Raw genomic sequence first — 57,671 nt, 5'->3', positions numbered from 1 at the left:
ACCACGCGCTCCGGCACCCGCTCCCGGTTGAACTGGGCCAGCTTCTCGATCAGGTAGTGGTCGTGGAGCAGGATCGGGCCCTGGGTACCCGCGGTGAGCGACTCGTTGTCGCTGGGCACGGGGGCGCCGGAATTGGTGGTGGTCGCCTTGGTCATGGGTCCGAGCCTGCCGAGTTTTCTGGAACTAGTCAAGAAAACGGCGCAGGGTCCCGGGTAAACAAAGATGTATACAGTCCACGCCCGGAATAGATCCGCGAGACGGGTGGTTGATCAGACCTGCTGGCGTCGGAACAGCCCCGGGCCGCACCCTTCGTCGCTACGAGCGACCACTCGCCGAGAGGCGCTTGTTGGGCGTCAGCGTCAACTTCCCCGGTTCGCCGGGATGCCCGCGTTAGCCTGGGCGCCATGGTGCGCAGGCGCAGGGGGTGGGCCGCCGCGATCGCGGTGGCCCTGACAGCGAGCAGCGTGATCATCGGTGGCGGCGTCGCGGCAGCGGCGCCGTCACCGGCGCGTTGCGCCGAACCCGCCGGGCGGGATTTCCAGCGCGCCGTGCCCGAACAGACCGGTGTGGACTCCGGCTTGCTGGCTGCCGCACTGGAATTCGCGGCCTCGCGAAATCGCTTGAACATCCAGGTCTTCCGGCACAATTGCCTGATCGGCGAGGGACCCTGGAATGCCGAAACCGGTGGCGTGCCGTGGAATGTCTGGAGCGTCACCAAGAGCATCGTCTCGCTGCTGGCCGGAATCGCCTGGGATCGCGGCAAACTCGATATCTTCGCCAACCTCGACCGCTATCTCCCGCCGGGCATCGGCGATCCCGAACATCGCACGATCACCGTGGAGAATCTGCTCCAGGAGACCTCGGGCCTGCGGGTGGGCGCGGTGACCGAGGGGATCACCGGCATCGTCCCCATCGATCCGTTCAGCGCGGTGCAGGCCCTGGGGGTGCCGTTCGACGATCCGCCGGGCACCGCCTTCCAATACAGCCAGCGCAATGTGGATCTGCTGTCCTATGTCGTGGAATTGGCTGTCGGAGAACCGCTCCAGCAATTCGCGCAGCGGGAACTGTTCGATCCCCTCGGAATTCCGCGCACCGACTACTACTGGGCCCGCGACCGATCCGGGCACACCTACGGATACGCGCATCTTTTCATCCCGCCCGACGATCTGGCGCGCATCGGCATGCTGGTCGCCGAAAACGGCCGATGGCACGGGCGCACCATCGTTTCCGGCGCCTACCTGAAACGCGCGCTCACCCCGTCGGACACCAACTCCTGCTACGGCTATCTGTTCTGGACCGGTCCCGGCTGCGCGGAGAATCCCGAATTCCTGCCCGCCGACAGCTATTCCATGTCCGGATTCGGCCTGCAGCACGTGTTCGTGGTGCCGAGCCTGGATTTGATGGTGGTGTGGACCGGCGTCTTCGGCGTCCACACCACGCAGGGCCCGACCGGCCTGCTGCAGAACTGGACCGAGCCGCCGCACGAATTCTTCCGCCGCCTGCTGGCGGCGTTCACCGGGGATGCGATCCCGGACCCGGGCCCCTACCTGGAGACCCCGCTGTCGGTCGATGTCGGCGGGTATTTCGATCCGGACATCACCCTGGCCGTCTTCGGTGTCGGCGCGGATGCCTATCCGGGTTGTAACCTGCTCTCCTGCTTGAACGTTCCGTTGCACGCGCCGTTCAGCGACGCGCCGCCGGGCTGCCTGCTGGTGGCATGCGTCGGGCCCGATCCGCGCACACCGGGAATTCGCTGACCGTGCCGTCGCACCCGAGCTCGAGTGTTTAGGGCGTGACCGCCGCCCGGCTCGCCAGCTCCCGTAGTTCGTCGGCCGGTCGGCGACCGGCGAACTGCAGCAGATCACGCACCACCTCGCGGGCGCGATGATCGGTGTGCACCAGTTCGGGGGTTAGTCGCTCGGCATTGAGCAACGCCTCCAATGCCTCGCTCGCCTGCCGCCGCTGCGCGTGCGCGCGAGCCACGTCGACCAGGAAGCGGGCCTGCCGCTCCGGCGAGAGGATCGACGCGTCCACGGTGCGCGCGGTATCGAGCGCCTCACCGGCATCACCCAATTCGACGGCCACCGCCACCGCGTGCACGGCGACGCCGGTCGGACCGAACTCGGTGTCGAAATCGTTGCGGCCCTCGCCCAGCCGGTCGGCGGCGGTCCGCGCCGCCGCCAGCCCGCTGCGGGCGGCCGTGCGATTTCCGTCCGTCGCCGCGATCACCGCCAGCATGAGCTGCAGAGATCCGTAGAGCGACAACACTTCCGGTTTGGGTTGCTCGGATGCCGCCTGCGCGGCGAGCGCCGCCACCGACACCCGCGCCGCCTGCTCGGCCTGTTCCAGGCGTTGCAGGCGCAGGAAGGCCTGCGCCATGCGATAGGTCCCGGCCACCACGCTGAGCGCGTCACCGGATTCCTCGGCCGCGGACAACGCGCGGTCGGCCGCGACCCAGGCCGCGTCGACTTCTTCCTGACGGGTGAACGCCGTCGCGGCCACCTGATAGGCGCGCGAGAGCAGGGTCAGCACTTCGGGTCGCTGCGTGGTGCACGACCGCGCGGCATGCTCGAGATCCGGGATCAGTTCCAGCAGACTGCTGCCCACCTCGACCAGGCGTGACTCGTGAGCCAGTTGCCAGGCCAGGTCCACCCGCTGGCGCAGCTCCGTGAGTTTCGCTTCCGACTCGCGATCGGATTCGTCCCCGAATAGCTGTTCCAGCGCCGGATGTCCGGTGAGCAGCAACCGCAGTTGCTCGAAAACCGCCGAGCCGGGCCGATGCCCGTCGCCGCGGTCGGCGGCCATGGGTTCGGCCGCCTCGGGTCTGAGGTCGCGTACCGCCACGCCGAGCACGTCCGCCAGTCTTTGCAGAACGGACAGTCGCTCAACAGGCAGTACATCTCGCTCGACCTGCGACACCCAGCTTTCCGAGCGCCTTATGGCCGCTCCCAGTTCCTTCTGCGATAGTCCCCGCCGCCGGCGCAACTCCGCTACCCGTGCCCCAAGGGTACTTTCGGCCACCGGGTCAAACTCCTTCTGCCTGATCGGCTTTCCCGGCCGTCACCGCCCGCTTGTTTCGCCGATGTCTACCATGCCCTTCTCCTTCCGCCCTTTCCGTCCAGACGGGATCTGCCGACAAGGATTCCAGACCGGGCGAGCTTACGGCGCACAGTATGGAACATGGATTTTTCTTATTGCACCGCAATTTTTCTGTGTTTAACGTTTGAAGAGGACCCGTCGAACCAAACGGACGACAAGGGGTGGTCATGCCCGGCGAACTTCTCTTCTTCCTACTCGGTGCCGGAATCGGCGGCGCGGCAATGTGGTTCGCGGCGTGCGCCCTTGCGGCCACCAAGTATTCCTCCACTGCCGACGGGGCGACGGTGCAATCCATCACCGCGCGCCTCGAACGCGAGGGTATCCGGAACTCGCGCTCGACGAAAGGTCAACCAGCAGCACATCGAGCACAGCCCAGATGACCGCCGTGCCCGATACCGACGAAGTCCGTGTCCGCCTGCGGTTTCCCGGAGGAATGATCTTGGATTATCGGGCGGACCGCGCAATTGCCGAACGCCTCGCAGCGCATTTGCGGCCCCACCGCATTGAAGTGACGATTGACGGCTCGCCGACCGACCGACTACCGCCCTTGCCGTGCGCGGAACTGTGGACGGATTGATGATTCAAAAACGGACCGCGCACATTGATGTGCACGGTCCGTTTCGGATAGATCTGATCAGTTGTTCAAAAGAACTTCCGCGATCTGAATGGTGTTGAGCGCGGCGCCCTTCCGGAGATTGTCACCGGAGATGAACAGCGCCAGCCCGCGACCGTCCGGCACGCCCGGATCCTGGCGGATGCGGCCGACGAGCGATTCGTCGATGCCCGCGGCGGCAAGGGGGGTTGGCACGTCGGTGAGTTTCACACCGGGAGCCTTCGCCAGCAGTTCCTCGGCGCGCTCGACCGAAAGCGGCCGGGCGAACTCGGCATTGATCGACAGCGAGTGGCCGGTGAAGACCGGGACGCGCACGCAGGTGCCGCTGACCAGCAGGTCCGGCAGACCCAGGATCTTGCGGGACTCGTTGCGCAGCTTCTGGTCCTCGTCGGTCTCGCCGCTGCCGTCGTCCACCAGCGAACCGGCGAGCGGGATCACGTCGAAGGCGATGGGCGCCACGTACTTGTTCGGGGCCGGGAAGTCCACGGCCGAACCGTCGTGCACCAGCTTCTCGGCATCGCCGATGACCGCGCGCACCTGGCTCGCGAGTTCCTCGACACCGGCCAGACCCGAACCGGAAACCGCCTGGTAGCTGGACACGATCAGGCGCTGCAGGCCCGCCTCGTCGTGCAGCACCTTCAACACCGGCATGGCCGCCATGGTGGTGCAGTTCGGGTTGGCGATGATGCCCTTGACCAGGTTGCGGGTCGCTTCCGGGTTCACCTCGGAGACGACCAGCGGCACCTCGGGATCCTTGCGCCAGGCCGAGGAGTTGTCGATGACGGTGACACCGGCCGCGGCGAAGCGCGGGGCCTGCACCCGGGACATGGTGGCGCCGGCCGAGAACAGCGCGATGTCCAGTCCGCTCGGGTCGGCGGTCTCGGTGTCCTCGACCACGATGTCCTTGCCGCGGAACGGCAGCGTCTTGCCCGCCGAGCGCGAGGAGGCGAAGAACCGCACCTCATCGGCCGGGAAGTCGCGCTCCTCCAGCAGCTTTCGCATGACCGCGCCGACCTGACCGGTCGCGCCGACGACGCCTACACGCACACCCATGACCTATCGCCCCGTTCCGCCGTGCACCACGGCGACCTCGTCGCCGCCCAGATCGAACGCCGAGTGCAGCACCTTCACGGCCTCGTCCAGGTCGGTGTCCTTGACCAGCACCGAGATCCGGATCTCGGAGGTCGAGATGAGGTCGATGTTGATGCCGGCCTCGGCGAGCGACTCGCAGAAGGTGGCGGTCACGCCCGGATGCGACTTCATGCCCGCGCCGACCAGCGACACCTTGCCGATGTGGTCGTCGTACACGACCTGGGAGAAGCCGATATCGCCCTGCCGCTTGGTGAGCAGCTCGACGGCGCGCGGGCCCTCCAGCTTGGGCAGGGTGAAGGTGATGTCGGTCTTGCCGGTCTCCACCTTCGAGATGTTCTGCAGCACCATGTCGATATTGATCTCGGCATCGGCGACCGCGCGGAACACCTTGGCGGCGTAGCCCGGCTCGTCCGGAATGCCGACCACGGTCACCTTGGCCTCGCTGCGGTCGTGCGCGACGCCCGTGAGGATTGCTTGCTCCAAGGGGATGTCCTCCATCGATCCGGTAATCATGGTGCCCGTCTTGTCGGTGTACGAGGACCGCACGTGGACGGGCACGTTGTAGCGGCGCGCGTACTCGACGCAACGCAGCATGAGAACTTTCGAGCCGCAGGCGGCCATCTCCAGCATTTCCTCGTAGGAGACGGTGTCCAACTTCTGGGCGTCGGAGACGATGCGCGGGTCGGCGGAGAAGACGCCGTCCACATCGGTGTAGATCTCGCAGACATCGGCATTGAGCGCGGCGGCCAGCGCGACGGCGGTGGTGTCGGAACCACCGCGACCCAGCGTGGTCACGTCCTTGCTGTCCTGGCTCACGCCCTGGAAGCCGGCGACCAGCACGATGGTGCCCTCGCCGAGCGCCTGCTGCACCCGGCCGGGGGCCACATCGATGATCTTGGCGTTGCCGTGCGTGCCGGTCGTGATGACACCGGCCTGCGAACCGGTGAACGAGCGGGCCTCGGCGCCCAGCGAGTGAATGGCCATGGCCACCAAGGCGTTGGAGATGCGCTCACCGGAGGTGAGGAGCATGTCCATCTCGCGGGCCGGGGCGGCCGGTGCGACCTGCTGGGCCAGATCCAGGAGTTCGTCGGTGGTATCGCCCATGGCCGAGCACACGACGACCACATCGTGGCCCTGCTTCTTGGTCTCGATGATCCGCTCGGCGACCCTACGGATGCGCTCGGCGGTGGCGACCGAGGATCCTCCGTACTTCTGGACGACTAGAGCCACGGCGGAAATCCTCCAAGATCGACAAACTGCTGCTACCGACCCACAAGAGTACCGGCCGAGGTCCTGCGGATTTCCGCCCACCTCCTCTTACTTGGCGAACAAGGCGTTGAACAGCCAGTGGTACTTGGTGTTCTGGAAGGCGGCGATCGACCACTCACCCCCGGTGCGGACGACCACGTACTGCACCATCTTGGTGTTGAAGCGAGTGCGCTTCTTGTTCCCCTTCACCACCGCGCCCATCCCGTGCACGAGCGCCACGTCCGGCGCTACGAAGCGCACCGAGGTGATCTCGCCGATGGTGCGGGTGCCCTTCAGGTACTTCGCGAACAGCGGTACGTGCGAGGCCTCGATGGCCTCGCGCCCCTTCAGGCGCTGGCCGAACCAGGTCGTGTAGTCCGCGTCCGGGGCGAAGACGGCCGCGAACGCCGCGGCGTCCCCGGCCTCCCAGGCCCGGTCGGCGCTGGCCAGCAGGTCGCGGATGGCGGTTTCGTCGGTGAGTTGCTGCGTGGTCATGACCCCTCCAGGTATCTGCTCAGATCATCAACTGATTGAGTAAGTAGTTGAATGAGTAAGATATTGTCCGAGTAAGACTAAGCTGTCAACCGATGACCGAGAAATCAGGGAAAACCCCGACCCACGAGGAGCTGGGGGCCGCGCTCACCTTCGCCGCCCAGCGCAGCGCCACCGATGCCGTCATGCTGCACGGCGCCATGGCCGACCGGCTCGGCCTGCACGTCACCGACCTGCGCTGCCTCAATATGCTGCGGATCGGCGGACCGGCCACCGCCGGGGAACTCGCCCAGCGCACCGGCCTGACCACCGGGGCCATCACCCGGATGATCGACCGGCTGCTGAAGGGCGGTTTCGTTCGGCGCGAACACGATTCGAAGGATCGGCGGCGGGTGATCGTGACCGCGATCCCCGAACGCATCGACGAGATCGCGCCGCACTACGAGGTGCTGGCCCGCGAATTCGGCAAGATCGCCGGTGATTACAGCGATGAGCAGCTGGAACTGCTGCTCGAGATCTTCAACCGGCTGCACGAGACCTCGCTGCGGGTCACCACGCTGCTACGCGAAAGCGACTGAGCCCGAAGGACTCAGCCGCTTTCGAAGTGGGATCAGCCGATCAGGCCCGGTCGAGCCAGGTGACCTGTTCGCCGCTGGCGAATTCCCGGCGTTCGGTCACGGTGAACCGGGCCGGACTGAACTTGCCGGAGAACACCGGGATCCCCGCGCCCGCGATCACCGGGTAGGACTTGAGCACGAGCTGGTCGATCTCGTCGATCAGCTGCCCGGCGAGGTCGGCGCCGCCACAGAGCCAGATGTTCTTGCCCGCTTCCTTCTTCAATCGCCGGACCAGTTCGACCGGGTCGCCCGAGACGATGTCGACCTGCGGGTTGTCCACCGGCTCGAGGGTCTTCGAGAAGACGTACTGCTTCAAATGGTTGTAGGGGCTGTCGACGCCGATGGCGAGGCCGGGCTCATAGGTGCCGCGACCCATGACCAGCGTGTCGAAGTCCACGTTCGGGGCGTCGACCGCCACGCCGAAATGCTCGCGGAGGTCGGTCGGCAGCGTGTCCGGGTAGCGCTCGGCGATCCACGCCAGGATCTCGTCGGACATCCCGAAGAAGTCGAACTGCCCCTCCGGACCAGCGATGAAGCCGTCGAGGGTGACGCCGACGTAGTAGACGAGCTTTCGCATGTTGTACCGCCTTGTTCGTAGTACTATGTCCGTAGTGATTACGAATATAGTACTACGGATGGAGTGGTGTCAATGGCCCGGACGAACCCGGAGCGGCGGAACGCGTTGATCGACGCAGCCATCGAGGTGCTGGCCCGCGACGGAGCGCGCGGGCTGACGTTCCGCGCGGTCGACAAGGAGGCGGGGGTGCCCGCGGGTACGGCCTCGAACTACTTCCCCAATCGGGACGAGCTCCTGCTGCAGGCCGGGCACCGCTACTACGAGCGGCTACAACCCAGCGCCGAGACCATGGACCACCTGTTCACCGGCCCGCGCACCCGCGAGACCATCGCCGAGCTCATGCGCGAAACCGTCGGGCGGATCACCGATTTCCGCACCGGCTACCTGGCGTTGCTGGAATTGCGCCTGGAGGCCGCGCGCCGACCGGAGTTGCAGGCGGTGCTCACCGAGCGGGTGCGCGCCGATATCGACTTCAATGTGCGCAATCACCTGGAGGCCGGTCTGCCCGGCGACGCCGACTCGGTGCTGCTGCTGTATCTGGCCCTCAACTGGCTCATTGTCGAAAGGCTCACGCTGCCAGGAATTTTCACCGAGGAGGAGGCGGGGCGGCTGATTCGGGTCGCGGTCGAGCGCGCCATCCCGACCTTGTGACGAGCATCACTTCGGGCGAATAATCTAGGGGCATGCGAGCGAGTGTCGGTGACCATCTGGTCATTCATGGACGCAATGTCGGACTTCCCGACCACACCGCGGAAATCGTGGAAGTGCGTGGCGCGGAGGGGGAACCGCCCTACGTCGTGCGCTTCCCCGACGGGCGGACCAGCCTGGTGTTCCCGGGTCCCGACTCGGTGGTGAAGCCCGGCTAGCGAAACTATTTACGATTTCCCTCCGGGGTGCGCGGATTCCCATGTCAGCCAGGGAAAACCGGTCGCACAAGACCGACCAGTCGGTAAGAAGCAGCGGTCGACACAGTTGACTCTCGAAGCGACGCTGGTCACAATCGGTCCCCGAGTGGAGGGTAGATATGCGCACGAAAACTGATCACCGGTTCGTCATCGACATCGATCCCGACCAGGTGATGGATGCTCTGCTCATGGTCGAGCAGATGCCCGACTGGTCGCCCTCCCACCAGGATGTCCGGGTCGCCACCCGCGACAAGTTCGGCCGCCCCAAACGGGTCTACGTGTCGGCCAACCTGATGGGCCGCCCCGACCGGCAGGTCGTCGAGTACACCTGCACCGAGAACCGCGTCGAGTGGCGGGTCTCCGAGTCCAGCGCCGGAGCCGGCGGCAAGGGCTGGTTCGACCTCGCCGAAACCGAGGACGGCGCCACAGAAGTCTGGTACCACTCCGAGATCTACCTGCCGATTCCCGCGCCCGGCATGATCATGAAGCGCAGCGCGCGCCGCGAGGGCGAGGCGATGATCAGCAACTTCGTCGCCTTCGTCGAGGCGGTCACCGGCGTCGAGGGACTCGGCGACGCGGACGAGGCGACCTACGCCGAACCGGCCGCGGCCACCGAATACGAGCAGTCCGGCGGCGGCTTCGTGCAGCCCGGCTACGGCCAGCGGATGGAATACGGCCGCAATTTCGAGCCTGGCTTCGGTACGGCCTGACCAATTTCCGGGCAATATGTCCCTCATGCCCGGTCCCGCACGCACGCGCATGATGCCGGTCGCCGAAGACGCCTCGGTGACCCAGCTGGAACTGTTCTTCGACCTGGTGATCGTCTTCGCCTTCACGATGGTCACCGATTTCGCCGCGCACGAGACCACCGCGGTCAATCTGCTGCGCGCCCTGCTGATCCTGGCCATGCTCTGGTGGGCGTGGATCGGCTACTCCTGGCTCGGCAATGTGGTCAAGGCCGACGAGGGCATCGCCCGGGTCGCCATGTTCGTGGCCATGGGCGGCGCCTTCATGATCGCGCTGACCATTCCCGAGTCCTTCCACGATCTGCCGGGCGGCTGGTACGGGCCGCTGGTCTACGTCATCGCCTACCTGGCCGTGCGCCTGGTCCACCTGACCGTGTTCTGGATGGCCAGCGCCACCGACGCCCAGCTGCGGCGGCAGGTGATCCGCTGGGCCGCAGGCTCACTCAGCGTGGCCACCGTGCTGCTGGTGATCGGCGCGCTGAGCCACGGGACCACACAGCTGGTGCTCTGGCTGGCGGCGCTGGCCTGGGAGATGACCTCGACCTACTTCGCGGGCGACGAATGGCGGCTCTACTCGGCCTCGCACTTCGCCGAGCGGTACGGGCTGATCGTCATCATCGCGCTGGGCGAATCCATCGTGTCGATCGGCGTCGGCGTGGCCGGGCTGCCGATCTCGTGGTCGATCACCGTGGGTTCGATGCTGGGCCTGGCGGTGGCGGGCCTGCTGTGGTGGGCCTACTTCGACGTGGCGGCGCTGGTCGTGGAGCACGCCATGCACCGGGCCGGAGGTGAGCGCCGCATCCAGATCGCGCGCAACTGCTACACCTTCTGGCACTTCCCGATGATCGCCGGAATCGTGGCCATGGCACTGGGTTTGAAGAAGGTGCTCAGCTACGTCGGTGGGGCGCAAGGGCATTCGCTCAGTGATGAGCTGCACGGGATCCCGTTGTTCGCGCTCTACGGCGGCGTGGTGGCGTACCTGATCGCGCTGGTCGGGTTCCGGCACTACGCGACCGGGAAGGTGCTGGTGCCGCGCGTGGTCGCGGCGGTGGTGCTGCTGCTGTTGATTCCGCTCGCGTCGGCGCTGCCCGCCCTGGCCGCGCTGGGCATGCTGTGCGCGGTCCTGCTGGCCTTGATCGGGTTCGAGGTCGTCCGGTATGCCCAGCCGCGCGATCTGATCCGGCACGGGCTGGACTGAGGGGTCGCACGCGGCTTCGGGGCTCAGGCGCGGGGCCGGTGGTCGATGGACTCGGCCACCCGCTCCCCCGCGTGCACGGCCGCGCGGATCTGATTGATGTTCTCGCGCAGCGCATCCGCCACCAGTTCGTCGGTGCGCGGATCGGCCAGCACCTGGAAGACCACGCGGAAACTGGCGTCGGCGATGCCGCGAATGATGTCCTCGTGGAACGGGACATAGCGCACCCGGCCCAATTGCGGGTCCTGCCGGATGATTTCGAGGATCATCTGGTCGATCTCGGAGCGGTTCTCCTCCAGCGCGCTCGCGATATTGCGGGTGTACCGGCCCGTCCGCAACACGTCGGCGACCTCCTCGAGCACCGCCACGGTCACCGGGCGCTTGATCGCGTCGACGATCGCTCCGACCGACCGGTTCACGAGGGCGGCGGTGATGCGGTCGCCGAAGGCGCGGTCGGCGACCCGGCCCAGCCGGACCGCGATCACCACGATGCGCAGCAACCGGAAGCCGCGGAAGAACGGGCTGGTCACCGGGATCATGCCCAGGACCTCGTACCAGTAGACGAAGGGGAAGGTCCAGCTCCAGCCCTCGCGCCGCCAGCGCCACAGGAATTCGGCCAGGAACACCGCGCAGATGCCGTAGTCGAGGATTCGGATGACCCGGTAGGTCTGGTCCGCGACCGGGAAGAACGTCACCCAGACGACCAGCGCGACGGAGACCACCGCGAGGGCGAGCATGACGAAGTCCATCCACAGGACCGGTGGCTTGTGGGGAAACTCCTCCGCCTCCGGTGCGCCGGCCTCGATCACGACGTCCCCTTCCTCATCGAACGGTCCCGCCAGCGTAGTCGGCGCAAATGACCGGGAAGGGGGTCTGCGGTGCGAATTACCGCTCCGCGGTGTGCGACCTACCGCCCGGCGCGGATGATCGCCTCGATATTGCGTTCGGCCACAGCGGTAATGGTGAGCGACGGGTTCACCGTGGCGGTGCTGCCCGGAATGGCGGCGCCGTCCATGACGTACAGACCCGGGTGCCCGTGCACCCGGCCGTACCCGTCGGTGGCCTGTCCCAGCACCGCGCCGCCCAGCGGGTGCGCGGTGAAGAAGCCTTGCGCGTCATAGCCGATCGGCGTGTAGTCGACCATCGAGCCGCCCGCGTGCGCCACCTTGTGATCGACCGCGCGGCACGCGGCCACCACCCGATCCTGCGCCTCCCGGGGCCAGCTCAGCCCGACGGCATTGCGGCCGCGGTCGTAGCCGAAGCGGGCGCGGGTCGGATCCAGCACGATGCCCAGCGAGGCGATCGCGCCGGTGTCCACGGGAATGCCCGGGACGTACCAGTTTTCGAGGTGCAGCGGCATGCCCGACTCGTCGAGGATGCGGCTGGCGCTGGGCACGCCGCCGCCGGCCGCGGACGGCGAGGTGAAGCTGCGCGCCAGCACCACATCGCCATTGGTGCCCCAGCCGTCGCCCACGTGCTCGTTGAGATTGGGCAGGGCGCCGGTGGCCTGGGCGCGCACCAGCAGTTCGGAGGTGCCGATCGAGCCCGCGCCCAGGAACAGGCGATCGCAGGTGAGGGTGCGGGTGCCCAGCACCTGGCCGGTGGGGGAAAGCTTGGTCACCGACACCACGTACTTGCCGGAGCCGTCCTGGCCGATGGAGTCGACCCGGTGGCCCGGGAAGATGGCCGATTTGCCGGTGCCCTCGGCGTAGCGCAGATAGTTCTGGTTCAGATCGAACTTGGCGCCGTTGGAGTTTCCGAGATTGCTGCGCGCCGCGGTCGCCGACGCGCGGCAGCCGCCCGACAGTTCGGAGCGGATGACATCCCAGTTGAAGATCGAATCATTGGCCTGCGGTTCGTATCCCGCGGCCCGCACCTGCTGATCCCACATGCGGGAGTGGGCGAAGGGCGCGGAGTCGTAGACGTCGGGCGGCATGGTGGACAGCCGCAGCATCTGCCGGACCCGCGGGTAGTAGACCGAATCCAGTTCGTCGTAGCTCACCACGCCCCGGAAGACCTGGTCGAACAGGTGCTTCGGCGGCGCGACCATGGCGCCGGTGAACACGATCGACCCGCCGCCGACCGCCGCGGCCCGCCACACGTCGATGCCCGGGTACTCGGTGACATCCAGGACGCCGCCGAAATCCGCGCACGGCATGGGCACCCGGGTGACGCCGGTGAAGCTGGTGCGATGCCAGAAGCCGCGGCCGTCGGGCAGATCGTCGCCGGTGAAGATCTCCCGCCAGGGATCGTTGGGCCAGCGGGAACCGCGTTCCAGCACCGAGTTCTGCACGCCCGCCTCGGCCAGGCGCAGCGCGGTCACCGCGGCGCCGAAACCGGAGCCGATGACGATGGCGTCGCTGTGTTCGGGCGGATCCGGTAGCGGCGCGAAGATTTCCGGCACCCAGGCCTGGAACAGCGCGTTCCACAGCGGATTGGCCGAGGCCGTACCGGCGCCGCGCGTGGCGGCACCCGTCCCGGCGCCCGCCAGCAGGGCCGCCATCCCGGCAGCCTTGAGCACGGCGCGTCTACGCAACCGGCCACCTCCCTCTGTACGCATGGCCGCGCGCGAGATTACCGGGAGGGCGGAGACCCCTCAACACCTTCGTGAGGAATCACAGCCGGAATGGAACCGATCAGGCGCGCAGGCGTTCCCGGCGCAACTGGTCGACCTCCGGGAGATCCAGCGGCGGAAGCGAATCCACGCCCAGGGCCCGGCAGAGGAGATAGTCGGCGAGTTCCGGGTTGCGGGCCAGCGCCGGGCCGTGCATGTAGGTGCCGAGCACCGAACCCTGCACGACGCCCTCGAGGCCGTCGCCCACGCCGTTGCCGACGCCCTTGGTGACGCGCGCCAGCGGCTTGGCGTCCCCGCCGAGTTTGGTTCCGCCACGGTGGTTCTCGAAGCCGGTGAGGGGCTGGGAGAGGCCGGGGATCAGCGGCTGGGTGGCGACCTCGCCGATGGCGCGCTTGTCCTGCGGCGAGGTGGTGACGTCGAAGAGGCCGACGCCGTCGACCCGTTCGCCCGAGGAGGTCTCGTACCAGTGGCCGAGCACCTGGATGGCCGCGCAGATGGCCAGCACCGGCGCGCCGCGCCCGGCGGCCTCCTGCAGGCCCGGGTAGCGCTGCAGGTGGCGGGTGGCCAGGCGCTGGGCGCTGTCCTCCGCGCCGCCCAGGGTGTAGACGTCGAGCGAGTTGGGAACCGGCTCGGTGAGCGGGATTTCGATGATCTCGGCGGTGTAGCCGCGCATACGGGCGCGCTGGCGCAGCACCACGGCATTGCCGCCGTCGCCGTAGGTGCCCATGACGTCGGGCAGGACGAGGCCGATGCGGACGGTCGATTCGCTGCTCATGCCTTGACCCCCTGCTGCTCGGCGAGATCGCGATTCAGGTCGCGGAACGCGGTGTAGTTGGCCAGCACCTCGACGCGGCCGGGCGGGCAGGACGCGATGGCGCGCAAGGGATCCGCGACGGTGATGTGCTCGACTCCAGCGTAGGTCAGGCGCACCGCGAGATCGGTGGCCCGCTCGCCCGCGGCCACCACCTGGGTGCCCTCGAAGTGCTCGAAGCGCACATCCCACAGCCAGGACAGGTCCTCGCCGTCGGGCACCTGGCCGTTGACCGCGATCACCAGACCCGTTGCGGCCGGGTCGATCATGGACAGCGCCTCCTGCCAGCCGGCCGGATTCTTGGCCAGCAGCATGCGGGTGCTGCGGCCGTCCACGTCCACGCTGCGGTAGCGGCCCGCGATCTCGCGCACGGTGCCGGTGGCGGCGGCGGCCTTCACCGGATCCGCACCCAGCGCGACGGCGGCGGCCACGGCCTGGGCCGCGTTGCCCCGATTCGCCCGTCCCGGAAGGGCAAGGGAGAGCGGGATTTCCAATCCATTCGGCCCGTGCAGCCCCTGCTCGTCGACCCGCCACTGCGGCTCCGGACGCTTGAAATCCGCGCCGGTGCTGTACCAGTGCTCGCCCTCCCACACGATGGGCTCGCCGCTGCGCGGGCAGCTGGTGGCGTCCACCGACCAGCCGCTGCCGGCCGACACCCACACCACGTTCGGGTGGTCGTAGGCGATGGAGGTCACCAGCACGTCATCGCAGTTGGCGATGAGCACGGCCGCGGGATGCCGGGCCATGCCCTCGCGCAGGCGGCGCTCGATCATGTTGATCTCGCCGACCCGGTCGAGCTGGTCGCGGGAGAGATTCAGCAACACCACGACCGACGGGTTCAGCGCGTCGGCGACATGCGGCAGATGCAGTTCGTCCACCTCGATGGCCGCGAGCGGCGCGGTGCGGTGCGCGGTGAGCGCGGCCACGATGCCCGCGTCCATGTTGGCGCCGTCGGCCTGGGTGGCGACGCTGCCGAGTCCTCGGCCATTGGCAGAGCCGAGCGTCTGCAGCGCCGCGGTGGTCATGCGGGTGGTGGTCGACTTGCCGTTGGTGCCGGTGATCAGCACCGTGCGCTTGCCGCGACCCAGTTGCGCCATGAGCGAGGGGTCGATCTTCAGCGCGATCAGCCCGCCGATCATGGAGCCGTTGCCGCGCCCGGCCCGCCGGGAGGCCCACGAGGCGGCCGTCGCCGCCCGCAGCGCCAGCTGTCCGCGCATCGAGATGTCTGCCACGACGCGAGTTTATGGGGACGGCGGGTGTGACGTGCGGGCGGTGCCCGGGCCGCGGACGTGAGCTACGCCGCACTCAGCTCTTGTACAGCAGCTCCTCGTAGTGATTGGCGTAGTAATCCTCCAGCTGCTCCACGGTTTCCGGAGTCGCCGGCTGCAGTTCCTTGACCATGGTCGCGTGCGAGGGCATATCGACCTCGGCCCACTTCTCCGGCTTCCACAGGTTGCTGCGCAGCATGGCCTTGGCGCAGTGGAAGAAGATCTGCTCGATGTCGATCTCGATGGCCAGGATCGGGCGATGGCCCTTGACCACCATGTCGTCGAAATACGGTGCGTCCCGGACCAGCCGGGCGCGGCCGTTCACGCGCAGCGTCTCGCCGCGGGTGGGGATCAGGAACAGCACGCCCACATGGGGATTGGACAGGATGTTCAGGTAGCCGTCGGCGCGGCGATTGCCCGGGCGCTCGGGAATCACGATGGTGTGATCGTCGAGCACCTTCACGAAACCGGCCGGATCACCCTTCGGGGAGGCGTCGCAATTCCCCTCGGCGTCACTGGTGGACAGCACCACGAACGGCGTATTCGCGATCCACTGCTTGTCCCGCTCGTGCAGCGCGACGCGCTCCTTGGCGACGGCGCGCGGGTTCGGCTCCCCCAGGAGTTCACGCAGTTCGGCCGGGTCGGTGATCTCGCTCATGACTCGATTCAACGCGCCCGGCACACCTGCGCACCAGCGAATTTCCCCCGTTGTGAGAAATTCCCTAGGCGTCGAACATATTCGGCTGCCCCGCCGCGAAGCGGGCCGTGTCCAGCTGCCGGAACGGTTCGAGCGCTTCCGAGCGGTAGAGCGTGAACAGCTTGCAGCGCGGGGCATCCGAGCCGGAGACGTCGAGGATCTTGTTGACGGCCGTGCGGGCCGCCTCGGACGCACCCTCCATGGTGGCGAGGTCCACGTTGGTGCGTACGTAATCGCCTGCCAGATACAGGTTTCCGAGTGCGGCGCTGTGCGATTCCGGGCGCAGCGCCCAGGATCCGGCCGTATTGATCAGCAGCGGATCGGCATTGGTATTGCGCTTCTGCGCGGCATCCCAGCCGATTCCGGTGTCGAGGAACCAGGAGTGCAGATCGTCGTCGCGCAGCAGATCGGCCCGATCATTGAGGTGCGCCTTGAGCTGTGCCCACACCTCGCGGGCGATCTCCTCGTGCGTGCACTCCTTGGCCGTCTTGCCGTAGAGCATGCCGGGGGTGTTCCAGTCGGAGATGTCCACCGACAGGCAGTCCTGCACGGTGCCGTCGCCCATACCGGTGACCGGCGTGCGGTTCCAGAACTGGCCCTGGGAGATGGAGGTCAGCGACCACGGCGAATCCACATACGCGACATGGCCGCGCGCGATATCGGTGCGGCGGCGCAGGAAGAACTGGATACCGGTCATCCAGTCCACGGTGAGCTGGCTCATGCCCGCCAATTCCGGTCGCAGCGACAGGATCTCGGGGGTCCACAGGGTGCGGGCCACCTCTACCGGCATGGCGCTCACGAAGTGGTCGGCGGTGACCGTCTGGGCCGATCCGGACGAATCGACCACGCGCGCACCGGAGATGCGGGCGCCGTCGAGCTCCAGGCCGCGCACCTCGGCATTGACGAAGGTGACACCCAGTTCCCGGAGCCGGTTCACCCACGGGTCGATCCACGCCTCGTTGGTGGCCCCGTTCAGGAGCCGGTCCAGCGCACCGTCATTGGCGACCTCGAGCGGGTTGCCGAGGAACTGCTCGCCCATGGTGCCGATGGTCAGGGTGCTGGCCTTGTCCTCCTTGGCGGCCACCAGCAGCGTGGTGAGCGTCCGCGAGAGCAGCATGCGAAATTCGTTGGAGCGCTTGCCCGCACCGACGTAGTCGCGCCAGGAGACCTGGTCCCATTGGCCGTAGCGGCGGGCGTCGCAGCTGGTGTTGAAGACCAGCAGGCGATTCGCGAAGTAGAGGGCGTCCGCGGTGCCCATGCTGGTGGATGTCGCGATGGCCGAGCCGACCGTCTCCCGGAAGTCGGCCGGGGTGGACCAGATCTTGCCGAACTTGCCCATGGGGATGAGGGTGTCGTCCGCGTCGGTGCGCGAGAACCGGGCCTCCGGGGCGGCGACCAGGTTGTCCCACACACCGTTGGCATTGCCCGCGAACGGGATTCGCCGCATGGTGTCGGGGATGTGGCGGTAGAAGCCGGGGAAGAACCGGAATCCGTGCTCACCCCACAGTTCCGGCCGCCCGTCCTTGCCGCTGCCCGGCACCACGATGCTGCGCGCCTTGCCGCCCAGCGCCCGCCGCTCGTAGACGGTCACCTCGAAGCCGCGTTCGGCCAGTTCGTGGGCGGCGGTCAGACCCGCGACTCCCCCGCCCAGCACCGCCACCCGACGCCCGGACTCGGCTCGGGCGGAGGTCGGCCGCGCGGCCCCCGCCGCCACCGTCCCCGCCATCGCCCCGGCCGCTACCGCTCCACGCAGCACTGTCCGCCGCGTGACGGACAAACGCTGTCCTGCCATACCCGTTACCTCCCACGCCTGGGGAGGATCCTAAGGAGCTGTCGCAGACAGATGGTCCGTTGGGGTGGAAATTTTCAGACTGATGCCCCGGAATTTTGGGGCTCGACGGCCCGCCGAGGTCGCGGTGAACGCTCCGACGATCACGATCACGGCTCCGACCAGGGCCAATGCCGACGGAGTCTCGTCCAGGAAGGCCCAGGAGGCCGCGATGCCGACGACCGGCACCGCCAGCGACAGCGGGGCCACCGTGCTCGCCGGGTAGCGGCTCATCAGATAGGTCCACAGGCCCGAACCGGCGATGGTGCCCAGCAGCACGATGTAGGCCAGGGCGGCGAAGGCGGGCCAGCCGCTCGGTGAGAAGGAGTCCAGCAGGTCGTTCCAGCCGGTGGTCGTGCCCTCGGTCAGCGCGGACAGCGTGAACATGGGGATCGGCGGCACCACGGCCATCCACAGGGTCAGGTGCAGCGGGTTGACGCCGTCGGATTCGGCCGCGGCCAAGCGGGAGCCGATATTGCCGAAGGCCCAGCCCAATCCGCCGAGCAGGGTCAGCAGCAGCGGCAGCAGCGCCGCGTGATGCGAACGGTCCCAACCGATCACGGCCATCCCGGCCATGGCCACCGCGATGCCCGCCAGCTGGATGCCGCGCAGCCGCTCCCGCAGGAAGACCGCGCCCAGCAGCACGGTGAACGGCGCGGACGACTGCAACACCAGCGACGACAGACCGGTCGGCATCCCGGTCCGCATGGCCGTGAACAGGAACGCGAACTGCAGGATCCCGAACCCGACCCCGTACAGCAGCAGCCACTTCCACGGCACCCGCGGCCGCGGCACGAAGATCAGCACCGGAATCGCGATCACGGCGAACCGCAGTCCCGCGAAGAAGAACGGCGGGAAGTGCTCCAGCCCCACATGAATGGCCAGAAAGTTCAGGCCCCACAGCACCACGACGGTGAGCCCGAGCAGTCGATCGCGATTGGTCATGCCGAAGATCTTGCGGGCGCTAATAGGTAAGAACAATCGAATAATTCTGCAAGAACGGTGTAGTACAACTTAACGGTGCAAACAGATCCACCCCGCTCGGTCCCGCCTCCACGCCGCGTCAGCCGGGACACGCCCGGCGATGCCACGCCGGATGTGTCGCGCGGTCCCACCCGCGCGGAGACCGGCACGCCGCCGAGCACCCCGGCCCGGGCGCGGCGGGTGGTCGCGGCCAAGCCGGTCGGAACCGAGCGGACGGAGACACCCGCCGGGCCGCTCATGTCGCTCGAGCGGCTGCGCGTGCTGCGCGAACTGGCCGATCGCGGAACGGTTGCCGCGGTGGCCGAAGCACTGTCGATGACGCCGTCGGCGGTGTCGCAGCAGTTGAAGGTATTGGCCCGGGAGGCGGGCGTGGCGCTCTTGGAACCCGACGGCCGGCGGGTGCGGCTGACCGATGCCGGGCGGGCGCTCGTGGTCCGGGCCGATGAGGTGCTCGAGGCGATGGAACGCGCGGTCACGGAGATGGCCGAGTATCGCGGATCGCCGCGCGGCCGGGTTCGGGTGGCGCTCTTCCCTTCCGGCGCGACGCTGCTGCTGCCGCATGTGCTGGCCGAGTTGGAGGGCAGCGGCGTGGAGATGGTGGCGGCCGACGAGGACGTGCCGCCGAGCGAGGTCCCGGGTTTGCTGGCCGATTACGACGTGGTCCTCACCCACCGCGACGAGCGCGCTCCCTCGCTGGGCGGGCCGCGCGTGGCGTCGCGGGTGCTCATGCGGGAACCGATCGATGTCGTGGTGGCTCCGGACCACCGGCTGGCCCGGCAGGGTGCGGTGGTGCCCGCCGAACTGTCCGATGAGACCTGGGTCAGCGTCCGCACCGGCTTCCCGGTCGACGATGTGCTGCGCTCGATCGCCACGGTCACCGGTGTCCAGCCGCGAATCGCCCAGCGGCTCAACGAATTCAGCGTGATCGAGGCGCTGGTGGCCACCGGGTACGGCGTGGCGCTGATGCCGCGCTACGCGGTCCGCCATCCGGATCTCGTCATGCTGCGCCTGGCCGGTGTCCGCGCGGCCCGCGTCTACGACCTGGCCACTCGACCGCACGCCGACAAGCGCCCCGCGGTCGCCATGGTGATCGCCGCCTTCCGGGCCGCCGCCCGGCGCGCTACCGGGGCGGAGTAGCGGTCCCCGGCCACCCGAATTCAGCGGTTGACTTGGAGTGCACTCCAAGTTTTAGCGTGGCGGCATGAGCATTCGACTCGGGTATCAGATGCCGAACTTCAGCTACGGGGTCGCGCCGCGGGACTTGTTCCCGGCGGTGGTGGCGCAGGCGCGCGAGGCCGAGGCGGCGGGGTTCGACGCGGCCTTCGTCATGGACCACTTCTACCAATTGCCGCTGCTCGGGGCGCCCGAGGAGCCGATGCTGGAGGCGTACACGGCGCTGTCCGGGCTGGCGGCCTCGACCGAGCGGATTCAGTTGTCCGCCTTGGTGACCGGCAATACCTACCGGAACCCGGCGCTCACCGCCAAGACAGTCACCACCCTGGACGTGGTGAGCCGGGGGCGGGCCGTACTGGGCATCGGGGCCGGCTGGTTCGAGCTCGAGCACCAGGCCTATGGCTTCGACTTCGGCACCTTCACCGAGCGGTTCGAGAAGCTCGAGGAGGCCCTCGAGATCATCACGCCGATGCTGCGCGGACAGCACTCGACCCATGACGGCAAGTGGTACCGCACCCAGGACGCCATGAACGAGCCGCGGGTGCGCGACGACCTGCCGATCCTGCTCGGCGGTGGCGGCGAGAAGAAGACCTTCGGGCTGGCGGCGCGCTTCGCCGACCACCTCAACATCATCTGCAATGCCTCGGAGCTGCCGCGCAAGCTCGACGCCCTGCACGCCCGCCTGGACGAGGTGGGCCGCGATCCGAAGACCCTGGAGACCAGCTTCCTGGCCTTCGTCATCGTCGACGAGGACGGCGATCGCGCGCGCAAGACCCAGGCCGAGATGCTGGCCCGGATGGGCATCGCCGACCTGGGCGCCATTCCGACCGAGGCGCTGCGCAATACCCCGGCGGATCGCCAATTCGTCGGCACCCCGGACGAAGTCGCCGAGCAGATCCAGACGCGGGTGCTCGATCAGGGCATCGACGGCATCATCGTCAATATCGTCAACAACGGCCACGAGGCGGGTGTCGTCGAGCTGGCGGGTCGCGCGCTGGCTCCCCTGGTCGGGAACTAACTCTCCGGCAGCAGAATGCCCCGCGGTTCCGTTGAACCGCAGGGCATTTCGCTGTTTCTACTGCTGAGGCGGATAGCCGCCCTGCTGCGGCGGGTATCCACCCTGCGGCTGCTGGTAGCCGCCCTGCGGCGGGAACCCTTGCTGCGCGGCGTGATAGCCGAAATCGTCGGCCACCATGGCGGCCAGCTCCAGCAGTGCGCGCCGGGTGGGCTTGCCGACCAGTTCCAGGTCGATCTCCGCGCCCTCGGCCAGGTGATCGTCGAACGGCACCACCTGCACCGCGCGGGTGCGGTCCAGGAACAGCTTGCGCAGCTGATCCAGGTCCACCGTGGACGATCCCTTGCGAGAAGCGTTGACCACCACCACGGTTCGCTCCACCAGCTTGTGGTAGCCGTGGTGGTCGAGCCAGTCCAGGGTCGCCGAGGCGCTGCGCGCGCCGTCGATGGCCGGGGAGGTGACCAGCACCAGCGAGCTCGCCATATCCAGCACGCCGGACATGGCCGAGTGCATCAGGCCGGTGCCGCAGTCGGTGAGGATGATGTTGTAGAACTGCTGCAGGATGCCGATGGCCTTGCGGTAGTCGGCCTCGGAGAACGCCTCCGACACCGCCGGATCCTGTTCGGAGGCAAGCACTTCCAGTCGGCTCGGGGCCTGCGAGGTGTGCGCCCGCACATCGGAGTACCGGCTGATGTGCCCGTCCTCCAACAGGTTTCGCACCGTGGAGCGGGTCTGCCGGGGCACTCGGTGCGCCAGCGTCCCGAGGTCCGGGTTGGCGTCGATGGCGATGACGCGGTCACCGCGCAGCGAGGCGAAGGTGGAGCCGAGACCGACCGTGGTGGTGGTCTTTCCGACGCCGCCCTTGAGCGACAGGATGGCGATCCGGTAGTCCCCGCGCACCGGCTGGTTGACCCGGTCCACCAGCTGCCGGTACACCACATCCGCGGCCGACTCGCCCGGATTGATGGCGCCGCCGGACGCCTTGTGTATGGCCCGGCGCCAGCCGCTGCGCGGCGCGCGCTTGGCCCGCTTCAACAGGTTCAGGTCGTTGACCGAATGTCCCGGCGGCATCTGCTGCTGGCCGTACTGCTGCCCGAAGCCGCCCGGCTGCTGCTGCGGAAAACCCGGCTGCGACTGCGGGTTCCAGCCCGGCTGGAAGCCCACCTGCGGCTGCGGCGGTTGCTGCTGCTGCGGCGGCGCGGCCGGGGGCGGCGACCAGCTGTAGATCGGCCCGCCGGGCTGATCATTGGACGGCGCGAACTGGCCCGGCTGGCCCGGTCCGCCGAAATGTCCGGGCTCCATGGGCGTTTCGCCCTCGCCCGGCGCTCCGGCCTGGTCCGGGAAGACCCGGCGCACCATGCCGTCGCTGCCGATCTCCTGGCGGATATCGCCGTACGGCGTATGGTCGACGACCTCGCCCAGCGGCCCTCCCGGGGCCGGAAAACCGTTCGGCGCACCGGGATTCGGCGGCGGTGCGAACTGACCGGAATCCGGCGGCGGGAAGCCCGGCGGGCCGTAGGGCCCGGGACCGCCCGGCGCGAAGGGATTGTGGCCTTCCGGGCCCGCGAACGGACCGGGCGCGGCAAAGGGATTCGGGCCGCCCGGTCCACCCGGGAACGGCCCCCCGCCCATGTGCACCGTCTGGTCGATCGAGTCCGGCACCGGCGGGAAGAACCCGGCCACCTGATCCTCGGAGTCGGCCCCGCCTTCCTTCGGCTCGGCGGACTCGTCCAGCGCTGCCGCGTCCGCCTCCGACGCCTTCACGGCATCGTCGACGTCCTCCTGCTCGGCAGGCTTCGAGGTCGAATTCTGATCTTTCGTGGTCACGTGTCCCCCATCTGCTCGACAGCTCGAACAGAGAGCTCGGCGCTATTGCGTCCCAACGCTAGCATTCTCGAGCCCTCCAGACGTGGCGAGCCCGCCTCGACGAAGTCGAGACGGGCTCTCCTACCAGCGCTTTCATTCAGCTCTTACGAGCAGCTCGGTTGACCGCCGAGACCACCGCGCGCAGCGAGGCGGTGGTGATCGAGGTGGCGATGCCGACGCCCCAGGTGACCTGGTCGCCGATGGCGACCTCGACGTAGGCCGCGGCCTGGGCGTCGTCACCGGAGGACATGGCGTGCTCGCTGTAGTCCAGCACGCGCACGTCGTAGTCGATGGTGGCCAGCGCGTCGACGAAGGCGGCCAGCGGGCCGTTGCCCTCACCGGCGACGGCGTGCTCGACGCCGTCCACCTTGACCACGGCCTCGATGTGGTCGACGCCGCCGTCGACCTCGGAGGCGGTGACCTTCTGGCGGATGCGCTCCAGCGGCAGGATCGGGGTCAGGTACTCCTCGGAGAAGACGTCCCACATCTCCTTCGGGGTGACCTCGCCGCCCTCGCCGTCGGTGATCTTCTGGACGGCCTGCGAGAACTCGATCTGCAGCCGGCGCGGCAGCACCAGCCCGTGATCGGTCTTCATGATGTAGGCGACGCCGCCCTTGCCGGACTGCGAGTTCACCCGGATCACGGCCTCGTAGGTGCGGCCGACGTCCTTCGGGTCGATGGGCAGGTACGGAACCTCCCACACGATGTCGTCGACGTCCGCGCCCTGCGCGTCGGCGGCGGCCTTCATGGCGTCCAGGCCCTTGTTGATGGCGTCCTGGTGCGAGCCGGAGAAGGCGGTGTAGACCAGATCGCCGCCGTAGGGGTGGCGCTCGGCGACCGGCAGCTGGTTGCAGTACTCGACCGTGCGGCGGATCTCGTCGATATTGCTGAAGTCGATCTGCGGGTCGATGCCGCGGGAGAACATGTTCATGCCCAGCGTGACCAGGCAGACGTTGCCGGTGCGCTCGCCATTGCCGAACAGGCAGCCCTCGATGCGGTCGGCGCCGGCCTGGTAGCCCAGTTCCGCGGCGGCCACGGCGGTGCCGCGGTCATTGTGCGGGTGCAGCGACAGCACGATGGAGTCGCGGCGGGCCAGGTTGCGGTGCATCCACTCGATGGAGTCGGCGTAGACGTTGGGGGTCGCCATCTCCACGGTCGCGGGCAGGTTGATGATCAGCGGCTTGGCCGGGGTCGGCTGGATGATCTCGGAGACCGCATCGCACACCTCGCGGGCGTAGTCCAGCTCGGTGCCGGTGTAGGACTCCGGGCTGTACTCGTAGCGCCAGTTGGTGTCCGGGTAGCGCTTCTCGACCTCCAGGCACAGCTTGGCGGCGTCGGTGGCGATCTTCTTGACCGCGTCGCGGTCCGCGCGGAAGACCACGCGGCGCTGCAGGATCGAGGTCGAGTTGTAGAAGTGCACGATCACGTTCGCCGCGCCGGCGCAGGCTTCGAAGGTGCGCTCGATCAGCTCGGGACGGGACTGGGTCAGCACCTGGATGGTGACGTCGTCCGGGATCGCGCCGTCCTCGATGATCTCGCGGACGAAGTCGAAGTCGGTCTGCGAGGCGGACGGGAAGCCGACCTCGATCTCCTTGTAGCCCATGCGCACCAGCAGGTCGAACATGCGGCGCTTGCGGGCCGGGCTCATCGGATCGATCAGCGCCTGGTTGCCGTCGCGCAGGTCCACGGCGCACCAGCCGGGCGCGCGGTCGATGATCTTGTCCGGCCAGGTGCGATCGGGCAGCTCGACCGCCTCGACCTCCTCGGCGAAGGGCCGGTACCGGAACACCGGCATGGAGGAGTTCTTCTGGGTGTTCCAGGCGGGCTGGTCGGCGGGCGCGGGCTTGGACGGCGGGGTGATGTTGCGCGTACCGGATACGAAAGCGTCAGCAGGGGACATGGCGATTTATCTCCGAGGGTGTGGCTGGATCCCAGGTATGGGGTAGACCGGCACGGCACATCCCCGCGACGGGAGCCGGTCCGTATCAGAACCCGTCGCGGCGGCCGAGGAGAAGTGCCCGCTGCATGATGATCACGAGTTTACATGCGGGCAATAGAAGCCCGGAAGCCGGGGAGGCGGGGGCCACACCCGAGGTCTGCGCCAGCACGGTCCGAGTGTGTCACCCCTGCGCGGCGGACACGCAGAGTTCGTGAATGAAGCGCATTTTGTCCAGAACCGGGTCGGCCAGCACGAAGGGATACGGATCCCGGTGGCCCATGGCGCGATTCATCATATTGAGCGCCCACACCAGGGGCAGCCAGAGCTCGATGATGCGGTCGAAGGCGGCGGCGCCGATCGGGGCGCGGTCCAGGGTCGCCCCGGCCGGGGCGAAGCCGAAGGCGGCCGCGGTGTCGAGGGTGTCGCGGATGTGCAGGTAGTGGGCGAAGGTCTCGGCCCAGTCCTCGGTGGGGTGCATGGTGGCGTAGGAGGAGACGTGGGTGTTCTCCCAGCCGGGTGGCGCGCCCTCGGCGTAGTGGCGGTCCAGGGCCTGCTGGTAGTCGGCGAAGGGATCGCCGAACAGGTCGTGGAAGCGGGTGGCGTGCTCGTCGGTGACCAGGAGCAGTTGGTAGTAGTGCCCGATCTCGTGACGGAAGTGGCCGAGCAGGGTGCGGTAGGGCTCGTCCATTTCCACCCGCAGGCGCTCGCGGTGCAGATCGTCGCCCTCGGCCAGGTCGAGGGTGATGACACCGTTCTCATGACCCGTGGTGACGGGATCGTCGGCGCTGGAGAGCAGATCGAAGGCCAGGCCGAGCTCGGGATCGGCGGTGCGGTCGGTGAGGGGCAAACCGAGTTCGGTGAGTTCGACGACCAGGCGGCGCTTGGCGGCCTCGGCCTCCCCGAAGGCGGTGAGCCACTTGTCTTCCAGCGCGGCCGGGCGACGGCGGGTCAGGCGGCAGGATTCGCAGAGGCCGGGCGCGCCGTCGGCCGGGACCAGCCAGTTGCATTGCGCCACAAACTGGTTCGCGCACATCGCGAACTTCCCGGAATCGACGGGCAGCAGCGCCCTCGTCTCGAGGCTGAACCCGATGTCGGAATTGCAACCGAGGCAGACGGTGTTCTCGAAAGCCAGTTGCTGACCGCAGCGGGGGCAGGCGAAATCGCGCACGACTCAATCCTCCACGGGGGCGACGTCCACGGAGACCGTGATGGTGGATTCCTTGGCATCGGTGTAGATGATGCCGCGCAGCGGCGGGACGTCGGCGTAGTCGCGGCCCCAGCCGACGGTGACGTAGCGGTCGTCGGCGAACTGATCATTGGTGGGGTCGAAGCCGATCCAGTCGTCGCCGGGCAGCCACACCGCCGCCCAGGCGTGGGTGGCGTCCGCGCCGACCATGCGCTCCTTGCCCGGGGGCGGGTCGGTGGCGAGATAGCCGGAGACGTAGCGGGCGGCCAGGCCCTGGGAGCGCAGGCAGGCGATGCCGAGGCGGGCGAAGTCCTGGCAGACGCCGCGGCGGTCGGCGAAGACGTCTGCGACGCGGGTGCTGACGGTGGTGGAGCCGGATTCGTAGGTGAAGTCGGTGTGGATGCGGGTGGTCAGTTCCTTCACCGCCTCCAGCAGCGGGCGGCCGGGCGGGAAGGATTCCGCGGCGTACGCGGTGACCTCGGGAATGATCTCCGGCGGGGTCAGGTCGAGGGTGAATTCGACTGCGAGCGGGCCGTTTCCGGCATTGGGGCGGGCCTGCTCCCAGGTCGGCTGATCCTCGGGCGCGGGCGGGGGCGCGATCTCGACCAGGGATTCGCCGGTCACCTCGAGGCGGCGGTGCTCGGCGGTGACGTGGAAGTAGAAGGTGGTGTTGCCGTAGACATCGGTGCCGACCGAGCGGTCCGACGGGATCGGGTCGACCCGAATGTCGTGCGAGAGCAGGTGCTGGCCCTGGAATTCACGCGGGGTGAGATACGCGCGGCCGTAAGAGCTGCTGACGACATCCGAGTACACGTAGACGGTGCGGTGCAGGACTCGCAGGCGGCGCATCAGCCCACCACCCGGGTGGAGCCCCACAGGGGCTGGATATCGCGCGGCACCGAAAGCCGGGTGGCCTCGAAGGATTCGGATATCTTGCGCAGCCGCAGGTGGACGCCGTCGAGCAGTTCGGCCAGTTCGGTGCGGTGGCCGTCGGCGTCGGTGACCTCCAGGTCGGCGGGGTCGAGGCGGCGCAGCATGCGCTGGGCGTCGGCCAGGAGTCGTTGCGGGCGTGAGGATCCGGATGCTCCGGGCAGGGCCAGGAAGTCGTCGTCCAGGCGGGCCAGCTGGTAGGCCAGCGAGCGCGGATTGTGGTCGTCGAACAGCAGCAGGCCCGCGACCGCGGCGATGCGGACCGAATCCCGGTGGCGGCGGCGGTAACTCACGGCGGAGACGGTGGCGGTCAGCACCGCGTCGGTCACCACCCGGCCGACCTCGGGCGGGTAGGAGTCGGTCAAAGCCGCGGCCAGCAGGGACGACAGCGCCAGCGCGCGCTCCAGGCGGCGGCCGATATCCATGACATGCCAGCCGGTGTCGCGCACGGTCGATTCGGCGTCGATGCCGGTGAGCGCCAGCAGGCCGGACAGGGTCTTGGAGTGGACGGCCGAGAGCGCGGCGCCGCGATCACCGCGGACCCCACGGTATTCGGCGAGGGCGCGGTCGATGGAGCCGAGCACCATCCAGGTGTCGGGCGAGAGCTGATCACGCACGGCGCGTGCGGCTTTCGCGTAGCGCTCCACGGAAAAGGCGACGGAACCGGGGAGTTCGCGATCGACGGTGAGGGCGACCAGGTAGTCGTGGTCGCGGCGGGACGCGCCGGGCAGGGCGATCGGGACGGTCGGCTCGTCGGAGTACTCGCGGCGGCGCGGGGACAGCGACTGGGACTGGGATTGGCCCTGCGATTGGGATTGCGATTGCGATTGTTTGCGCCGGTTGCGGCGCTTCTCCGCCGTATCCCGTTGCGCGGCGGTCTGTCTCGGCGGCGGCAGTGCGGCGCCGGTCATCCGGCTCAGGGCGGCCATGAGGACGGGCATGGCCTCCGCGCCCTCCATCCACGGCCGGTACCGGTAGTCCTGATGCCGGTCGTGGATGGCGCTGAGCAGCCGCGCGGTGACCTCGGCGCGCTCGCCGTAGCGGCCCAGCCAGAACAGGTCGTCGAGCACGCGCGGGGAACTGACCACATCCACCGAGGCGACGGCGGCCACCCGACGCTCGCGCTCCTCCGGCACCTCGACTGCGGGGGGCACCTCGACGGCGGGTACGGCCGGGACGGCGGCGGGCGCGGCACGCACCCAGACGTCCTTGGCGGCGGCCTCACCGATCATGCCGTCGGGTCCGCCGCGCTGATGCAATTGCCCCAAACCGCCCTGCATGACGCGATATCCGACGCGACCGGCCAGCGAGAACAGCCGCACCGCGACGGGTGCTGCGGCCAGTCCGCCGGAGCCGTCGACAGCCGGGGCCACCGAGAACCGCGCGGGTTCCTGCCCGACCCACTTCCAGCCCTCCGCCTCGATGCGGGCCCGCCACTCGGCCCGCTGGACGGCGGTCAGCAGGGGGCCGAAGACGGTGGTGTCGTCCACCGCGGAGCGCAGGATCAGCCGGTGCAAATTGGCGGTCAGGTGTGAGCGTTCGGAATCCTCACCACCCCAATAGGATTCGATGCCCGGCAGGGTGAGCTCCTCGTCCAGCAGCTGCCGCGACAGGCGAGGCAGGAACGCCGAGAGCGCCGGATTCTCCAGCAACCCGCTGCCCAGCGTGTTGACCACCGCGACCGCGCCGCGGCGCAGCACCTCCACCAGTCCCACCACGCCCAGCCGCGAATCCGGTCGCAGATCCAGCGGATCGGAGAATTCGGCGTCCACCCGGCGCAGCACCACGTCGACCCGCTTCAGGGTGCCCAGCGAGCGCATCCACAGCAGGCCGTCCCGCACCACCAGGTCGGCGCTCTCCACCAGCGGGAAACCCAGGACCGACGCCAGATATGCCTGATCGAAGGCGGTTTCGGAGTGCACGCCCGGGCTCAGCACCACCACCACGGGATCCTCGTCACCGGCCTGCGGCGCGGCCTCGATGAGCATCAGGCGCATGGCGCGCACGAACGGCGTGAGCGGGCGCGGGCTGGCCAGTTCGAAGGCCTCAGGAATGGCGGCGGAGACGACGCGGCGATCGGCCAGCGCGTAGCCCGCGCCGGAGGGGGCCTGCGCCCAGTCGGCGAGCACCCGGAAGCCGGTGTCGCTCCAGCGGCTGACGTCACAGGCGTGCAGGAACAGCTGATGCCGGCCGGGCAGCGAAATGCCGTGTGCCGCACGCACATACCCGCGGTGGGCGAACACCAGCTGCGGCGGCAGCAGCCCCTCGGTGAGGGTGCGCCGCGCCCCGTACACATCGGTCAGCAGCGCGTCGAGCAACCGGGAGCGTTGCACCACACCGGATTCCAGGGCGGCCCAGTCGGTATCGGAGAGCAGCAGCGGGATCGGGTCCAGCCGCCACGGGGACGGGTTCGCGGGTTCCTCGGAGGTGGTCAGTTCGGTGTAGGTGATGCCGTCGTCCTCGATGAGGCGGCGGACCCGGCCGTCGATGCGGCGCAGGCCCTCGCGGCCCTGGTCCAGGAAGTCGGCGGACAGGTCGGCCCACATGGTGCGCAGGCGGCCGTCGCGGTCGACGAGTTCGTCGTAGTAGCCGCCGGTGGGCAGGCCACAGGCGTCGAGCGCGCCGGTATCGGCCGCGGCGGCACGGTAACTCGCGAAATCCTCGAGCACGCCGCGCCGCGCCGCGAGGGTATTCCACCGATCGGGCTCTTCCGGCATGGCGTCACCGGGTGGCACCGCGTCCAGCACTGTCACCGCAACCACATCCCCGGGTATGCCTGCTCACCGATCGCCGGCCAGACCCCAGACGGTCCGCGCCCGGCGCAGATCGAGGATTCCGGGCGCACCGACGTCCGTTGCCTGTATGGCCATTTTGGCACGCAGATCGGCGATATCGACCGGACCCGGAGAATGCCCGGTGGATTCGAATCGCCGATTGCGCCGGGATTGCGCCACCACCGAATTCACCGGCGGCCCGGCGTAGAACATGCCGCCGGGATGACTCACGTGATAGGTGCAGCCACCGCGCGACAGCCCGGTCTCGAGTTCGATCACGTCGAAGACCAGGGGCGCGTCCACGGTGATCGTCGGATGCAGTGATTCCGGTGGCTGCCAGGCCCGATACCGCACACCCGCCACCTGCACGTCGGCCCGCCCGGCCGCGACCAGCGGCAGCGGGAAACCGTTGCAGGTCACCGCGTACCGATCGCGGTCGGCCCCGGTCACCCGCACCTGCAGTCGCTCCACCGAGGAGTCCACGTAGCGGGCGGTGCCCGATGCCGTGGTCTGTTCGCCGAGGGTGTTCCACGGTTCGATCGCGCCGCGCAGTTCGACTTCCATATCCCCGAGTACCACCGTGCCGAAGCGCGGAAAACGAAACTCTGAGAACGGATCGAGCCAGCTGGTATCGAATTCGATACCGTGCGAGCGCAGATCGGCCGCGACCTCGGCGATATCGGCCTGCAGGAAATGCGGCAGCAGATAGCGCCCGTGCAGATTCGCGCCGTGGCGGATGAGCGGCGCGGTGTAGGGCCGCTCCCAGAACCGCAGCACCAGTGCCCGCACCAGCAGCGACTGCACCATGGCCATGCGGAAGTGCGGCGGCATCTCGAAACCGCGCAACTCGACCAGGCCGAGACGGCCGCGGACCGAGTCCGGGCTGTAGAGCTTGTCGATGCAGAATTCCGCGCGATGGGTGTTGCCGGTGAGATCGGTGAGCAGGTGCCGCAGTGCGCGGTCGACCACCCAGGGCGGGGCGGTGGGCTCGTCGGGATCGTCGCCCGCGGTGCTCAGCCGCGCGATCTCGGCGAAGGCGATCTCCAGTTCGTAGAGCGAGTCCTCGCGGCCCTCGTCGACGCGCGGCGCCTGGGAGGTCGGTCCGATGAAGCGGCCCGAGAACAGATAGGACAGCGCCGGATGCCGCTGCCAGTAGGTGAGCATGGAGACCAGCAGGTCCGGCCGCCGCAGCAGCGGCGACCGCGCGGGCGTGCTGCCGCCCAGCGTGATGTGATTGCCGCCCCCGGTGCCTCGGTCGGTGCCGTCCACATCGAAGGATTCGGTGCTCAGCCGTGCCAGCCGGGCCTGCTCGTAGAGGGTGTCGAGCAGCCGTGACTGCTCCTCGAAACTCGAGGTGGGCTGGACGTTCACCTCGATCACGCCCGGATCGGGGGCGACGGACAGCGTGTGCAGCCTGCCGTCCACCGGTGGCGGATACCCCTCCAGCACGACCGGCTGCCCGGCCGCGACCACCGCCTCCTCCACCCGGCGCACCAGATCGCAGTACGCCCCGAATTCCGGGATGGGCGGCAGGAATACGAACAGCCGACCGTCGCGGACCTCCGCGACCAGCGCGGTGATCGGCGCGCGCTCGGCGGATTCGACCACCGCGGGCGGCTCGTCCGCGGCCAGCGGCCGGCGCGGTGCGAAGGGATCGGCCTCCGGGCGCGGCGGCGGCGCGTTCCAGGCGATCGATCCCAGCGGCAAGCGCAGACCGGCGGGAGAATCGCCCTCCGTCAACATGATTCGACCGCGGCGCAGGCGCCAGTCGGCGCTCGCCCATCCGGCCTCGTCGTCGCGGCGGTAGAGGGACAGCACATAGGCGGCGGGCTCGCCGACGGCGGTGTCCAGGCGCGCCAGCAGGGCCTCGCGGGCCGCCTTCGAATCCCGGGCGGTGTCGAGATCCTCGTCCGGCGGGATCGGTTCACCCTGCGGCACAGCGGCTTTCGTCGCCAGCCGGAGCAGCGGATCCTCGTAGGCCGGTCGCACCTGACTGTCGGGCAGACCCAATCCGTGGGCGATATGAGCGACGATCGAGCGAGCGGTCCGCGAGTCCGGAACGGAGTCGGCGGGATCCGGGCTGACGGGTTTCGGGCTGACGCCCGGCGAACCGTTCGTCCGCGGCGGCGCGTGTCCCTCATGGACCGGCGCGACGGTCCGAGCCGCCACCGGGCTCTGCGCTATCAGGGCGGGCTGCGCTTCCGCGGGCTTCCCGCTGTCGGCCTTGTCCCGCACCGGCTTTCGAACTTCCGGGTTTGCCTGGGCGACCGGAGCGGAGGGCAGCCACGGGTGCGCGAGGAGTTCGGGGTGCCGCCACAGCGGCTCGCCGTCATCGCGCCAGTGCATGGCGATTTCCCAGCGCGGCAACGGTTCTCCGGGATACCACTTGCCCTGGCGGTACTGCACCAGGCCGGTCGGCGCGTAGATCCGGCGCAGGCGTTCGGCCAGATCGGCGGCGCGTTCGCGTTTGGCCGGGCCGTCGGCCTCGGTGGTCCATTCCGGGCCCGTCTGGTCGTCGAGGGAGACGAAGGTGGGCTCGCCGCCGATGGTCAGGCCGATTCCGGCGGCCTCGGTGCGGGCGTCGACGGCCGCGCCCGCCGCGCGGATGCGCTCCCACTGGGAGTCGGTGTAGGGCAGGGTGACTCGCGGATCCTCGTGAATCCGGCGGACGGTGTTGGAGAAATCCAGCGTGGAGTTGACCGGGTCGGTGGCGCCGGTGATGGGCGCCGAGGAGACCGGGTGCGGGGTGGCCGCCAGCGGGATGTGGCCCTCCCCCGCGAACAGGCCGGAGGTGGGGTCCAGGCCGACCCAGCCCGCGCCGGGGAGATACACCTCGGTCCAGGCGTGCAGGTCGGTGAAGTCCGCGGGCGGGCCGGACGGGCCGTCCAGAGACGGTACGTCCTGGGCCAATTGGATGAGGTACCCGGAGACGAAGCGCGCGGCCAGGCCGAATTCGCGCAGGATGGAGACCAGCAGCCAGGCCGAGTCCCGGCACGAGCCCAGGGCGCTGCGCAGAGTGTGGTCGGGCGTCTGCACGCCCGGCTCCATCCGGATGGTGTACGCGACATCCTGGCGCAGCGCCTGATTCACGGCGATCAGGAATTCGATGGTGCGCGGCCGGTCGTGCGGGGTGTGGCGGCGCACCCAGTCGTGCACCAACGGGCCGGGCCCGGAACCGGATTCGCCCTCGTCGACCGGTCGCAGATACGGCTCCAGATCGGCGAGCAGCTGCGGCGAGTAGGCGAACGGGAACTGCTCGGCCTGCTCCTCCACGAAGAAGTCGAACGGATTGATGGCGTCCATATCGGCGATCAGCCCGACCACGATGGACAGTTCCGGCGTGGGTTCGTGGAAGATCAAGCGCGCCAGGAAGTTTCCGAACGCGTCCTGTTGCCAGTTCACCCAGTGGTTCCCCGGGCTGACCCGCATGGAGTACGCCTCGATGGTGGTGCGGGTATGCGGGGCGGGCCGCAGCCGGACCACGTGCGGATGGACGCGCACGGGATGGTCGAAGGAATAGGTGGTGCGATGCTCGAGGGAAACCTTGATCCCCATCCGTCCAGTTCACCACGCGGAGGGCCGACCACGCTGGCGTTTTTCCGACAGATCGGGCGACACGCGGTGAGCTCCCACAGTTGTCGCACCCGGGTGATATCACCGTAACGACGGGTGAAGGAGGAAGGGATGCCCGAAAGCGACTGCCCGGAGTGTGAATCGGCCCTCGACCACTGTCACGGGACATTGATCGCGCACGCCGCGGGTCCGGTGGAGTGCACCGAACCCGACTGTTTCGACACCGGCCGGGCGCGGCACGTCTTCGTGGCCGACTGCGGCGATGTCGCGGGCGGCTGTGACTGCGCCGCGCCGAGGATGGAGACCGGTCGGAAGGCGAAGGCGGGCTAGCAACTAGCCTGGCCGGGTGAGTTACGACCTGGTTCTGCTGCCCTCCGGTGCCGCCGCGTCCGCCGAAGCGGTGGACGCGTATCTGACGGCGCAGGACGGCCGACCGGCCGGCGACGTCGTCGGCGAGATCGCGGCCGAGCTCGACAAGCGCAATGCCGAGCTGCCCGAGATCGACGCCTTCCTGGGCGCGCCCGCCGCCGAGGCGGTGCTGGGCGACGCGCTGTTCGTGTCCACGCCCTACGACTCGCTCGGGTTCACCCGGAACCTGTTGTTCGAGCTGGGGACCCCGCGCGGCTACGCCGTGTGGGACCCGCAGCTGGCCTGGCTGCTGGATCCGGCCTGCTCGGTCGAGGCCGCGGTCACCCACGGCGGCGCGGGTGAGTTCCCGTATCTGACAAAAGAACTGGTCGACGAATGGATTCCGAACCTGGGACAGCCCGGTCCGTATCTCATTGTGGAAACCGGTGATCAGGTCTACATCCAGACCTATCGGCATCCGGATGGTCATTACGACCTCGAATACCGGGAAGGGTCGGCGGATAAGCATTTCGCCGCCACCGCGACCGACTCGCGAATTGTCGCCGATCTGATCTGGGGCTGGGCCACGGGCGATCGTTCCGGATTCGCCGCGCTGGATTGGCAGCGGCTCACGCTCTGAGCTTTGAATAACGGACGGATTTCAATTTCGGCTCGCCCTACCCGGCAATGACGGATGCGCGTGTGTCGGAAAGCTAATCTTTCACTTGATCGACACAGGGCTAATTGCACGAGGTGTTTCCGGGCTTGATGGCATTAGTCACCGAGGCGAGGAGCGAGAGATGAAGCTACGTCCGACCATGAGCGCGGGGACCCTACGCAAGGGCTTGGCAGTCGTGGCCGGATTAGCGGCTACCTTCGCGATAGCAGTGGCTTTACACGCCAGCGGCGCCGGGGCGGATATCCCCCGAAACGTTCAGCACATTCCGTGTCCTCAGCCGGCGGCGCTACCCGCACCGCCGACCTGGACTTAACGGCTACAGCGCGCGGCGACCGGAAAGGGCTCGCCCCAGCGTCAATTCGTCGGCGAATTCCAAGTCGCCGCCCATCGGCAATCCCGAGGCCAGGCGGGTCACGCTCAGGCCCGGGAAGTCGCGCAGCATGCGGACCAGATACGTGGCCGTCGCCTCGCCCTCGGTATTCGGGTCGGTGGCAATGATGACCTCGGTGACATCCACGCCGTCGTCCTGATTTCCGATGCGGGTCAGCAGTTCCCGAATGCGCAACTGATCGGGGCCGATGCCCGACAATGGATCGAGCGCGCCGCCGAGTACGTGATAACGCCCGCGGAATTCGCGGGTGCGCTCGATGGCCTGCACATCCTTGGGCTCCTCGACCACGCAGATCATGGTGCGGTCGCGGCGCGGATCGGCGCAGATGCGGCAGAGTTCACCGTCGGAGACGGTGCCGCAGACGGCGCAGAACCGCACGCCGTCGCGCACCTTCTGCAATGCCGCCTGCAGGCGGTCGATCTCGGGGGGCTCCACCTGCAACAGGTGGAAGGCGATGCGCTGCGCGCTCTTCGGGCCGACGCCGGGCAGTTTGCCCAGCTCGTCGATGAGATCCTGAACCGGACCCTCGTACACCTACGCCGTCCTCCGCTCAGAATCCGGGCAGCGCGCCGCCGCCGAAACCACCGGCCAGCGGGCCGAGGCGCTCGGCGGCCAGGTTCTGCGCGGACTCCATGGCATTGTTGAGCGCGCCGATGATGAGATCCTGCAGCGTCTCGACATCCTTGGGATCGACCACCTTCGGGTCGATGGTCAGCTCCAGCACCTCGCCGGTGGCGCGGATCTTGGCGCGCACCAGGCCGCCGCCGGCCTCGCCCTCGACCTCGGATTCCGCGATCTCCTGCTGCGCGGCCATGACGGCCTGCTGCATCTGCTGGGCCTGGGCCATCAAGGCCTGCATGTCGAAACCTTCACCGGGCTGCACGGCGCGTCCTTCCTGAGGGATGGTGATTGCCCCCAGCCTAGTCGCCGACTCGCGACGATCTTCTTGACTCTCCCCTCGCTGGAGGGTGTTCGCTTAGGGCATGACAGCGACGGTTCCGATCGGCGAGTTCTCCCGGCTCACCTACCTGACCATCAAGACGCTCCGGTACTACCACGAGATCGAGCTGCTGGAGCCGGTCTCGATCGATCCGAGCTCGGGCTACCGGTTCTACTCGACCGAACAGGTGGACCAGGCGCACCTGATCAAACGGCTGCGCGAGCTGAACATGCCGCTGCCGGAGATCAAGGCGGTCATGGCCGCGCCGGATCAGGCGGCCCGGGACGCGGCGATCCGCGCGCACCTCGAGCGCATGGAGGCGGAGCTGGTGCGCACCCGCGACGTGGTGGCCTCGCTCAAGGCGCTGTTGCTGCCGTCGGCGGCGATCTCGGTCGAATACCGTTCCATCACAAGCCATCCCGTGCTGGCCATGACCACGAAGGTGACGCGCGACGACTGCGGCGAGTGGTGCGAGTACAGCTTCGGCTCCATGTACCAGCGCCTGGCCGCCGCCGATCTCGCGCCCGCCGGTCCCGGGGGCGCGACCTACGCGACCGAGTTCTTCGAATACGACGAGGGCGAGGTCGTCACCTACGTGCCGATCGAGGCGCGGCATCGGGATCGTTTCGAGGCCGGGACTGTTCTCGACCTACCGGCCCGCCGGTTCGCCGTCGCCGTGCACGCGGGACCGTTCACCGATTTCGACCGCACCTATGGCGCGCTGGGCAGCCATGTGGCCGAACACGACTCCGCACTCACCGAACCAGTACGCGAGATCTACCTGGTCGGGCCCGGTGACGCCGAGCCCGCCGACTACCGCACCGAAGTCTGCTGGCCGATCGGCCGGCTCTGAAAAGGAGAGAACCATGGCACTGACCCTCGGCAATATCGTCTTCGACTGCCACGATGCCGCCGCGCTGGCGGGCTTCTACGCGCAGCTGCTGGACCGCCCGGTCGACGAGGGCGCGAACGAGCACTTCGCGACCATCGACAATGCCGCCGCCACACCGACATTCATGTTCGTGGCGGTGCCCGACAAGAATCCGGGCAAGAACGTCGTCCACCTCGACCTGACCGGCGGCGCGCTGAGCGACGAGATCGAACGCGCGGTCGCCCTGGGGGCCAAGCACATCGCGGACTTCGACGAATACGGCGTGAAGTGGGCGACGATGTCCGACCCGGAGGGCAACCTGTTCGATATCGGCCAGCCGAACTAGGCCGGGAGAACTAGGCGAGTTCCTTCTTCAGGTTCTCGAGCACCTCGGCCTGGATCTTCTTCAGGCCGAGCGGCGCGAAGATGCCCTCGAAGATGCCGCCGATGCCGCCCGCGCCCTTCCAGGTGGTGCGCACGGTGACCAGCGAGCCGGAGCCGGAGGGGGTCACGGTCCAGGCGGTGACCATGGAGGAGTTCGAATCCCGTTCCGTCACCATGGAATCGGAGACCGAGACGACCGCGTGCACATTGCGGGAGCGCTTCTCGGTGGCCTGCAGGGTCCATTCGGCGACGGTGCCCGCGCCCTGCCCGCCCTCGACCACCTTGTAGTCGCGGTAGTGCGAGGAGAGGATCGCCGGGCGCACCTTCTCGTAATCCGCGATCGCGTCGAGGGTGCGCTTCGGATCCGCCGCCACGACGATCGAACTGGAGGCGCTGACCTGTCCCACCATGTGCTCCTTTGTGATTGCGCGGGTTACCGCTCGGTCATGCTACGCCGGAATCGGGCGGCGCCGGATTCTCCGGGGTACCCGTTTTCCGGTGCTGTAGGCCCCGGGATGCACCTATTCTGGGTGCATCTTTCGGGGGAGGACACCGCGGATGACACGGTTCGTGAACTGGGTTCGGCTCAATATCGACGGTGTCCTGACGCTGGTCGTCGCCGCCGTCGCGATCGTCGTCGAGGCCTTCGACAAGTTCGGCAACCTGAACCCGGTGAACGGGGCGATCCTGCTGGTCCTGGGCCTGCTCGCACTCACCCTGCTGCGCGATCGGAACCGGACCGCGCGGCTGGTGCAGGAGCTGGCGGCGGTGCGGCTGCTGCACGGCGCGGAGATCGACCAGGCGCACGCGCAGGCCCGCCGCGAGACCGACAACTGGATCTACAAGGGCGGCACCGGAACCTATCTGCGGGCGGTGACGCTGCCCTACTTCCTGGCCCGGGCGCGTGACGAAAGCCACCTGCTGAATCTGCGGGTGGAGGTGCTGGATCCGAGCGACGAGCAGCTGTGCCTGGCCGACGCGCAATACCGGAGCTCACTGCAACCCCAGGGTGATGCCAACGGGCGGCCGTGGACGACGGACCGGATTCGCAAGCAGTCGTATGCCACCGTGCTGGCCTGCGCCTGGTACCGGCACCAATCGGAGTTCCTGACCATCGAACTCGGGCTGTCCTCGGCGCTGTCCACCTACCGCTGGGACATGTCCGACAATGTGGTGATCATGAACCAGCGCGGGTCGAAGACCCCGGCGCTGCTGTTCGAGCGCGGCAAATCGCAATATCCGGACTTCACCCGCGAATTGGCGGTGAGCTTCAAGCAGGCCAAGCCGGTGCAGCTCAGCCGCGACGCGGATCTGCGACCGCCGACCGAGCCGACCATCGCGCAGGTGCGCAGGCTGCTGGAGAGCCTGGGACTGCCGCTGCCGCACGCCTACACCGACGACGATGTGGTCGAGATCGTGGAATACGCGCTGCGGCCGGTGAATACGTTCTAGGTGAGCAGCAGTCCCGCCGTGGCGGCGGCGGTCGCGGCCGCCGCGAGCACCAGCCCGGTCAGCACGAACTTGCGCATGGGGACCCGCACCTCGTGGCTGCGGCAGAACTCCAGGCACAGCAGGGTCGCCAGTGAGGCCCACGGCGTCACCAGCGGGCCCACATTGGTGCCGATCAGCAAGGCCAGCAGCTGATTTCGCTCACCGGAGGCGATCACGGCCTCCCCGGCAGTGTAGGCGGGCAGGTTGTTGACGATGTTCGACAATGCCGCGCCCGCGCCCGCCGCGCGAAAGACGCCCGGACCGCCGGTATCCCGGCCGATCAGGTGGTCCATCACCGTCGAGAGTCCGTGCAGCGACAGCGTCGGCACCACCAGGAACAGCCCGGACACGAACACCAGTAGCTGCCAGGGGAACAGCGACCAGCGCAGGGCCGACCGATCGCAGATCGCGAAGGCCGCGATGGCGATGGCCGCGGCCACCGTGGCGGCGATGCCGATCGCATCGCCGACGAACGGGATGGCCAGCACGAACGCCACGCACGCTCCCCCGGTCGCGTACAGCAGCACCCGCTCGCGTGCGTCCGCCGGTCGGATCGGCTCCGGCACCACGTATCGATCGGTGCCCCGCTGCGCCCGCCGCCAATACCACCACCACAGGCACAGCATGGTCATGGCGATCGAAAGCAGTTGCGGCAGCCACATTCTCGCCGCGAATTCGGTCGCCGTGAGCGCCACCCGATCGGCGGCCAGCAGATTCGTCAGGTTCGACACCGGCAGCAGCAGGCTCGCCGTATTCGCCAGCCACAGCGTGGTCATGGCCAGCGGCAGCGGCGGAATCCGGGCGGGCACGGCCAGCGCGATCATGACGGGGGTCAGCAGCACCGCGGTCGTATCGAGGTTCAGCACCATCGTCGTGATCGACGCGAACGCCACGCACAGCAGGAACAACCCGACGTAGTTCCCGCCCGCGATGATCGCCAGCCGGTGCGCGATCACATCGAAGACCTTGGCCCGCCGCGCCAGATTCGCCAGCACGATCACGCTGCCCAGGAACAACAGCAGCGGGGCGATCCGCCGCATATTGTCGGCCGCGTCGTGCCGCGGCAGCAGTCCCGTTGCCACACACAGCAACCCGACCACCAGCACCCCGATCCGGACGGCGTCCAGTGTGCCCAGCCGCCGGGCCGGCCGGGATGAGTCCATCTGTTCGGGCTGTTCGGGCATTGGGACATGATCTCAGGCGCGGCCGGGTTCGATCGCGGGATACTGGACGGGTGACACTGTGGGGTGGGGGGTCGCGGATGCTCTTCACGAGCTATTCCCCGGCCGATGAGCGGTGGGCCATCTGGCTGGCCTGGCAGCTCGAGCACGCGGAAGCTAGATACCGAACGGTCTTATCTGCGTGGGATTTCGATCCGGCCACCAATTACGGCGAATTCGTGCAGCGGGGCGTGCGCGAATCGGATCTGGTCGTGGCCGTCCTGACCCAGAACTATGTGTCCTCGCGCCACGCCAATCGGGAATGGCAGGCCGCGCTGGACACCGATCCGGGCAAGCTGCTGGCCGTGCGGGTCAGCGAGTGCTCGCTGGAATGGCTGCCCAGCGGGGTCGGCTGCCTGGATCTGCTCGGGGTGCGCGACGCCACGGACGTGCGGCGGCTGGTCCTGGACCGGGTGGAGCGGATGCTGTCGGAGCGGTGGACGCCGCGCCGGGCGGCGGACGCGCGGGCGGACGATATCTGGTCCCCCGCAACGGAATCCCCGGCGGTCGGCCGCCGCCCGCTGTCCCCGCCGGACTTTCCCGGCGACAGCGCGGTGAACCGGACCCACGCCGGGCTGTCGATCCTGCACATCGGCGGGCCGCGTTTCGGACGCGGCCTGCGCGCCACCGATATCCCCACCGATCCCGAGGGTCTGCAATCGCACCTGTGGGGCACGGTCACCGAACTGGTCGACGAGCAGGCCCCGCCGCCCGACCTGATCGTGGTGAGCGGTGATCTCACCGAATCCGCGCATCCGACCGAATTCCACAAGGCCAGATCGTTTCTCGGCGGCCTGCGCGTCCTGCTGCGGCTGGAACCGGACCGGCTGGTCATCGTGCCGGGCAATCGCGACATCTCCAAGCTCGCCTGCGAGGCCTACCTCCTGGAATGCCAGGCCAACGACCGCCTGCCCAAACCGCCCTACTTCGCGAAGCTGAAGCTGTACGAGCAGATGTTCAACACCCTCTACCGGGGGCTGGACCATCTGCTCTTCGATGTCGGGCAGCCCTGGACGCTGTTCCCCATCCCCGAATTGCGGCTGGTGGTCGCGGGTCTGAACTCGACCATGGCGGCGACCCATCGCGCCGAGGACGACTACGGCTCGATCGGCATCGATCAGAAGGACTGGTTCGCCCAGCAATTGCGCTTCTACGAGGCGCGGGGCTGGTTCCGGCTGGGCGTGATCCGCCACGATCCCGCCCCGGGACCGAGCACCTCGCCGTACGACCCGAGCGTGCTCCGCGACGCCGAACCCGTGTTCCGGCGGCTGGGTCCCCGGCTGAATCTGCTGCTGCGCGGCCCGGGCCCGGCCGGTCGGTCGGTCGCGCATCCGGGCGGCACCCTGCCGGTGCTGTCCGCACCACCGGCCGGTCATGCCGAACTCATCCACATCACGACCGCCGGGGTGACCCGATATCGCCCGGACGCCGTCGAGCCTCCGGCCCCGCAGCCGCTCACCTGGGTCAATTCCGTTGCCGCGCTGGAGCGCCGGGCCAGTACCCCCGAACTCCCGCCGCCACCGCCGGTCACACCCCGCCCGGAACTCCGTGCGGGCGAGACGTCGCGCCCGCACGATCTGCTGCTGGAACAGCTCGCCGAGGTGTGCGAGGTCCGCTTTCCGGGCGCGCGCATCCGCCGTATTGCCGCCGATCCGCCGTATCTGCTGGTCACCGTGAAATCCGATCCGGTGATCGAGCAGCTCATCATCGGCGCGCACGTCGGCGAGGTGACCGCACAGGTGCTCGACGAATTCCTCGGCCCGGAACCCAAACCCGGCTCCCAGCTCGTCTATCTCGGCCCCGCGCCCGGTCGTGAGCTGCGTGACCGCGCGGCCGCCGAGGGTGTGCGCATCCGCAGCTTCGCCGATTTCCAGGGCCTCGCGGATCTGGGCGACTATGTGCGCAAACAGTCGGCCCGGCTGCGCGACGATCCGGCCTACGCGGCCGAACTGTATGTGCCGCAGCGCTTCCGGATGCTGGCCCCGCGCGGGCGCGAGGTGCGCGACGATCTGGTGGCCGAGCTGATCGAGCTGGTGACCGCCGAGGACGGCCGATTCGTGCTGCTGCTCGGCGATTTCGGGCTGGGCAAGACCTTCGCGCTGCGCGAGCTGACCCGCCGCCTCACCGAGACCTCCGCCGATTTCATCCCCATCCTCATCGAACTGCGGAACCTGGATCGCACCAGCTCGCTCGACACCCTGCTGGCCGCGCACCTGGCCAACAACGGCGAATCCCGCATCGATCTGCGCGCCCTGCGCTACATGCTGGAACAGGGCCGGGTGGTGCTGCTGTTCGACGGCTTCGACGAACTGGTGACCCGCCTCAACTACGACAGCGCCGCCGAGCACATGGCCACCCTGCTGCAGGCGGCCAAGGGCCGCGCCAAGGTGGTGGTGGCGGGGCGCACCCAGCACTTCAAGTCCTACGACCAGATCGCGAATGCCCTGGAGACACAGGAGGATCCGCATCCGGACCGCTACATCCTCGGCGTCGAGAACTTCACCCACGAACAGGTGCACGCCTTCCTGGTGAACCGCTACGGCGGCACCGGGCCCTCGGCCGACGCCCGAATGCGTCTATTGCGCGGCATTCCGGATCTGCTCGAACTGGCCCGCAATCCGCGCATGCTCAGCTTCATCTCCGATCTGGACGAGCATCGGCTGCGCACCGCCGCCGGGGCGCAGCAGATCATCGGCCCCACCCGGCTGTACCGCGAGATCCTGACCGCCTGGCTGAACTACGAGATCGAGCGCTCGCCCGAGCGCGCCAGCTCGCAACCGACGCTCCGGATCGACGAATTGTGGCTGGCGGTCACCTATTTCGCGCTGCGGGTCTGGGAGACCGGACGCCCGTACCTGACCCTGACCGAGCTGACCGAGGTCGCGCACGCGGCCGTCGAGCGGATCGACGCCACCCGGCTCAATGTCGCGCAGTTCGTGCACGCCCTCGGCTCCCGCAGCCTGGTCGTGCGCGGCGAGGACAATCAGTTCGGGTTCATCCACTCCTCGGTGCGGGACTGGCTGGTGACCGCGCACATCGCCGAACAGCTGGCCGACGGGGTCGCGTCACCGGCGCCGCTGTCACAGGCGCAACTGGAACCCCTCGCCGTCGAATTCCTCTGCGACCTGGCCGATGTGGAGCTGCTGCGCGCCTGGGTGGAGCGCACCCAGGCCGATCCGGCCGCGCACGAGATCACCCGCACCAATGCCGCGCGCATCGCCGCCCGACTGCGCATCTCCCCGCACGAGGACCTGCGCGGCCTGGACCTCTCGCGCGAGGACCTGTCCTTCCGCAATCTGGCGCGACTCGACTTCACCGGTGCCGACATGACCGAAACCCGGCTCTCCGGCGCGGTATTGGACAACGCGATCCTGCACGGCGTGCGGCTGACGGGCGCGCAACTCGAGCAGGCGTCGCTGGTCGGCACGGATCTGCGGGGAGCGGATATGACCGAGGCCCAATTGGTCAGCGCGAATCTGGAGCACGCCGATCTGCGCGGCGCCCGCTTGCACCGGGCGCGACTGGACCAGGCCTCGCTGGCCCGCGCCAATCTGGGCCGCGCCGACCTGACCGGCGCCCGGCTGGCCCGCACCGATCTCACCGCGGCGCGCGGGGAGGGCAGCCGCTGGACCCGGGCCGCGCTGCTGGATGTGATCGGCGCCCCGATCGGCACCGATCTGGCCGGATCCGGCCGCGTGCCCGGCACCCCGCCGCTGACCGAATTCGCCCCGGCCGCAATCGGCGTCAAGCACGGCGTCGACGCCCAGAGCGGGCGGCTGCCGCGGCCGCTGGCCTACAGTCCCGACGGCGGCACCGTGGCCATCGGCTGCGATTCGGGCAGCGTGGTGGTCTACGGCACCGACACCGGGCGGACCCTGCGCACCCTGCACGGGCATCGCGGCCGGGCCTTCGCCGTCGCCTACACCGAGCAGGTGCTGGTCAGCGGTTCCGCCGACGGTACGGTCCGGATCTGGGACGCCGCCACCGGCGCGGCCCGGAAGATCCTGTCCGGTCACGAGCAATGGCCGTGGCCGCTCGAAACCGACACCGCCGGAACGCTGCTCGCCACCGGTGACGCGGGCGGCACGCTGCGGCTGTGGCTGCTCCCCGACGGCGAGCCGCTGCACGAGTTCGCGCCACCGGACCGGGTGCCGCAACGCATTTACAGCATCGCCTTCCACCGCGACCGGGTGGCCGCCGCGTATCACGATGGGGCCGTGCGCATCTGGCAGATTTCCACCGGCACCGAGGTGGGCGGGTTCCAGGGCGCGCACGGACCGGTCCGCCGCATCTGCTGGGACCCCATGGGCACGCTGCTGGCGGTCGGGGGCGCGGACGGCACCCTGGGGCTGTGGGATCCGGTCACCGGCGACCTGGTCCACGAACTGCGCGGCCACCAAGACGTGGTGTACGCCGTCGCCTTCCATCCGCTCGAGCCCATCCTGGCCAGCGGTGACATCGAGGGCGGAATCCGCCTGTGGGACACCGGCACCGGCGAACCGCTGCACACCCGCACCGAACACGGCCGCGCGCGGGTGCACTGGCTCGGCTTCGATCCTTCCGGCGACATGCTGGCCACCGGCGACACCGCGGGCGCGGTCTACGTGCGCGACGGCCGCACCGGCGCGCCGCTGCACAGGCTCACCGGTCACACCGGATCCATCTGGCCCTTCGCCTTCCGGCCCGACGGCAGCCAGCTCGCCGTCGCCGACGACCAATTCGCGCTGCGCATCTGGGATCCCGCCACCGGGGCGAGCCTGCACGCGCTCACCGGGCACGGCCGCCACGTGCGCGCCGTCTCCTTCAATGCCGACGGCACCCTGCTGGCCGGGTGCGGCAACGACGGCAGCGTACGGCTCTGGGACGCCGCGACCGGGCGGCTGGCCAAGCGCCTGCACGGCAGCGCGGACGGGCTGGTCACGCTGGAATCCGGGGTCTTCAGCCCGACCGCGCCCAGCCAGCTGGTGACCGTGGGCAATGCCGGGCGGCTGCGGGTCTTCGATATCGAGGCGGCGGTCGCGGAACGGGACATCACCGTCGACTCCGCGCCGGTCTGGGCCATCGCCTACGACCCGACCGCCCGCTTCATCGCCACCGCCAACGACGACGACACCGTCACCCTGTGGACCCGCGAGACCGGCGGTGAGCACGCGGTCTGCGCCGAGCACCGCGGCCGGGTGCGGTCCATCGCGTTCAATGGCGACGGCTCGCGGATGGCCACCGGCTGCGATGACGGACTCGTGCGGGTCTGGAACGTGGCGGCCGGAACCCTGGTCACCACCCTGTCCGATCCGGACCACACCGGCGGTTCCGGTGGCCATCGCGTCTACGGGGTGGTCTTCCACGGGGATCGGGTGGCCGGCATCTCCTGGGACGGCACGGTCCGGATCTGGAGCATCGCGGGCGGTCCGCCGCTACACCGGCTGGATCTGCATCGCGGGCGGCTGTGGTGCGCGGCCGTGGATCCGGCCTCCGGCATGCTGGCCACCGCGGGCGACGATCTGGTGATCCACCTGTGGGACATCGCCTCCGGCAAGCATCTGCACACCCTGCACGGGCATCGAAACCGGGTGCGCTCCTTGACTTTCGACCCCACCGGGCGGGTACTGGCCAGCGGCGGCAACGACGGTTCGATCATGCTGTGGTCACTCGGCGAAACAGGCGGGGCGCCGGAATTGCGCGCCACGCTGCTCGGGTTGCCCGAGGGCTGGGCGGCATTCACGCCCGACGGACGGTACAAGACCGAGGGGCTGACCGCGGGACAGTTCTGGCACGTGATCGGGATGTGCCGGTTCGAGCCGGGCGAACTGGACCCGTATCTGGCCGAGATCTGCCCGGTGGATCTGGACGACCCCCTGTGATCGGCCAGGACACAGCGCAATTCAATCGTTAGCCGGAGTAAGAATCATCACGACGAGACGGGGAATAGACTCACAGGAGGGCAGGTAAGGACTGCCGACACGCATGCAAACTATGCGTGAAAACCGCCCCGCCGGTGCTTCCCTGCTGGCCGTACCGGTCGGTGCACGCTAGGTTCCGAGGGTGGCAGTGAGTCTGTTGGGGAAGGCCGGCCGCGCACCGGCCGCACAAGAATCAGGTTTCACCGCGCATCAGGCCGGAGTCGATCGCCTGCTGGCCTCCTATCGGGCGATCCCTCCCGATGCGAACGTACGCCTGGCCAAGAAGACGTCGAACCTCTTCCGGGCCCGGGCGCGCACCAACGCGCCGGGCCTCGATGTGTCCGGATTGACGCGGGTCATCGCGGTGGACCCGGAGGCGCGGACCGCCGATGTGGCGGGCATGACGACCTACGAGGATCTGGTCGCCACCACCCTGCCCTACGGGCTGGCCCCGCTGGTGGTGCCGCAGCTCAAGACCATCACGCTGGGCGGCGCGGTCACCGGACTCGGCATCGAATCCACCTCCTTCCGCAATGGCCTGCCACACGAATCCGTGCTCGAGATCGATGTGCTCACCGGCGCCGGCGAGATCATCACCGCGACCCGCGACGGGGAGCATGCCGATCTGTTCCGCGGCTTCCCGAATTCGTACGGCACGCTTGGTTATTCGACGCGGCTCAAGATCGAGCTGGAAAAAGTTGAACCGTATGTCGCGCTGCGGCACATCAGGTTTCACGATCTGCGCGAACTGGAAGCCGCCATGGCGCAGATCATCGCGGACCGCGCCTGGGACGGCGAACGGGTCGACTACCTCGACGGCGTGGTCTTCACCGCCGACGAGAGCTACCTGGCCCTGGGCCGCCAGACCGACGAACCCGGCCCGGTCAGCGACTACACCGGCATGGACATCTACTACCGGTCCATCCAGCACGACTCGAAGCAGCCCAAGCGGGACCGGCTGAGCATTCACGACTACCTGTGGCGCTGGGACACCGACTGGTTCTGGTGCTCACGGGCTTTCGGCGCGCAGAACCCGAAGATCCGGCGCTTCTGGCCGAAGCAGTACCGGCGTTCCAGCTTCTACTGGAAGCTCATCGCGCTGGACCACAAGTACGCGATCGGCGACAAGATCGAGGCGCGGCACGGGAATCCGCCGCGCGAGCGGGTGGTGCAGGACATCGAGGTTCCCATCGAGCACACCGCGGACTTCGTGGAGTGGTTCCTGCGCGAGATCCCGATCGAGCCGATCTGGTTGTGCCCGTTGCGGTTGCGCGACACCGAGGGCGAACGCCCCTGGCCGCTGTATCCGCTGGAGCCCGGCCGCACCTACGTCAATATCGGTTTCTGGTCGGCCGTGCCGACCACGCCCGGACAGCCCGAGGGCGCGGCCAATCGCGCCATCGAGCACAAGGTGTCCGAGCTGGACGGTCATAAATCCCTGTATTCGGACGCCTACTACGACCAGGATGAATTCGCCGCCCTCTACTACGGCGGCGGCACCTACTCCTCCCTCAAGAAACGCTACGACCCGGATTCTCGTCTACTGGATCTGTATTCGAAGGCGGTGCAACGCAAGTGACCACGTTCAAGGACCGTTCCGACGTATTCGCCGAGCTCGGAACCAAACTCAGCATTGCCGAGATCTTCGAGACTCTGCTCGACGGGCCGGTGCCCATTCGGCTGACCTGCTACGACGGCAGTAGCGCCGGTCCGGAGGACTCCGAGTTCGGTCTCGAGATCAAGACCCCGCGCGGGGTCAACTACATCGCCACCGCACCCGGCGACCTCGGCATGGCCCGCGCCTACATCGCGGGCGACCTGGAAGCCCACGGCGTGCATCCCGGCGACCCCTACGAACTGCTGAAGGCCATGGGCGGCTTGAAGTTCCGCCGCCCCACCGCCCTGCAGCTGGTGGTCATCGCCCGCTCGCTGGGCTGGGAGCTGCTCAAGCCGATCGCCCCGCCGCCGCAGGAGACGCTGCCGCGCTGGCGGCGCATCGCCCTGGAGGGGCTGCGGCACAGCAAGACTCGCGACGCCGAGGCCATCCACCACCACTACGACGTCTCCAATACGTTCTACGAGTACGTGCTGGGCCCGTCCATGACCTACACCTGCGCGGCCTACGAGGATCCGGCCTGGACCCTCGAGCAGGCGCAGGAGAACAAGTACCGCCTGGTCTTCGAGAAGCTGAACCTGAAGGCGGGCGACCGGCTGCTCGACATCGGCTGCGGCTGGGGCGGCATGGTGCGCTACGCCGCCAAGCGCGGGGTCAAGGTCATCGGCGCGACGCTGTCCGCCGAGCAGGCCGAATGGGCGCAGGCCAAGATCGCCGAACAGGGCCTGTCCGATCTCGCCGAGGTGCGGCACTCCGATTACCGCGACATCCGCGAGGGCGACTTCGACGCGGTGTCCTCCATCGGGCTCACCGAGCACATCGGCGTGCACAACTACCCGGCCTATTTCGAGTTCATCAAGTCGAAGCTGAAGGTCGGCGGCCTGTTCCTCAACCACTCCATCACCCGGCCGGACAACACCCGCATCACCAAGGCGGGCGACTTCATCGACCGCTACGTCTTCCCCGACGGCGAGCTCGCGGGCTCGGGCCGCATCATCACCGAGATCCAGAACGTGGGCCTCGAGGTGCTGCACGAGGAGAACCTGCGCCAGCACTACGCGCTCACCCTCGCCGAATGGTGCGACAACCTGGTGAAGAACTGGGACGACGCGGTCGCCGAGGTCGGCGAGGGCACCGCCAAGGTGTGGGGCCTGTACATGGCCGGCTGTCAGCTCGGCTTCGAACGGAATGTGGTGCAGCTGCACCAGATCCTGGGCGTCAAGCTGGGCGAGGACCAGGCCTGGACGGTGCCGCTGCGTCCCTGGTGGAAGGCATAACCTCAGGACGACAGGCCCGGCACGGTGATTCCGAGCCGGGCCGTCAACCACGGCAGTGACGAGGTGAAGGCCGCGGAGGCGAACTGCCAGGTGTGGCCGCCGACGGTGGTGTGCACGGTGCAGTCGATGCCGACCTGCTTGCCCGCGTCGCACAGCTGCTCGGCCGCGCCCTCCTCGTTGGTGTCCATGACGCCGTCGCGGCCGCCCTTGCCGATCTGGTCCTCGGTCACCTGCGGCCTGCCCGGATAGTGTTGCTGGCCGGTGCTATTGCGTTTCGGCGCGGTCAGGTCGTCGAAGAGGCCGACCACATCGGTGTACGGGCCGTGCTTCGCCATGACGGTCAGCGGGTCGAATCGCGCCCAGGCGTCGGCGTTTCCGCCGTAGAGCCGCTTGATGGTCTGCTCCTTGGTGCCCGCGGTGGGGCCCAGGTCACCGGCGATGTCGACGAAGGTGCCGAATTGCTCGGGATGCATGACGGCCAGATCCACCGCACAGGTGCCGCCCATCGACCAGCCGACGACCGCCCACTTCGACGGATCGGCGGACACCCCGAAGGTCGATTCCATATAGGCCGGAACATCATTGGTGAGGTGGTCGGCCGCATCGCCGCGCGGGCCGTTCACGCATTCGGTGTCGTTGTTGAAGCTGCCGCCGGAGTCTACGAAGACCAGCACGGGCATCACCCCGTTGTTCCTGGCCGCGAAATCGTCGACGGCGGGCATGATCTGGCCGCTGCGCACCCAGTCCGCCGGAGTGTTGAACTCACCGCCGATCATCATGATCGTCGGCAGCGCAGGGGGTTTCGCACCCGCGAACCAGGCGGGCGGCAGGTACACGTATTCGCGCCGATGCCGGAAGTCGCTGCCGGACTCCGGAATATCGACCCGCACGATCCGGCCGGTCCCGACATCGGTGCCGCGCAGATCCGCCAGCTCGTCCTCGTCCACCTGATGCGGCAGCGGATCGGCATTGGCCGCGTCCCACGCCGCCTGCACCGTGGGGTAATAGCCGACCCACTGGTTCAGCACCACGCCCGTGTACAGCAGCGCCACCGGCACCGCCAGGATCGCCGCGATCCGCTGCCACCAGGATCCGGTCCGCAGCCCCACGATCGCCGCCACCAGACCCGCCGCCGTCAAGCCCACACACGCCCACAACAGCACCGGGGCCGGATCCGAGGCCAGGCCCTGATCGTTGGTGTAGCTCCATGCCGCCCAGGCCGCCGCGACACCCGCGACCGCGCACACCGGCATCCACAGCAGCCACCACCGGCGCGTGAACCGCGCGAACGCCAACACCAGCAGCAGCACCGCCACGAACGCCACCACCTGCGGCACCCAGCCGTGCAACAGCGAAACCGCGTGATGGAAGCCCGGATACCCGCTCCGCGCGGCGGGCGCCCGGGGAGCTGGCGGCGGGGGCAGAGCGGGCGACAGCGGCAGCACACGGGTCGACGACACGACGGCGATTGTCGCCACCGTTCCTCGAGAAACGCTGTGAATACCCTGCGCGAACTCTGGAACCGTGCCGGGACCTACAACAGCGAATCCAGGAACCGGCGCGGCACCTCCGGCCCGTCCGCCCCGGCGCCCAGCGGCATCTCGTGGCGCAGCGTGCGCAGGATGTTCAGCACCCCGGGACCCGCGTCCAACAGCGGTCTGGGCCAGCCCAATTCGGCGCACCGCACGACCACCGGGCTGAGCACCGCGATGGATTCGCCGAGCCAGCCGGAGGCGGACAGGCATTCGGCCAGCAGCAACGCCGAGTCGAGTTCGGCACGGGGACGGTGCTGTTCGCGAATCCGCGAGTGCAGCGCCCGGGCCCGCTTGACCGCGGTGTCGTCGGTGCCGAGCGGGGCCAGTTCGTCACTGCCGCGGTCGTCGCCGCGATAGTGCCGCGCCAGCAGCGCGCGGATGGTGGCGACCTCCTCGGCCTCGGCGGCCAGCGCGGCCGCGCCGGTGGCGTGGCGCAGCGATCGGACCATCGGGTCGGTGACCAGGCCCGCGGTGATCGGATCGGCCGGTAAGCCCAGGCGCAGCCGCTCGGCGCGGACCTGGGCGGCCAACCGGGTGAGCTTGCGCTCGGCGGCCAGGCGCGCGCCCTCGTCGAGGCGGGCCGTGGCGGTCTCCAGGTCGCCGCGCACCGCCTTCACCCGGGCTCCGCTCACGAAGATGGTGACCAGGAAATCCACCGGCCCGACCCGGGCGGTGAGTTCATGGCTCTGATCGAGCAGGCGCTCGGCGCTGTCCAGATCACCGCGCCGGTAGGCCACCTCGCCCAGCAGCGCGGCCGCCACCCGCACCGGATGCGACCGCGAACCGGCGCGGTCGCGGGCGGTCTGCCAGGCCTGTTCGAAAAACCCGGTGGCGGCCTCGATATCGAGCTGCTCGTAGGCCGCGTCCCCCTGGGCGCACAGGCCGAAGACCTCGCCCAGCGGATCGGCCGAGCGGGCGTGATAGGGCGCGGCCCACTCCTGCATGCCCCGCGCGCCCTCGAAGTCGAAGTCGCACAGGCGCACGAAGGAGGCCAGGTTGGCGGCCGTGGACACCGTCCACGGCGGCAGCTCATCGGCCAGCTTCAGGCATTCGGTGATCTTGTCCAGCACGCCGTCGGTGCGATCGCGCGCCACCTGGTCCGCCGCGGCCAGCACCGCGGCCTGACAGCGCTGGTGCACCGCCTCGGTATCGTCGGAGGAGGTGCGCGCCAGCATGTTCGACAGTCGGCCCAGCGCGCTGCGCGCGGCCCCGGACTGCTGCAGGTTCACATTCGCCCGCGCCAAGGCCATCAGCAGCTTGGACCGCGAGGCCACCTGCTGCACCGGCAGTTTCGACACCGTCCCGAACAACGTGGCCAGCCGGGAGCTGTCGATCAGGTCCATGCCGCCCTTCTCGACCAGATCCAGCGCGTACTTCAGATCGGTGGCGGCCAGCGCGTGATCCACCGACTGGCGGATCAGATTGTGCTCGGCGAACCAGCGGGAAGCCTTGCCGTGCAACTTCTTCAGCGCCCCGGGCTGCGCGCGGTCCAGGCGGGCGCGCAGATGCTCGGCCACCATGGGCTGCATGCGATACCAGCTCGGATCCTCGGCGAGCCGGTGCACGAACAGCTCCCGCTGCTCGGCCTGCTCGAGCAGGTCGGCGGCGTCCTTCGCACCGGTCAGCGCCTCGGCCAGCGAAGCGTTCACGCGTTCGGGAACCGCTATGGCGCACAGGAATTCGAGCATGCGCGGCTCGATGGTGTGCAGCACGTTCTCGGCCAGGTATTCGCGAATCGCCTTGTTGTCACCCGAAAGTCCGGCGATGAGCCGATCCACGTCGTGATCGGCCGAGCGCAGCGACAGCCCGGCCAGCTGGATGGCGGCGGGCCAGCCGTCGGTGGCGGTGTGTATCTGCTCCACCTGGCGGTCGGTCAGGGCCAGGCCCAGCCGCCCGACCAGAATCTGGCGGGTCTCCTCAGCGGTGAGCCGCAGATGCGCGGAGCCGACCTCCACCAGTTCGTCGGCCACCTGCATCCGGCTCAGCGGCAGTCCGACCCGCTCCCGGCTGGTGATCACGAAACGCAAATGGTGCGAACAGTTGTCGAGCAGCGACTCCATCACCCGGTGCGCCCCGGCATCGGTGATCCGATGCCAGTCGTCCACCACCACGACCACCGGGGTGTCACTGGCCTGTATCTCGTCGATGAGCGCCGACACCGCGTACGGCACCGCCTCGGCGGGCCGCTCCTCGAGCAGCTGCTCGAGTCCCGCGCCGATCTCCGGGCGCACCCGGCGGATGGCGGCGATGATGTGGGCCAGCAGCCACACCTCGTTGTCGTCGTCGCGGTCGATGCCGATCCAGGCCACCGCGACCCCGCGATCGGTGAGCTCGGCGCACCACTGCGCGGCGAGGGTGCTCTTGCCGAATCCGGCCGGGCCGTGGATCACCGCCAAGCGGCGGGGCCCGCCCGCGCGCAAAGGCTCCAGCAGCCGCGGGCGGGGCACCGGCTCCCGTGCCGGGGTCGGCGGGCGGAACTTGGTGGCGGCGGTGGGCGGCAGCGTATTACCGGTGGACGGGAACCGCAGGCTCGTGTTGCCCGAGGGCCGCAGCGTCAGCGAAGGACTGCGCGGCGCGGTCACCACCGTATGCGTGCGCTGCCGCGTATAGGCCTGTGTCGCCTCGGAATCCGAGCCGTCGCCGAGGCGCTCGTCGCCCTCGATCAGCGCCATCTCATCGGGCACCTGCCCGTGCTCGCCCTGCACCGCGCGCAGCAGTTCGCCGAATTCCACGGCGCTGCCGGGCCGTTCGCTCGGATCCGGCGACATGGCGCGCTCGATGGCCCCGGCCACATCGGGCGGGATCTGCAGTTCGCGCAGGTCCGGAATCGGCTGGCTGGTGATGCGCAGGAACTGCGCGATGACCTTCTCCCCCGCCTGCCGCTCGTAGGCGGCGTGCCCGGTCAGCAGGGCGAACAGGGTGGAGCCCAGACCGTAGACATCGGAGACCACGGTCGGCTCGTCGCCCTTGAGCACCTCGGGCGCGGTGAAGGCGGGCGAACCGGTGATCATGCTCGTCGAGGTGCGGAAACCGCCTGGGATACGGGCGATTCCGAAGTCGGTCAGCTGCGGTTCCCCGTAGCGGCTGAGCAGCACATTGGCCGGTTTCACATCGCGGTGCAGCACCTGCGCGCGGTGCGCGGTCTCGATGGCCCCGGCCAGCTTCACCCCGACCCGCAGCGAGTCGGCCCAGGACAGCGGGCCGCTGTCGCGCACCACCTGCTCGAGCGAACCCCGTGTGGCATAGGGCATCACGATGTAGGGCCGTCCGCCGGGCGTCACGTCCACCTGCAGGATGTCGACGATATTGGGATGCCCCGAGAGCCGTCCCATGGCGTGTTCCTCGCGCAGGAACCGCTCCCGGCTCTCGTCGTCAATCTCGGTGGACAGCACCTTGACGGCCACCACCCGATCCAGGGCCCGCTGGGCACAGCGGTACACCACCCCGAAACCGCCCCGCCCGATCTCCTCCGCCTCGAACAGTCCCATGGCCTCGAGCTCATCGGTGATGCTCATGGGAAGGTATGCCTGCGTGGAGTTTTCGAGAGGGCTCTGTTCACTCCGCGAGCCACCCGGGCGCGCCTGGTTCATCTGGACCACCTCGAACTGCCACCGTCGAACTGGAACGAGCGCGTACCGAACGTACGGGCTGTTTCCGGTGTTCTACCCGCGCATAATCCAACGTAGCGCGGACCTCGACCACGTGTGCGTGAATCGGCACCCGTCGGGGTATACCCACCCGTCCCCTTCATACCCGTTAATCGCCGAGACCCGGGTCGCTTATTTCGCGACCCGGGTCTCGGTTCAGTTCTTCAGCGGCGTTGCCGCCTCGGGATTACTTGCGCAGCGAGGCCGGAACCTCGAAGCGGCTGCCGAACTTGGCGGCCAGCTCGTCGGCGCGGGCCACGAAGGCCTCCTGGCCGCCCGGGTAGCCCACGATGAACTGGTGGGTGCCACCGGTCCAGGCCGGGAAGCCGATGCCGAAGATCGAGCCGATGTTGGCGTCGGCGGTCGAGGTCAGCACGTTCTCGTCGAAGCACTTCTGGGTCTCGATGGCCTCGGCGAACAGCATGCGGTCCTTCAGGTCCTGCAGCGTGACACCCTCGGGCAGCGCGGTGGAGGTCTTGAAGGTGGAGCGCAGCTCCGACCACAGACCGGTCGCCTTGCCGTCGACGTAGTCGTAGAAGCCCGCGCCGCCGGCCTTGCCCTTGCGGTCGAACTCGCCCACCATCTTGTCGAGGATCTGCGCGGTCGCGCCCGAGGCGGCGTCGATCTCGCCACCCGCGGCCACGATGGCCTCGGCGGTCTCCTTGTAGATCTTCTGCATGGTGGTGAAATTCAGCTCGTCCGACAGCTTCAGCGGCGCCGCCGGGTAGCCCGCCTGCAGACCGGCCTGCTCGATGGTCTGCGGGTCGATGCCCTCACCGAGCATCATGATGGCCTCGTTGATGAACTTGCCGATCACGCGCGAGGTGTAGAAGCCGCGCGAGTCGTTCACCACGATCGGGGTCTTGCGGATGGCGAGGGTGTAGTCGTACACCCGGGCCAGCGCCTCGTCGGAGGTCTTCTCGCCCTTGATGATCTCGACCAGCGGCATCTTGTCGACCGGCGAGAAGAAGTGGATGCCGATGAAGTCCTCGGTCCGCTTCACGCCATTGGCCAGCAGGGTGATGGGCAGGGTCGAGGTGTTGGAGCCCAGCAGCGCATCGGCGTCGACGATGTCCTCGATCTCCTGGAAGACCTTGGCCTTGAGCTCCGGGTTCTCGAACACGGCCTCGATGACGAAGTCCACGCCCGCGAAGTCGGCCGGATCGGCGGTCGGCTTGATGCGGTCGAGCAGGGTCTTGGACTTCTCCTCGGTGGTCTTGCCACGCGAGAGCGCCTTCTCCTCGAGCTTGACCGAGTAGTCCTTGCCCTTGTTGGCGGCCTCGATGGTGACGTCCTTGAGGACGACGTCGATGCCGGCCTTGGCGGTGACGTACGCGATGCCCGCGCCCATCATGCCCGCGCCGATCACGCCGACCTTCTTGATCTCACGCTTCGGCACGTCCTTGGGACGCGAACCGCCGTTGTTGATGTGCTGCAGGTCAAAGAAGAACGCCTGGATCATGTTCTTGGCGACCGGGCCGGTCAGCAGGGACACGAAGTAGCGCGACTCGATCAGCGAGGCGTTGTCGAAGTCGACCTGGGCGCCCTCGACCGCGGCGGCCATGATGGCCTGCGGCGCCGGCATGTTCTGGCCCTTGAGCTGCTTGCGCAGGTTGGCCGGGAAGGCCGGGAGGTTGGCGGCCAGCGCGGGGCTGGACGGGGTGCCGCCCGGGATCTTGAAGCCCTTCTTGTCCCACGGCTGCACGGCGGCGTCGGCGTTGTCCTTGTTGGCCAGGATCCACGCCTTGGCGGCCGGGACCAGCTCCTCGACCGAGCCGACGACCTCGTTGACCAGGCCGGTGGCCTTCGCCTTCTGGGCGTTGAACTCGTTGCCCTGCAGCAGGACACCCATCAGGCCGTTCGCGATGCCGAGCATGCGGGTGATGCGGGTGACGCCGCCACCGGCGGGCAGCAGACCCAGCTTCACCTCGGGCAGGCCGATCTTCAGGCCCTTCACATCGGCGGCGATGCGGTAGTGGGTGGCCAGGGTGATCTCCAGGCCGCCACCGAGGGCCGCGCCGTTGATGGCGGAGACAACCGGCTTGCCCAGCTGCTCGAGGCGACGCAGGTCGCTCTTGATGAAGGTCAGCTCCTCCATGATGGCCGCGGCGTCCGCCGGGGTGGTCTGCATCATGTTCTTGAGGTCACCGCCGGCGAAGAAGGTCTTCTTCGCGGAGGTGATGACGACACCGGTGATGTCGTCCTTCTCGGCGACCAGGCGGTCCACGGTGGCCCGCATGGAGTCCTTGTAGAGCTGGTTCATGGTGTTGGCGCCCTGGTTCGGGTCGTCCATGGTCAGCACGACGATGCCGTCGGCGTCCTTTTCCCAGCCGATCATGTTCTCGGTCATAGTCTTTCGTGTCTCCCTTGAGAAAAGTCGGTGGGCGTCAGACGCGCTCGATGATGGTGGCGACACCCATGCCGCCGCCGATGCACAGGGTGATGAGCGCGTAGCGCGCGTTGCGACGGTGCAGCTCGTCGACCATGGTGCCGGTGATCATGGCGCCGGTGGCGCCCAGCGGGTGGCCCATGGCGATGGCGCCGCCGTTGACGTTGAGCTTCTCGTCCGGGATCTGCAGATCCTTCTGGAACTTCAGCACGACGGAGGCGAAGGCCTCGTTGATCTCGTAGAGGTCGATGTCCTCACGCTTCAGACCGGCCTTGGCCAGCGCCTTCTCGGCGGCCGGGGTCGGACCGGTGAGCATGATGGTGGCGTCGGCACCGGAGGTGGCGGTGGCGACGATGCGGGCGCGCGGGGTCAGACCCGAAGCGGCGCCGGCCTCCTCGGAGCCGACCAGCACCATGGCGGCGCCGTCGACGATGCCGGAGGAGTTACCGCCGGTGTGGACGTGGTTGATGCGCTCGACGTAGTGGTAGCGCTGCATGGCGACGGCGTCGAAGCCGCCCATGTCGCCGATGCCCTCGAAGGCCGACTTCAGCTTGCCGAGGTCGGCGGCGGTGGTGCCGCGGCGCATGTGCTCGTCGTTGTCCAGCACGGTCAGGCCGTTGATGTCCTTGACCGGGACGACCGAGCGGGAGAAGTAGCCGTTGTCCCAGGCCTTGGCGGACAGCTCCTGCGAGCGGACGGCGTAGGCGTCCACGTCGTCACGGCTGAAGCCCTCGATGGTGGCGATCAGGTCGGCCGAAATGCCCTGCGGGACAATGTAGCTGTCGTAGCTGGTCTTCGGGTCCATGAACATGGCACCGCCGTCGGAGCCCATCGGCACGCGGGACATGGACTCCACGCCACCGGCGATGACCAGGTCGTCGAAGCCGGAGCGGACCTTCTGCGCGGCCAGGTTGACGGCCTCGAGGCCGGAGGCGCAGAAGCGGTTGATCTGGAAGCCGCCGACGGTGTCGGGCAGGCCCGCGGTCAGCACCGTGGTGCGCGCGATGTCGGCGCCCTGGTCACCGACCGGCGAGACGACACCCAGGATGATGTCCGAGATGCGATCCTCGTCCAGGTTCGGGAACCGGTTCCGCAGCTCCTGGACCAGACCGGTGGTCAGGTCGATCGGCTTGACCGAGTGCAGCGCCCCGCCACGGTTCTTACCGCGCGGGGTGCGGATGGCCTCGTAAATGTAGGCCTCTGTGGTCATATCGGAGTTTTCCTCTCTTGGGTGCGCCGTCACCGCGTTGTGCGGAGCGGCCGCGGGTAACCTCGCCGACCGGCCTTCTACGACCGACCGCCTGACGGTGTACAAACACCGTCACGAGCAGGTTTGTTGACGCTCCAGTAACCCGTACGCCTGGGCATACCTTAGAACCTCGCGAAACCGATACTCACGGCCACCCGATCATAGTACCGAACTATGCGAACTCCGGTTAACTTAATCTGCCCCGCGGGCGAACTGTCAACCCTCGAGAGGTGTGGCGCCCAACTCCGATCGCAGTAGCGCAAGCGCCACCTCATCCGGGTCGCGGCGCTCTTCCGGAGGCACCGGCTTGGCCGACTCCTCCAGCATCTCGCGCTCCTCCTCCGGCGTAGTAGCAGGTGGGACGCCGTCATAACCTACCGGCGAGTAGTCCCCCGGCCCCGGATCGTCCGGGAGGTCCGGCCCGTCAGGCAGCGGAATATCGTCCTCCGGCGGGGCGAAACGGGCATTGCCGGAGTCGAACGGATCCGCGCTCGCGGGAGCCGGATCCGCGGGGGCCGGGGCGGCCGGGGCG

At 68.5% G+C, this 57,671-nt stretch carries 44 protein-coding genes and 1 pseudogene (1 of these 45 running past the window's edge); 17 read left to right on the top strand and 28 right to left on the bottom strand.

Annotated elements, in window-relative coordinates; genetic code table 11:
- On the bottom strand, positions 1–155 hold the start of the coding sequence (locus ACAM49_RS04840; protein WP_369634228.1) for a catalase. Its footprint begins 1,306 nt before the window's first position; only the first 155 of its 1,461 coding nucleotides appear in the window; its start codon is at positions 153–155; its stop codon lies off the left edge, out of view.
- A gap of 249 nt (positions 156–404) precedes the next feature.
- Between ACAM49_RS04840 and ACAM49_RS04835 the strand changes: the two genes are divergently transcribed.
- Positions 405–1,757 carry a serine hydrolase domain-containing protein gene (locus ACAM49_RS04835; protein WP_369634227.1) on the top strand — a complete coding sequence of 451 codons (1,353 nt, stop codon included), beginning with the start codon at positions 405–407 and terminating at the stop codon, positions 1,755–1,757.
- 28 nt (positions 1,758–1,785) lie between these two features.
- Here the strand turns inward: ACAM49_RS04835 and ACAM49_RS04830 are convergent, their stop codons facing one another.
- On the bottom strand, positions 1,786–3,021 hold the full coding sequence (locus ACAM49_RS04830) for a helix-turn-helix domain-containing protein (RefSeq protein WP_369634226.1): 1,236 nt from the start codon (positions 3,019–3,021) through the stop codon (positions 1,786–1,788).
- A gap of 454 nt (positions 3,022–3,475) precedes the next feature.
- On the opposite strand from ACAM49_RS04830, the gene ACAM49_RS04825 reads away from it, so the two are divergent.
- The gene (locus tag ACAM49_RS04825; protein WP_369634225.1) at positions 3,476–3,676 is read left to right on the top strand and encodes a hypothetical protein; all 201 of its coding nucleotides are present in this window, start codon (positions 3,476–3,478) and stop codon (positions 3,674–3,676) included.
- Positions 3,677–3,733: 57 nt separating this feature from the next.
- Here the strand turns inward: ACAM49_RS04825 and ACAM49_RS04820 are convergent, their stop codons facing one another.
- The 3 genes from ACAM49_RS04820 to ACAM49_RS04810 form a co-directional block, all read right to left on the bottom strand.
- Positions 3,734–4,765, bottom strand: coding sequence for an aspartate-semialdehyde dehydrogenase (locus tag ACAM49_RS04820; RefSeq protein ID WP_369634224.1), 1,032 nt, complete (start codon positions 4,763–4,765; stop codon positions 3,734–3,736).
- 3 nt (positions 4,766–4,768) lie between these two features.
- Complete coding sequence (locus ACAM49_RS04815) at positions 4,769–6,034, bottom strand: aspartate kinase (RefSeq protein ID WP_040802611.1); 1,266 nt, start codon at positions 6,032–6,034, stop codon at positions 4,769–4,771.
- A gap of 87 nt (positions 6,035–6,121) precedes the next feature.
- The gene (locus ACAM49_RS04810) at positions 6,122–6,547 is read right to left on the bottom strand and encodes an SgcJ/EcaC family oxidoreductase (RefSeq protein WP_369634223.1); all 426 of its coding nucleotides are present in this window, start codon (positions 6,545–6,547) and stop codon (positions 6,122–6,124) included.
- Between the two features lie 92 nt (positions 6,548–6,639).
- On the opposite strand from ACAM49_RS04810, the gene ACAM49_RS04805 reads away from it, so the two are divergent.
- A complete protein-coding gene (locus ACAM49_RS04805; protein ID WP_369634222.1) occupies positions 6,640–7,122 on the top strand; it encodes a MarR family winged helix-turn-helix transcriptional regulator in 483 nt (160 codons plus the stop codon).
- Between the two features lie 40 nt (positions 7,123–7,162).
- On the opposite strand, the gene ACAM49_RS04800 is transcribed toward ACAM49_RS04805, so the two are convergent.
- Positions 7,163–7,738, bottom strand: a complete 576-nt coding sequence (locus ACAM49_RS04800; protein WP_369634221.1) for a dihydrofolate reductase family protein — start codon at positions 7,736–7,738, stop codon at positions 7,163–7,165.
- A 72-nt stretch (positions 7,739–7,810) separates the two neighbouring features.
- Between ACAM49_RS04800 and ACAM49_RS04795 the strand changes: the two genes are divergently transcribed.
- From ACAM49_RS04795 to ACAM49_RS04780, 4 genes are all read left to right on the top strand, one after another.
- The gene (locus tag ACAM49_RS04795) at positions 7,811–8,389 is read left to right on the top strand and encodes a TetR/AcrR family transcriptional regulator (RefSeq protein WP_369634220.1); all 579 of its coding nucleotides are present in this window, start codon (positions 7,811–7,813) and stop codon (positions 8,387–8,389) included.
- A 32-nt stretch (positions 8,390–8,421) separates the two neighbouring features.
- Positions 8,422–8,604, top strand: a complete 183-nt coding sequence (locus ACAM49_RS04790) for a DUF1918 domain-containing protein (RefSeq protein ID WP_369634219.1) — start codon at positions 8,422–8,424, stop codon at positions 8,602–8,604.
- Between the two features lie 158 nt (positions 8,605–8,762).
- Positions 8,763–9,353 carry an SRPBCC family protein gene (locus ACAM49_RS04785; protein WP_369634218.1) on the top strand — a complete coding sequence of 197 codons (591 nt, stop codon included), beginning with the start codon at positions 8,763–8,765 and terminating at the stop codon, positions 9,351–9,353.
- 25 nt (positions 9,354–9,378) lie between these two features.
- The gene (locus tag ACAM49_RS04780; RefSeq protein ID WP_369634217.1) at positions 9,379–10,587 is read left to right on the top strand and encodes a low temperature requirement protein A; all 1,209 of its coding nucleotides are present in this window, start codon (positions 9,379–9,381) and stop codon (positions 10,585–10,587) included.
- 23 nt (positions 10,588–10,610) lie between these two features.
- Here the strand turns inward: ACAM49_RS04780 and ACAM49_RS04775 are convergent, their stop codons facing one another.
- The 7 genes from ACAM49_RS04775 to ACAM49_RS04745 all read right to left on the bottom strand — a co-directional run bounded on the left by ACAM49_RS04775 (position 10,611) and on the right by ACAM49_RS04745 (position 18,708).
- Positions 10,611–11,393: an ion transporter gene (locus ACAM49_RS04775; RefSeq protein WP_369634216.1), complete on the bottom strand. Its 783-nt coding sequence runs from the start codon at positions 11,391–11,393 to the stop codon at positions 10,611–10,613.
- A 98-nt stretch (positions 11,394–11,491) separates the two neighbouring features.
- On the bottom strand, positions 11,492–13,144 hold the full coding sequence (locus ACAM49_RS04770) for a GMC oxidoreductase (protein WP_369634215.1): 1,653 nt from the start codon (positions 13,142–13,144) through the stop codon (positions 11,492–11,494).
- Between the two features lie 76 nt (positions 13,145–13,220).
- A complete protein-coding gene (locus ACAM49_RS04765) occupies positions 13,221–13,934 on the bottom strand; it encodes a type 1 glutamine amidotransferase (protein ID WP_369634214.1) in 714 nt (237 codons plus the stop codon).
- Positions 13,931–15,187 (bottom strand): MurT ligase domain-containing protein, encoded by a 1,257-nt coding sequence (locus ACAM49_RS04760; RefSeq protein WP_369634249.1) that lies wholly within the window; start codon positions 15,185–15,187, stop codon positions 13,931–13,933. The genes ACAM49_RS04765 and ACAM49_RS04760 overlap by 4 nt, the downstream gene beginning before the upstream one ends.
- Before the next feature lie 88 nt (positions 15,188–15,275).
- The gene (locus ACAM49_RS04755; protein WP_369634213.1) at positions 15,276–15,896 is read right to left on the bottom strand and encodes a pyridoxamine 5'-phosphate oxidase family protein; all 621 of its coding nucleotides are present in this window, start codon (positions 15,894–15,896) and stop codon (positions 15,276–15,278) included.
- Between the two features lie 64 nt (positions 15,897–15,960).
- Entirely contained in the window at positions 15,961–17,727 is a 1,767-nt protein-coding gene (locus ACAM49_RS04750; protein ID WP_369634212.1) for an FAD-dependent oxidoreductase, read from the bottom strand.
- A gap of 30 nt (positions 17,728–17,757) precedes the next feature.
- Positions 17,758–18,708, bottom strand: a complete 951-nt coding sequence (locus ACAM49_RS04745; protein ID WP_369634211.1) for an EamA family transporter — start codon at positions 18,706–18,708, stop codon at positions 17,758–17,760.
- A 276-nt stretch (positions 18,709–18,984) separates the two neighbouring features.
- Here ACAM49_RS04745 and ACAM49_RS04740 point away from each other — a divergent pair, with 276 nt between their 5' ends.
- Complete coding sequence (locus ACAM49_RS04740) at positions 18,985–19,884, top strand: LysR family transcriptional regulator (protein ID WP_369634248.1); 900 nt, start codon at positions 18,985–18,987, stop codon at positions 19,882–19,884.
- Between the two features lie 64 nt (positions 19,885–19,948).
- Entirely contained in the window at positions 19,949–20,938 is a 990-nt protein-coding gene (locus ACAM49_RS04735; protein ID WP_369634210.1) for an LLM class F420-dependent oxidoreductase, read from the top strand.
- A 57-nt stretch (positions 20,939–20,995) separates the two neighbouring features.
- Here the strand turns inward: ACAM49_RS04735 and ACAM49_RS04730 are convergent, their stop codons facing one another.
- The 6 genes from ACAM49_RS04730 to ACAM49_RS04705 form a co-directional block, all read right to left on the bottom strand.
- Positions 20,996–22,762, bottom strand: a complete 1,767-nt coding sequence (locus ACAM49_RS04730) for a MinD/ParA family protein (protein WP_369634209.1) — start codon at positions 22,760–22,762, stop codon at positions 20,996–20,998.
- Between the two features lie 136 nt (positions 22,763–22,898).
- A complete protein-coding gene (gene leuA, locus ACAM49_RS04725) occupies positions 22,899–24,701 on the bottom strand; it encodes a 2-isopropylmalate synthase (protein ID WP_369634208.1) in 1,803 nt (600 codons plus the stop codon).
- Positions 24,702–24,921: 220 nt separating this feature from the next.
- Positions 24,922–25,908: a putative zinc-binding metallopeptidase gene (locus ACAM49_RS04720; RefSeq protein WP_369634207.1), complete on the bottom strand. Its 987-nt coding sequence runs from the start codon at positions 25,906–25,908 to the stop codon at positions 24,922–24,924.
- A gap of 3 nt (positions 25,909–25,911) precedes the next feature.
- Complete coding sequence (locus ACAM49_RS04715) at positions 25,912–26,775, bottom strand: transglutaminase domain-containing protein (RefSeq protein WP_369634206.1); 864 nt, start codon at positions 26,773–26,775, stop codon at positions 25,912–25,914.
- On the bottom strand, positions 26,775–29,609 hold the full coding sequence (locus ACAM49_RS04710; RefSeq protein WP_369634205.1) for a circularly permuted type 2 ATP-grasp protein: 2,835 nt from the start codon (positions 29,607–29,609) through the stop codon (positions 26,775–26,777). Before ACAM49_RS04710 ends, ACAM49_RS04715 begins: the two co-directional genes overlap by 1 nt.
- A gap of 27 nt (positions 29,610–29,636) precedes the next feature.
- Entirely contained in the window at positions 29,637–33,185 is a 3,549-nt protein-coding gene (locus tag ACAM49_RS04705; protein WP_369634204.1) for a DUF2126 domain-containing protein, read from the bottom strand.
- A gap of 129 nt (positions 33,186–33,314) precedes the next feature.
- Between ACAM49_RS04705 and ACAM49_RS04700 the strand changes: the two genes are divergently transcribed.
- The gene (locus ACAM49_RS04700) at positions 33,315–33,533 is read left to right on the top strand and encodes a hypothetical protein (RefSeq protein ID WP_369634203.1); all 219 of its coding nucleotides are present in this window, start codon (positions 33,315–33,317) and stop codon (positions 33,531–33,533) included.
- Positions 33,534–33,549: 16 nt separating this feature from the next.
- Complete coding sequence (locus tag ACAM49_RS04695) at positions 33,550–34,191, top strand: hypothetical protein (RefSeq protein WP_369634202.1); 642 nt, start codon at positions 33,550–33,552, stop codon at positions 34,189–34,191.
- A gap of 355 nt (positions 34,192–34,546) precedes the next feature.
- Here the strand turns inward: ACAM49_RS04695 and recR are convergent, their stop codons facing one another.
- Positions 34,547–35,155 (bottom strand): recombination mediator RecR, encoded by a 609-nt coding sequence (recR, locus tag ACAM49_RS04690; protein WP_040802590.1) that lies wholly within the window; start codon positions 35,153–35,155, stop codon positions 34,547–34,549.
- 16 nt (positions 35,156–35,171) lie between these two features.
- Positions 35,172–35,504, bottom strand: a complete 333-nt coding sequence (locus ACAM49_RS04685) for a YbaB/EbfC family nucleoid-associated protein (protein WP_369634201.1) — start codon at positions 35,502–35,504, stop codon at positions 35,172–35,174.
- Between the two features lie 100 nt (positions 35,505–35,604).
- Between ACAM49_RS04685 and ACAM49_RS04680 the strand changes: the two genes are divergently transcribed.
- Together ACAM49_RS04680 and ACAM49_RS04675 are read left to right on the top strand one after the other, a co-directional pair.
- A complete protein-coding gene (locus ACAM49_RS04680; protein ID WP_369634200.1) occupies positions 35,605–36,414 on the top strand; it encodes a MerR family transcriptional regulator in 810 nt (269 codons plus the stop codon).
- Positions 36,415–36,427: 13 nt separating this feature from the next.
- Positions 36,428–36,778, top strand: coding sequence for a VOC family protein (locus tag ACAM49_RS04675; RefSeq protein WP_369634199.1), 351 nt, complete (start codon positions 36,428–36,430; stop codon positions 36,776–36,778).
- Between the two features lie 10 nt (positions 36,779–36,788).
- Here ACAM49_RS04675 and ACAM49_RS04670 read toward each other — a convergent pair whose 3' ends face one another.
- Positions 36,789–37,223: an SRPBCC family protein gene (locus tag ACAM49_RS04670; protein WP_040802700.1), complete on the bottom strand. Its 435-nt coding sequence runs from the start codon at positions 37,221–37,223 to the stop codon at positions 36,789–36,791.
- Between the two features lie 151 nt (positions 37,224–37,374).
- Between ACAM49_RS04670 and ACAM49_RS04665 the strand changes: the two genes are divergently transcribed.
- Positions 37,375–38,268 (top strand): hypothetical protein, encoded by an 894-nt coding sequence (locus tag ACAM49_RS04665; protein WP_369634198.1) that lies wholly within the window; start codon positions 37,375–37,377, stop codon positions 38,266–38,268.
- On the opposite strand, the gene ACAM49_RS04660 is transcribed toward ACAM49_RS04665, so the two are convergent.
- A complete protein-coding gene (locus ACAM49_RS04660) occupies positions 38,265–39,491 on the bottom strand; it encodes an SLC13 family permease (RefSeq protein WP_369634197.1) in 1,227 nt (408 codons plus the stop codon). The two genes, ACAM49_RS04665 and ACAM49_RS04660, sit on opposite strands and share 4 nt — an antisense overlap.
- Before the next feature lie 77 nt (positions 39,492–39,568).
- On the opposite strand from ACAM49_RS04660, the gene ACAM49_RS04655 reads away from it, so the two are divergent.
- From ACAM49_RS04655 to ACAM49_RS04645, 3 genes are all read left to right on the top strand, one after another.
- Complete coding sequence (locus ACAM49_RS04655) at positions 39,569–45,388, top strand: pentapeptide repeat-containing protein (RefSeq protein WP_369634196.1); 5,820 nt, start codon at positions 39,569–39,571, stop codon at positions 45,386–45,388.
- 187 nt (positions 45,389–45,575) lie between these two features.
- Complete coding sequence (locus ACAM49_RS04650) at positions 45,576–47,006, top strand: FAD-binding oxidoreductase (RefSeq protein ID WP_369634247.1); 1,431 nt, start codon at positions 45,576–45,578, stop codon at positions 47,004–47,006.
- Entirely contained in the window at positions 47,003–48,319 is a 1,317-nt protein-coding gene (locus tag ACAM49_RS04645; RefSeq protein WP_369634195.1) for a class I SAM-dependent methyltransferase, read from the top strand. Before ACAM49_RS04650 ends, ACAM49_RS04645 begins: the two co-directional genes overlap by 4 nt.
- A gap of 2 nt (positions 48,320–48,321) precedes the next feature.
- On the opposite strand, the gene ACAM49_RS04640 is transcribed toward ACAM49_RS04645, so the two are convergent.
- The 5 genes and pseudogenes from ACAM49_RS04640 to ACAM49_RS04620 form a co-directional block, all read right to left on the bottom strand.
- Positions 48,322–49,764, bottom strand: a complete 1,443-nt coding sequence (locus tag ACAM49_RS04640; protein WP_369634246.1) for an alpha/beta hydrolase — start codon at positions 49,762–49,764, stop codon at positions 48,322–48,324.
- 89 nt (positions 49,765–49,853) lie between these two features.
- On the bottom strand, positions 49,854–53,369 hold the full coding sequence (locus ACAM49_RS04635; protein WP_369634194.1) for a protein kinase: 3,516 nt from the start codon (positions 53,367–53,369) through the stop codon (positions 49,854–49,856).
- 319 nt (positions 53,370–53,688) lie between these two features.
- Positions 53,689–55,851, bottom strand: a complete 2,163-nt coding sequence (locus ACAM49_RS04630) for a 3-hydroxyacyl-CoA dehydrogenase NAD-binding domain-containing protein (RefSeq protein WP_369634193.1) — start codon at positions 55,849–55,851, stop codon at positions 53,689–53,691.
- Positions 55,852–55,888: 37 nt separating this feature from the next.
- Positions 55,889–57,100 (bottom strand): acetyl-CoA C-acetyltransferase, encoded by a 1,212-nt coding sequence (locus tag ACAM49_RS04625; protein ID WP_369634192.1) that lies wholly within the window; start codon positions 57,098–57,100, stop codon positions 55,889–55,891.
- A 255-nt stretch (positions 57,101–57,355) separates the two neighbouring features.
- Positions 57,356–57,671, bottom strand: a pseudogene (locus tag ACAM49_RS04620) (DNA polymerase III subunit gamma/tau); the annotation flags it as partial.

This window comes from Nocardia sp. JMUB6875 (assembly GCF_041154655.1).
Taxonomy (GTDB): Bacteria; Actinomycetota; Actinomycetes; order Mycobacteriales; family Mycobacteriaceae; genus Nocardia.
The sequence above is the reverse complement of the archived record's forward strand: the minus strand, read 5'-3'. Positions and strand labels throughout refer to the sequence as shown.

Bases quoted from the DNA above. Each gene is read 5' to 3' on its own strand.
- ACAM49_RS04805 (WP_369634222.1), top strand. From the start codon at position 6,640: ATGACCGAGAAATCAGGGAAAACCCCGACCCACGAGGAGCTGGGGGCC.
- ACAM49_RS04760 (WP_369634249.1), bottom strand. From the start codon at position 15,187: ATGCGCGGACAGCTGGCGCTGCGGGCGGCGACGGCCGCCTCGTGGGCC.
- ACAM49_RS04625 (WP_369634192.1), bottom strand. From the start codon at position 57,100: ATGACCACAGAGGCCTACATTTACGAGGCCATCCGCACCCCGCGCGGT.
- ACAM49_RS04655 (WP_369634196.1), top strand. From the start codon at position 39,569: ATGCTCTTCACGAGCTATTCCCCGGCCGATGAGCGGTGGGCCATCTGG.
- ACAM49_RS04705 (WP_369634204.1), bottom strand. From the start codon at position 33,185: ATGGGGATCAAGGTTTCCCTCGAGCATCGCACCACCTATTCCTTCGAC.
- ACAM49_RS04735 (WP_369634210.1), top strand. From the start codon at position 19,949: ATGAGCATTCGACTCGGGTATCAGATGCCGAACTTCAGCTACGGGGTC.
- ACAM49_RS04750 (WP_369634212.1), bottom strand. From the start codon at position 17,727: ATGGCAGGACAGCGTTTGTCCGTCACGCGGCGGACAGTGCTGCGTGGA.
- ACAM49_RS04665 (WP_369634198.1), top strand. From the start codon at position 37,375: ATGACACGGTTCGTGAACTGGGTTCGGCTCAATATCGACGGTGTCCTG.
- leuA (WP_369634208.1), bottom strand. From the start codon at position 24,701: ATGTCCCCTGCTGACGCTTTCGTATCCGGTACGCGCAACATCACCCCG.
- ACAM49_RS04700 (WP_369634203.1), top strand. From the start codon at position 33,315: ATGCCCGAAAGCGACTGCCCGGAGTGTGAATCGGCCCTCGACCACTGT.
- ACAM49_RS04800 (WP_369634221.1), bottom strand. From the start codon at position 7,738: ATGCGAAAGCTCGTCTACTACGTCGGCGTCACCCTCGACGGCTTCATC.
- ACAM49_RS04635 (WP_369634194.1), bottom strand. From the start codon at position 53,369: ATGAGCATCACCGATGAGCTCGAGGCCATGGGACTGTTCGAGGCGGAG.
- ACAM49_RS04765 (WP_369634214.1), bottom strand. From the start codon at position 13,934: ATGAGCAGCGAATCGACCGTCCGCATCGGCCTCGTCCTGCCCGACGTC.
- ACAM49_RS04680 (WP_369634200.1), top strand. From the start codon at position 35,605: ATGACAGCGACGGTTCCGATCGGCGAGTTCTCCCGGCTCACCTACCTG.
- ACAM49_RS04785 (WP_369634218.1), top strand. From the start codon at position 8,763: ATGCGCACGAAAACTGATCACCGGTTCGTCATCGACATCGATCCCGAC.
- ACAM49_RS04770 (WP_369634215.1), bottom strand. From the start codon at position 13,144: ATGCGTACAGAGGGAGGTGGCCGGTTGCGTAGACGCGCCGTGCTCAAG.
- ACAM49_RS04820 (WP_369634224.1), bottom strand. From the start codon at position 4,765: ATGGGTGTGCGTGTAGGCGTCGTCGGCGCGACCGGTCAGGTCGGCGCG.
- ACAM49_RS04835 (WP_369634227.1), top strand. From the start codon at position 405: ATGGTGCGCAGGCGCAGGGGGTGGGCCGCCGCGATCGCGGTGGCCCTG.
- ACAM49_RS04675 (WP_369634199.1), top strand. From the start codon at position 36,428: ATGGCACTGACCCTCGGCAATATCGTCTTCGACTGCCACGATGCCGCC.
- ACAM49_RS04810 (WP_369634223.1), bottom strand. From the start codon at position 6,547: ATGACCACGCAGCAACTCACCGACGAAACCGCCATCCGCGACCTGCTG.
- ACAM49_RS04660 (WP_369634197.1), bottom strand. From the start codon at position 39,491: ATGCCCGAACAGCCCGAACAGATGGACTCATCCCGGCCGGCCCGGCGG.
- ACAM49_RS04795 (WP_369634220.1), top strand. From the start codon at position 7,811: ATGGCCCGGACGAACCCGGAGCGGCGGAACGCGTTGATCGACGCAGCC.
- ACAM49_RS04755 (WP_369634213.1), bottom strand. From the start codon at position 15,896: ATGAGCGAGATCACCGACCCGGCCGAACTGCGTGAACTCCTGGGGGAG.
- ACAM49_RS04740 (WP_369634248.1), top strand. From the start codon at position 18,985: ATGTCGCTCGAGCGGCTGCGCGTGCTGCGCGAACTGGCCGATCGCGGA.
- ACAM49_RS04825 (WP_369634225.1), top strand. From the start codon at position 3,476: ATGACCGCCGTGCCCGATACCGACGAAGTCCGTGTCCGCCTGCGGTTT.
- ACAM49_RS04715 (WP_369634206.1), bottom strand. From the start codon at position 26,775: ATGCGCCGCCTGCGAGTCCTGCACCGCACCGTCTACGTGTACTCGGAT.
- ACAM49_RS04745 (WP_369634211.1), bottom strand. From the start codon at position 18,708: ATGACCAATCGCGATCGACTGCTCGGGCTCACCGTCGTGGTGCTGTGG.
- ACAM49_RS04790 (WP_369634219.1), top strand. From the start codon at position 8,422: ATGCGAGCGAGTGTCGGTGACCATCTGGTCATTCATGGACGCAATGTC.
- ACAM49_RS04780 (WP_369634217.1), top strand. From the start codon at position 9,379: ATGCCCGGTCCCGCACGCACGCGCATGATGCCGGTCGCCGAAGACGCC.
- ACAM49_RS04630 (WP_369634193.1), bottom strand. From the start codon at position 55,851: ATGACCGAGAACATGATCGGCTGGGAAAAGGACGCCGACGGCATCGTC.